The 57,671-nt window shown below is 66.8% G+C and carries 53 protein-coding genes and 1 pseudogene; 16 read left to right on the forward strand and 38 right to left on the reverse strand.

The genetic code is table 11. The annotated features are described in order from the left end of the window. A partial coding sequence (locus NV1_RS45255; RefSeq protein WP_218027275.1) for a hypothetical protein occupies nucleotides 1-247 on the forward strand: 247 nt, incomplete at its 5' end. 49 nt (nucleotides 248-296) lie between these two features. Here NV1_RS45255 and NV1_RS44050 read toward each other — a convergent pair. The 9 genes from NV1_RS44050 to NV1_RS32750 form a co-directional block, all read right to left on the reverse strand. Further along, nucleotides 297-1,226, reverse strand: a complete 930-nt coding sequence (locus tag NV1_RS44050) for an NlpC/P60 family protein (RefSeq protein ID WP_157117521.1) — start codon at nucleotides 1,224-1,226, stop codon at nucleotides 297-299. A gap of 24 nt (nucleotides 1,227-1,250) precedes the next feature. Beyond that, nucleotides 1,251-3,830: a hypothetical protein gene (locus tag NV1_RS32715; protein WP_067900419.1), complete on the reverse strand. Its 2,580-nt coding sequence runs from the start codon at nucleotides 3,828-3,830 to the stop codon at nucleotides 1,251-1,253. Continuing rightward, a complete protein-coding gene (locus NV1_RS32720; RefSeq protein ID WP_067900421.1) occupies nucleotides 3,827-6,352 on the reverse strand; it encodes an ATP-binding protein in 2,526 nt (841 codons plus the stop codon). Before NV1_RS32720 ends, NV1_RS32715 begins: the two co-directional genes overlap by 4 nt. Continuing rightward, the gene (locus tag NV1_RS32725) at nucleotides 6,352-6,894 is read right to left on the reverse strand and encodes a hypothetical protein (RefSeq protein WP_067900423.1); all 543 of its coding nucleotides are present in this window, start codon (nucleotides 6,892-6,894) and stop codon (nucleotides 6,352-6,354) included. Before NV1_RS32725 ends, NV1_RS32720 begins: the two co-directional genes overlap by 1 nt. Beyond that, a complete protein-coding gene (locus tag NV1_RS32730; protein WP_067900427.1) occupies nucleotides 6,891-7,154 on the reverse strand; it encodes a hypothetical protein in 264 nt (87 codons plus the stop codon). Before NV1_RS32730 ends, NV1_RS32725 begins: the two co-directional genes overlap by 4 nt. A gap of 18 nt (nucleotides 7,155-7,172) precedes the next feature. Continuing rightward, a complete protein-coding gene (locus tag NV1_RS32735) occupies nucleotides 7,173-8,192 on the reverse strand; it encodes a conjugal transfer protein (RefSeq protein ID WP_245714045.1) in 1,020 nt (339 codons plus the stop codon). Nucleotides 8,193-8,261: 69 nt separating this feature from the next. After that, a complete protein-coding gene (locus NV1_RS32740; protein WP_169813464.1) occupies nucleotides 8,262-9,386 on the reverse strand; it encodes a GAF domain-containing protein in 1,125 nt (374 codons plus the stop codon). A gap of 200 nt (nucleotides 9,387-9,586) precedes the next feature. After that, nucleotides 9,587-10,477 carry an ROK family protein gene (locus NV1_RS32745; RefSeq protein ID WP_067900432.1) on the reverse strand — a complete coding sequence of 297 codons (891 nt, stop codon included), beginning with the start codon at nucleotides 10,475-10,477 and terminating at the stop codon, nucleotides 9,587-9,589. Nucleotides 10,478-10,528: 51 nt separating this feature from the next. Then, nucleotides 10,529-10,981: a hypothetical protein gene (locus NV1_RS32750; protein WP_067900435.1), complete on the reverse strand. Its 453-nt coding sequence runs from the start codon at nucleotides 10,979-10,981 to the stop codon at nucleotides 10,529-10,531. A 412-nt stretch (nucleotides 10,982-11,393) separates the two neighbouring features. Here NV1_RS32750 and NV1_RS32755 point away from each other — a divergent pair, with 412 nt between their 5' ends. Further along, nucleotides 11,394-11,900, forward strand: a complete 507-nt coding sequence (locus NV1_RS32755) for a hypothetical protein (protein ID WP_157117522.1) — start codon at nucleotides 11,394-11,396, stop codon at nucleotides 11,898-11,900. A gap of 48 nt (nucleotides 11,901-11,948) precedes the next feature. On the opposite strand, the gene NV1_RS32760 is transcribed toward NV1_RS32755, so the two are convergent. Beyond that, a complete protein-coding gene (locus NV1_RS32760; protein ID WP_067900440.1) occupies nucleotides 11,949-12,830 on the reverse strand; it encodes an SAM-dependent methyltransferase in 882 nt (293 codons plus the stop codon). A gap of 1,025 nt (nucleotides 12,831-13,855) precedes the next feature. Beyond that, a complete protein-coding gene (locus NV1_RS32765; protein WP_067900443.1) occupies nucleotides 13,856-14,869 on the reverse strand; it encodes a WXG100 family type VII secretion target in 1,014 nt (337 codons plus the stop codon). Nucleotides 14,870-15,879: 1,010 nt separating this feature from the next. Here NV1_RS32765 and NV1_RS45260 point away from each other — a divergent pair. Beyond that, a complete protein-coding gene (locus tag NV1_RS45260; RefSeq protein ID WP_067900449.1) occupies nucleotides 15,880-16,236 on the forward strand; it encodes a class I SAM-dependent methyltransferase in 357 nt (118 codons plus the stop codon). A gap of 724 nt (nucleotides 16,237-16,960) precedes the next feature. Here NV1_RS45260 and NV1_RS44055 read toward each other — a convergent pair. Beyond that, nucleotides 16,961-17,398, reverse strand: a complete 438-nt coding sequence (locus tag NV1_RS44055; protein WP_067900452.1) for an ester cyclase — start codon at nucleotides 17,396-17,398, stop codon at nucleotides 16,961-16,963. Between the two features lie 945 nt (nucleotides 17,399-18,343). Between NV1_RS44055 and NV1_RS47020 the strand changes: the two are divergent. Beyond that, nucleotides 18,344-18,457, forward strand: a pseudogene (locus NV1_RS47020) (LuxR C-terminal-related transcriptional regulator); the annotation flags it as partial. A gap of 357 nt (nucleotides 18,458-18,814) precedes the next feature. Here NV1_RS47020 and NV1_RS42720 read toward each other — a convergent pair. The 9 genes from NV1_RS42720 to NV1_RS32820 all read right to left on the reverse strand — a co-directional run bounded on the left by NV1_RS42720 (nucleotide 18,815) and on the right by NV1_RS32820 (nucleotide 28,604). Next, a complete protein-coding gene (locus NV1_RS42720) occupies nucleotides 18,815-19,381 on the reverse strand; it encodes an SRPBCC family protein (protein ID WP_084526119.1) in 567 nt (188 codons plus the stop codon). After that, nucleotides 19,381-19,695 carry an ArsR/SmtB family transcription factor gene (locus NV1_RS42725; RefSeq protein ID WP_084526121.1) on the reverse strand — a complete coding sequence of 105 codons (315 nt, stop codon included), beginning with the start codon at nucleotides 19,693-19,695 and terminating at the stop codon, nucleotides 19,381-19,383. The genes NV1_RS42720 and NV1_RS42725 overlap by 1 nt, the downstream gene beginning before the upstream one ends. A gap of 332 nt (nucleotides 19,696-20,027) precedes the next feature. After that, on the reverse strand, nucleotides 20,028-21,020 hold the full coding sequence (locus NV1_RS32790; RefSeq protein ID WP_067900458.1) for a fatty acid desaturase family protein: 993 nt from the start codon (nucleotides 21,018-21,020) through the stop codon (nucleotides 20,028-20,030). Between the two features lie 334 nt (nucleotides 21,021-21,354). After that, nucleotides 21,355-22,227, reverse strand: coding sequence for a hypothetical protein (locus tag NV1_RS32795; RefSeq protein ID WP_067900461.1), 873 nt, complete (start codon nucleotides 22,225-22,227; stop codon nucleotides 21,355-21,357). Between the two features lie 219 nt (nucleotides 22,228-22,446). After that, a complete protein-coding gene (locus NV1_RS32800; protein ID WP_067900464.1) occupies nucleotides 22,447-23,268 on the reverse strand; it encodes a YceI family protein in 822 nt (273 codons plus the stop codon). Then, complete coding sequence (locus NV1_RS32805; protein WP_067900467.1) at nucleotides 23,265-25,853, reverse strand: MFS transporter; 2,589 nt, start codon at nucleotides 25,851-25,853, stop codon at nucleotides 23,265-23,267. Before NV1_RS32805 ends, NV1_RS32800 begins: the two co-directional genes overlap by 4 nt. 13 nt (nucleotides 25,854-25,866) lie before the next feature. Next, nucleotides 25,867-26,400, reverse strand: coding sequence for a MarR family winged helix-turn-helix transcriptional regulator (locus NV1_RS32810; RefSeq protein WP_067900469.1), 534 nt, complete (start codon nucleotides 26,398-26,400; stop codon nucleotides 25,867-25,869). 407 nt (nucleotides 26,401-26,807) lie between these two features. Continuing rightward, on the reverse strand, nucleotides 26,808-27,086 hold the full coding sequence (locus NV1_RS32815; RefSeq protein ID WP_067900472.1) for a hypothetical protein: 279 nt from the start codon (nucleotides 27,084-27,086) through the stop codon (nucleotides 26,808-26,810). A 6-nt stretch (nucleotides 27,087-27,092) separates the two neighbouring features. After that, nucleotides 27,093-28,604 (reverse strand): hypothetical protein, encoded by a 1,512-nt coding sequence (locus NV1_RS32820; RefSeq protein WP_067900474.1) that lies wholly within the window; start codon nucleotides 28,602-28,604, stop codon nucleotides 27,093-27,095. Between the two features lie 304 nt (nucleotides 28,605-28,908). On the opposite strand from NV1_RS32820, the gene NV1_RS32825 reads away from it, so the two are divergent. Next, nucleotides 28,909-29,652 (forward strand): SDR family NAD(P)-dependent oxidoreductase, encoded by a 744-nt coding sequence (locus NV1_RS32825; protein WP_067900477.1) that lies wholly within the window; start codon nucleotides 28,909-28,911, stop codon nucleotides 29,650-29,652. 49 nt (nucleotides 29,653-29,701) lie between these two features. Here NV1_RS32825 and fadD32 read toward each other — a convergent pair whose 3' ends face one another. Beyond that, nucleotides 29,702-31,573, reverse strand: coding sequence for a long-chain-fatty-acid--AMP ligase FadD32 (gene fadD32 / locus NV1_RS32830; protein WP_157117525.1), 1,872 nt, complete (start codon nucleotides 31,571-31,573; stop codon nucleotides 29,702-29,704). 106 nt (nucleotides 31,574-31,679) lie between these two features. After that, on the reverse strand, nucleotides 31,680-32,924 hold the full coding sequence (locus NV1_RS32835; RefSeq protein WP_067900482.1) for a KasA/KasB family beta-ketoacyl-ACP synthase: 1,245 nt from the start codon (nucleotides 32,922-32,924) through the stop codon (nucleotides 31,680-31,682). Nucleotides 32,925-33,237: 313 nt separating this feature from the next. Between NV1_RS32835 and NV1_RS32840 the strand changes: the two genes are divergently transcribed. Next, nucleotides 33,238-34,233 carry an acyl-ACP desaturase gene (locus NV1_RS32840; protein ID WP_067900640.1) on the forward strand — a complete coding sequence of 332 codons (996 nt, stop codon included), beginning with the start codon at nucleotides 33,238-33,240 and terminating at the stop codon, nucleotides 34,231-34,233. Between the two features lie 16 nt (nucleotides 34,234-34,249). Here NV1_RS32840 and NV1_RS32845 read toward each other — a convergent pair whose 3' ends face one another. Beyond that, a complete protein-coding gene (locus tag NV1_RS32845) occupies nucleotides 34,250-34,990 on the reverse strand; it encodes a VIT1/CCC1 transporter family protein (RefSeq protein WP_373864680.1) in 741 nt (246 codons plus the stop codon). 307 nt (nucleotides 34,991-35,297) lie between these two features. Here NV1_RS32845 and NV1_RS32850 point away from each other — a divergent pair, with 307 nt between their 5' ends. The 3 genes from NV1_RS32850 (at nucleotide 35,298) to NV1_RS32860 (ending at nucleotide 36,848) form a co-directional block, all read left to right on the forward strand. Then, nucleotides 35,298-35,708, forward strand: coding sequence for a VOC family protein (locus tag NV1_RS32850; RefSeq protein WP_067900643.1), 411 nt, complete (start codon nucleotides 35,298-35,300; stop codon nucleotides 35,706-35,708). A 252-nt stretch (nucleotides 35,709-35,960) separates the two neighbouring features. Then, complete coding sequence (locus tag NV1_RS32855; RefSeq protein WP_218027276.1) at nucleotides 35,961-36,188, forward strand: PDDEXK family nuclease; 228 nt, start codon at nucleotides 35,961-35,963, stop codon at nucleotides 36,186-36,188. A gap of 57 nt (nucleotides 36,189-36,245) precedes the next feature. After that, entirely contained in the window at nucleotides 36,246-36,848 is a 603-nt protein-coding gene (locus tag NV1_RS32860) for a pyridoxamine 5'-phosphate oxidase family protein (protein ID WP_067900647.1), read from the forward strand. A gap of 91 nt (nucleotides 36,849-36,939) precedes the next feature. Here the strand turns inward: NV1_RS32860 and NV1_RS32865 are convergent, their stop codons facing one another. Continuing rightward, nucleotides 36,940-37,749, reverse strand: a complete 810-nt coding sequence (locus NV1_RS32865; RefSeq protein ID WP_067900485.1) for a COG4705 family protein — start codon at nucleotides 37,747-37,749, stop codon at nucleotides 36,940-36,942. A gap of 271 nt (nucleotides 37,750-38,020) precedes the next feature. Further along, nucleotides 38,021-38,620, reverse strand: a complete 600-nt coding sequence (locus tag NV1_RS32870; RefSeq protein ID WP_067900489.1) for a TetR/AcrR family transcriptional regulator — start codon at nucleotides 38,618-38,620, stop codon at nucleotides 38,021-38,023. 106 nt (nucleotides 38,621-38,726) lie between these two features. Between NV1_RS32870 and NV1_RS32875 the strand changes: the two genes are divergently transcribed. Then, entirely contained in the window at nucleotides 38,727-39,455 is a 729-nt protein-coding gene (locus NV1_RS32875; RefSeq protein WP_067900491.1) for an SDR family oxidoreductase, read from the forward strand. A gap of 43 nt (nucleotides 39,456-39,498) precedes the next feature. Here NV1_RS32875 and NV1_RS32880 read toward each other — a convergent pair whose 3' ends face one another. Next, nucleotides 39,499-40,959 carry a flavin-containing monooxygenase gene (locus tag NV1_RS32880; RefSeq protein ID WP_067900493.1) on the reverse strand — a complete coding sequence of 487 codons (1,461 nt, stop codon included), beginning with the start codon at nucleotides 40,957-40,959 and terminating at the stop codon, nucleotides 39,499-39,501. Here NV1_RS32880 and NV1_RS32885 point away from each other — a divergent pair. Further along, nucleotides 40,951-42,045, forward strand: a complete 1,095-nt coding sequence (locus tag NV1_RS32885) for an AraC family transcriptional regulator (protein WP_245714046.1) — start codon at nucleotides 40,951-40,953, stop codon at nucleotides 42,043-42,045. The two genes, NV1_RS32880 and NV1_RS32885, sit on opposite strands and share 9 nt — an antisense overlap. A 21-nt stretch (nucleotides 42,046-42,066) precedes the next feature. On the opposite strand, the gene NV1_RS32890 is transcribed toward NV1_RS32885, so the two are convergent. From NV1_RS32890 to NV1_RS32905, 4 genes are all read right to left on the reverse strand, one after another. Next, on the reverse strand, nucleotides 42,067-42,549 hold the full coding sequence (locus tag NV1_RS32890) for a nuclear transport factor 2 family protein (protein ID WP_067900496.1): 483 nt from the start codon (nucleotides 42,547-42,549) through the stop codon (nucleotides 42,067-42,069). Between the two features lie 93 nt (nucleotides 42,550-42,642). Next, nucleotides 42,643-43,443 (reverse strand): crotonase/enoyl-CoA hydratase family protein, encoded by an 801-nt coding sequence (locus NV1_RS32895; RefSeq protein ID WP_067900652.1) that lies wholly within the window; start codon nucleotides 43,441-43,443, stop codon nucleotides 42,643-42,645. Further along, the gene (locus tag NV1_RS32900) at nucleotides 43,436-45,670 is read right to left on the reverse strand and encodes an acetate--CoA ligase family protein (protein WP_067900499.1); all 2,235 of its coding nucleotides are present in this window, start codon (nucleotides 45,668-45,670) and stop codon (nucleotides 43,436-43,438) included. Before NV1_RS32900 ends, NV1_RS32895 begins: the two co-directional genes overlap by 8 nt. Nucleotides 45,671-45,672: 2 nt before the next feature. Beyond that, nucleotides 45,673-46,431, reverse strand: coding sequence for an enoyl-CoA hydratase/isomerase family protein (locus NV1_RS32905; protein WP_218027277.1), 759 nt, complete (start codon nucleotides 46,429-46,431; stop codon nucleotides 45,673-45,675). Between the two features lie 215 nt (nucleotides 46,432-46,646). Here NV1_RS32905 and NV1_RS32910 point away from each other — a divergent pair, with 215 nt between their 5' ends. Beyond that, the gene (locus NV1_RS32910; RefSeq protein ID WP_245714047.1) at nucleotides 46,647-48,083 is read left to right on the forward strand and encodes an amino acid permease; all 1,437 of its coding nucleotides are present in this window, start codon (nucleotides 46,647-46,649) and stop codon (nucleotides 48,081-48,083) included. Here the strand turns inward: NV1_RS32910 and NV1_RS32915 are convergent. From NV1_RS32915 to NV1_RS32925, 3 genes are all read right to left on the reverse strand, one after another. Next, nucleotides 48,053-48,976, reverse strand: a complete 924-nt coding sequence (locus NV1_RS32915; protein WP_067900503.1) for a MurR/RpiR family transcriptional regulator — start codon at nucleotides 48,974-48,976, stop codon at nucleotides 48,053-48,055. The two genes, NV1_RS32910 and NV1_RS32915, sit on opposite strands and share 31 nt — an antisense overlap. A gap of 245 nt (nucleotides 48,977-49,221) precedes the next feature. Continuing rightward, complete coding sequence (locus NV1_RS32920; protein ID WP_281181933.1) at nucleotides 49,222-50,301, reverse strand: NAD(P)H-dependent amine dehydrogenase family protein; 1,080 nt, start codon at nucleotides 50,299-50,301, stop codon at nucleotides 49,222-49,224. A 13-nt stretch (nucleotides 50,302-50,314) separates the two neighbouring features. Continuing rightward, nucleotides 50,315-51,142, reverse strand: coding sequence for an SDR family oxidoreductase (locus NV1_RS32925; protein WP_245714048.1), 828 nt, complete (start codon nucleotides 51,140-51,142; stop codon nucleotides 50,315-50,317). A 93-nt stretch (nucleotides 51,143-51,235) separates the two neighbouring features. Between NV1_RS32925 and NV1_RS32930 the strand changes: the two genes are divergently transcribed. Continuing rightward, nucleotides 51,236-51,838 (forward strand): TetR/AcrR family transcriptional regulator, encoded by a 603-nt coding sequence (locus tag NV1_RS32930; RefSeq protein WP_245714049.1) that lies wholly within the window; start codon nucleotides 51,236-51,238, stop codon nucleotides 51,836-51,838. Nucleotides 51,839-52,150: 312 nt separating this feature from the next. After that, entirely contained in the window at nucleotides 52,151-52,681 is a 531-nt protein-coding gene (locus NV1_RS32935; protein WP_067900508.1) for a hypothetical protein, read from the forward strand. A 25-nt stretch (nucleotides 52,682-52,706) separates the two neighbouring features. Here the strand turns inward: NV1_RS32935 and yidC are convergent, their stop codons facing one another. Next, a complete protein-coding gene (gene yidC, locus NV1_RS32940; RefSeq protein WP_067900512.1) occupies nucleotides 52,707-53,558 on the reverse strand; it encodes a membrane protein insertase YidC in 852 nt (283 codons plus the stop codon). A gap of 84 nt (nucleotides 53,559-53,642) precedes the next feature. Next, nucleotides 53,643-54,083 (reverse strand): DUF6412 domain-containing protein, encoded by a 441-nt coding sequence (locus NV1_RS32945; RefSeq protein WP_245714050.1) that lies wholly within the window; start codon nucleotides 54,081-54,083, stop codon nucleotides 53,643-53,645. A gap of 372 nt (nucleotides 54,084-54,455) precedes the next feature. Between NV1_RS32945 and NV1_RS32950 the strand changes: the two genes are divergently transcribed. Further along, nucleotides 54,456-55,340 carry a CE1 family esterase gene (locus NV1_RS32950; RefSeq protein ID WP_157117523.1) on the forward strand — a complete coding sequence of 295 codons (885 nt, stop codon included), beginning with the start codon at nucleotides 54,456-54,458 and terminating at the stop codon, nucleotides 55,338-55,340. Nucleotides 55,341-55,454: 114 nt separating this feature from the next. Here NV1_RS32950 and NV1_RS32955 read toward each other — a convergent pair whose 3' ends face one another. Both NV1_RS32955 and NV1_RS32960 read right to left on the reverse strand, forming a co-directional pair. Next, nucleotides 55,455-56,069 carry a class I SAM-dependent methyltransferase gene (locus NV1_RS32955; RefSeq protein ID WP_067900665.1) on the reverse strand — a complete coding sequence of 205 codons (615 nt, stop codon included), beginning with the start codon at nucleotides 56,067-56,069 and terminating at the stop codon, nucleotides 55,455-55,457. Between the two features lie 20 nt (nucleotides 56,070-56,089). Further along, a complete protein-coding gene (locus NV1_RS32960) occupies nucleotides 56,090-56,863 on the reverse strand; it encodes a DUF4184 family protein (protein ID WP_067900519.1) in 774 nt (257 codons plus the stop codon). 73 nt (nucleotides 56,864-56,936) lie between these two features. Between NV1_RS32960 and NV1_RS32965 the strand changes: the two genes are divergently transcribed. After that, the gene (locus NV1_RS32965) at nucleotides 56,937-57,671 is read left to right on the forward strand and encodes a VIT1/CCC1 transporter family protein (protein WP_067900666.1); all 735 of its coding nucleotides are present in this window, start codon (nucleotides 56,937-56,939) and stop codon (nucleotides 57,669-57,671) included.

The raw sequence follows: 57,671 nt of genomic DNA on the forward strand, positions 1-57,671 counted from the left end.
TCCTGGGGCGGTAGCGGCCGGGGCGGTCGTCCCCGGCCCCGTGGTCCCGGGCGTGGCTGTCCCGGAGGTATTCGGTTGCGCCGCAGGGTCGTTCGCCGTGGGAGCAACAGAATTGGGCTGCGCCCCACCGGGACCGGCCGCAGTCGTCGCCGGCGCACGCGGCGCCTCCTGGGCGTCCGGCCGTGATCGCTGGGCGGGCCGCGAATCACGCGCCGTCCAAGGTGTTCCGGGACTCGATTCGGCCTGATTCGTACCGTCACCGGGGTCCACCCCCGGCTCCACACCTGCGGGACTGCTCACGATCGACCCCTCAGTACTCGCTTCACCCGAACGTCCGATCCGGTCGGCATCGACCGACGGACCATCTGGCCGGTCGCGGGATCACTGGCCACGATCTCGTTGGGCCCCAATGCGATTCCGACCGACGTCGGGACGAAGTTCCGGTAATTCCAGTAGACCAGGTCCCCGGCCGACACCGCTGCCGGCGCGACCCGCTGACCGCAGACACCCTGGACCACGAGGGTGCTCGGCAACATCACCGGATCCAAGGAGGCAGTGGACGTCCGCGGACACGAATCTACCTGTGCGCCAACCTGACTCGCCGAGGCCGAGGTACCACTGCCCGGGGCGGTTGCGTTCGCAGCCACATCACACCGACCGGATGCCGATGCCGACGAAGCCTGCGAGATGACGGCAGCCGACCACGCCGCATCATTCCCCGACGACCGCTTCCCTAGCTGTCCCAGCGCCAGCTCACGCGCGCATGCGACCGCCGGTCCGGTTTCGGCCGCCCCCAACGGCGGAGCTTGATACGGCGCGGTGCGCATCTGGGTGAGGCAGGCGCGTTCCCAGTCGTCGACGCCGGTGTCGTCCGGCGCGATGGTCAGTTCCGCGAACGGATTCGCCGTGGGTGTATCCGTGGGGGCGGCCGTCTCGGCGGCGGGTACGGCGGTTTCGGTGATCGACGGGTCCGGGCCGACCGCGCTGTCGCACTGGTACCGCAGATCCGCCGCCTGTGCCGAGGTCGAACTGTCCGCCGCAACGATCACGACGGCCAGGATCGCGCCGATGATGAAAACGATCGCGGCGGCGAACCAGACCCATTGCGGCACAAGCAGAAAGATCAGCATTCGGCCGACGGCCATCGCGCGGTTCCGCCCACTGCCGCCGGAGTTCGGCAGGACCGTGAGCAGCGACGAGAGCCACCCCACTCTTCCCAGCTTCATCGGGCTACCTCATCGCGGTGATCATCAGTTCAGCAGGTCGCGGACCGGTGCCAGTGCGGCAAGCCAGTTCGGGCTGAAGCCGCCCGGACCCGGGCCCGGAGGTGTCATGGAGTTGACGCCCGTGCGCGCCGTACCGGAAACCCATTGATCTGTCGACTGAGCCCTGTCGATGTAATTCCGCAACTCCCGCCAATTCTGCGCATCCTCGGGATTCGCCATGACTCGATCGAACGATCCCGACAACTCGTCGGCATGTCTGTCCTGAATATGATCCATGATACGTTTCGCCTCATTGCGATCGATTCCTGCGCTCAGCAGTTCTTGCTTGGCCTGGATGAGCTCATGGTTTATGGGATTGGTATTGGGATCCGCTGCGTGTGGCCCCTTCGCCTCAGGTAGCCGGTAGTTGCCCATCGAAAATTCCTGCAGCGCCTTGATCCGCGCTTCCGACCCCGCGAACGGCCCATTATACCCTCGCGGACCACCGAAGTACCTATTGGCATAATCCAGACTCGCACCGTGCAGATTGACGACATTGTCCCGCCCGCGCACGAGCCCCAGCGCCTGCTCGGCCGATGTCAGATGCGCCGCCGTCATGATCTCGTGCGCCCGTCGTCCGCCGGGACCGTAATTTCCGGTGCTGAGTGAACCCGCCGACGTCAGAGCCAATTGCATTGCAGTGGTGAATATCGCGAGCGGCTTGTCCGCGAAATTGAATCGGTCCACGAGCTGTTCCACCCTGCCCCACGAACCCATGACCGCATTGGCATTCCGTCCGCGGATACCGGCCAACTCCATAGGACCGAATGCCGCGTTGGTCGCGACTCCCTTTTCGATACGTAGCGCCGCGAGTGCGGCCGCGGCGCCGCGCATACTCCGCAGGCCACCGCCCTGCCGGGCGGCCCGGCGGGCCGTGTTCTGAAATTCGCGTTTGTCGGCAAATTGCTGTGCGGACACGTCATACCACTCCGGCAGGTTGCCCAACCTCCAGGCCTTTTTCTGAGCACGCATCTCCTTACGGGCGTTGGGGTTCCACGGGTTGCGGGCGCCGCCGAACAGATGCGCGACGAACGGCGAGGAGTTTGCCCAGTTCAAGGCGTTCAGATCCAGCAGCAGACGATTGCTCGCCAACGTCCTCGCGGCGGTGGTCCCACCACCCATGCCGACCAGGCCGCCCCCACCGCCGCCTCGGCCCCCAGCCTCGGCGGCAGCCACCAAACGTCCGGTCACCCAGGAATTGCCCCTGGTTACGGCACTGGTCAACCGGCCGAACTGGAAGATGAAGACGATCTCCACCACCGCGCCGATCACGAAGACCGCCATGACCTGGCCGTTCGCCTGTTCGAACAGATCTCCGAGGAACAGCACGTACACCCCGAGAGCGATGACCTGCACCGCCATTCGCGCACCCGCGATGAACCCATCGACCACATTGTGAATCGTGAACACCTGCGTCGGCCCGTAGATGTAACCGCCCGCCGCGAATCCGAATATCGTCAGGAATCCGTGGTAAATCGCGTCGAATGCGGACCAGATGATCTTGATGGCAAGATATGCGGCGAACAACAGCAGAATCGTGCCGGAGATCAGCAGCAGCAAGCCGGCCCCGATCTGCCCGACGCTCGGATTGGATGCGGCGGCATATGCGGCGGAATCGCCACAAGACTTCATTCCGTCCTTGACTTCGCCTTCGTTACCCGCCGCCACCCCTGCCGACCAGAATGCCTTGCACGACCCGTCGCTATCGACCACGTGCCCGAAATTCCAGACCTGCAGCGGTCGGCGGGCGAAATTGTCCGCCAGATCCGCCTGCATGCTCGCCACCAGCTGGGTCGGATCGTCAGTGGTCTGCCCGTTCAATCCCGCGGCCACCGATATGCCCACATTTCGCCCCTGCGCGAGCAGTCCGTCCGAGTCCAGCACGTCGGCAAGCGGATTCGCGAGAAACAGCGGAGAGAGCATGGCGATCAGGATCATCGTCACGACCTGCGCCGTCGCCTTGCTGTAGAAACCGCGGGCCACGAAATACGCCACGAAGAACGCGCCGATCGTCGCCGCGGTGATCAGCATCAGCGGCGTCGCGATCTGCCCGGTCAGGCTGTTCGCCACACCGTGCAGCGCCTGGGCCACCAAATTCAGCCACTGGAAACTGAGAGCGTATCCGACCAGCCAGATCGCGGTCGTCACGATGACCATCCACCCCGCGAATTCCAAGCCGATGACCAGCGACAGTGCGGTATTACCGGGATGGAACAAGCTGCCGTGATCGGTGGCGAACAGATAGTTCGACACCTGTACGCCCGAGGAATCCCGGATCGACATCCAGCTCAGCGCGCTGTTGACCGACGAAGCGGTGCCGGTGCCGGTCTCCGAGGTCGAACTCGTCGTGGTCTGTGCCGTCGCGAGCTCCCCGAGAACGCCCGGGAAGACGAACATCAGCACGAATACGACCGCGATCCCGGTCGTCCACCGCCGCAACCGGGTCGCGCCGACCCAGCTGCGGATCCGTCCCCGAACCGCGCGCGGAGACCACCGCGCGGCATCCCAGAACTGCAGCTCCCGATCCCAATCCGAACGGGAGCTCGGTTCGTCTGGGGAATTCATCTCGCGACCTGTCTTTCGGTCAGCGCCGGACGCGAACCACCCGGGGACGGCGTGCTGGTGATCGCCGCGGCCCGGTCCGGGCGCGCCGGACCCAGCACCTTGCCGCGACCGATCCGGTTCAGCGCATCCCGCATGAACATCTCGCCCCGGCGTTCCTCGGGGACCTGCCGACCGGTACCGACCGGCGGAGAGGTGTCCTCGCGCAGGATTTGCAGCAGGAACGGCGACTGCTCCAGATCGACGCCGAGCCATTCCAGACTGTTGCGAGCCAGTGCCTCGTCACGCTGACGGAAGACGAAACGGTTCGGAATCAGGTTGTGCGCCGCACCTTGGAAGTCGGTGGCCGGATCGTGCGAGGCGAGCCCGACCGCGGCCAGATGCTTACGGCCGTCGCGGCTGAAGTCCGAGGTCACCGCCGAGCCGACCTGGGTCTGGGTGAAGTGGTGCGCCTCGTCACCGACCAGCAGCCCGAAGCGGCCGTTATCGGTGAGGAACGCCTCGCGCGCGGCGACGCCGACCAGTTCGTACAGCGCGGTCCCCAGTCGTTTGGTCAGCGGCAGGCGGTTGTACAGATGCGGTGTGACCAGTTCCTCGGCGGTCGGCAGCGCGACGTTGTGACTGCGAACCACCGTCGCGGCAGCATCCAGACGCAGCGGCCGCAACCTCGGATCGAACAACACCGGCACCCGTTCGGCAATGGTCCCCAACCGCGCCGCGAGATCGGCGTACTCCTCCGGAGCTCGGGGTTCCGCGCTGCGGCGGCGAACGACCTGGAACAGATCCAGCAAACTTCCGATGCCGTTCTCCTCGATCCCCCGGGCCGTGAGCAGATTGCTCAATGCCGCGCCCGAACCTGAGGTGGGCGACAGATCCAGCAGCGGCAGAATCGAATCCAGCGCCCGCTCGCCGGCGACCCGGGACTCGAACAGCCGCAACGGATCCAGTGAAACCGTCGGGTTGGCCAGATCGATGATGACCGCGTCGTCGATCGCCGAGGCGAAATGCTCCCATTCGCCGACCTGACTGCGGTCGATCGCCAGGAACTGTCCGCCCATATCGTGCACCAGCACGGCCATCAATTTCAGGAAATACGATTTACCCGAACCGAGTTCCCCGGTCACGGCGAAGGATGCCGACAAATCATGGAAAGCGGCTTCCATGATACCGAAATGAATCGGCTCGAAATGTCCGGAGAGCAGATTCACTCCGATCACCGGACCGCTGTCGTCACCGATCTGATTCGTATTGAACGGAACGAATCCGGACCACATGTCCGAGGGCACGATATGCGCGTAATCGTCGTACGCCCGGCGCGGCGGGCTGCCCGGAACGAGCATCGACCAGAGATCGACCTGCGCGCCGACCGGTGCGACCATATCGATCTGGAATCGCTTGTACCTGCGTTTGAGCGAGTTGACCGCGTCCATGGTGATTTCCTGCGAGGGCCCGCCCACCGCGAGAACCGTCGTGAACGAGACCTCCGACTCACCGCCGTTGACCTCGAAGTGATGGTTGTACTCGCTGAGCATCTGCACCTTGGACGCGAGCGTGTTCTGCGCGAACGACACCTCCTGATCGCGCTGGTCCATCTGCTCGCCCAGACGCCGCAGATTCAGCTCGTTGTTCTTGAGCACCTGTTCGACCGGCTTGGTCGACACCCGCATTCCCCAGTCCACGGTGACATCCTCGATACCTTCGACGATATTGAGGAATTCGCTGAGCCCCGGAAATTCCATCCCCGAATACGGGAACGATCTGGGCGTGAGCATGGACTGATAGGAGGGCAGGTATTGATAATCCGCCTGCACCACTTTGACGACCGGTACGAACGACGGCCGTATCGTCCGGCCACGATCGGTGTTCGCACCCTCGTCCAGTGCCGCGGAGCGGAATACCGCGGCCGTCGCATCATCGATGTATCCGACTCTGGTCGGCGCGACCGGATCGCCGCCCGCACCCCTGGACAAATAATGCTCCCAGAGCCATTGGAACAATGCGGCGGGAACAGGTACGGGATCGAAGTCACCGCCGATACGGGAGAGGATCTCTTTGGCCTTCTGATCGTATTCTTCCAAATCGGCACGAGCTATCGCCGTAGCGTCGATCGTCGAGGTACTGCCCCGCCACATTCGCGACAACGCCGACAGACTGGCATTCGCGGAGCCGACCGGAATGGTCAGCAAGAATATGCGGGTGTTCGGCGAGATCGCCCGAATACGCTCATACGAAGCCACCACCTCCAGGGCGTAGTCCTCGCATTCGTCCAGATCCACGCCCTCGACCATTTTGCCGAGCACGTCGAGAGTATTCATCCGAGCCTGTATCCCCAGCAGCAGAGACCCGTTCGGCAGATTGTTGATCAGCGCGTGGTGAGCGGCCTTCACATCGTATTTGTCACTCGTCTTGCGCAATCCGTAACCGAGCGGGTTCACGAAATACGTCGCGGTCACCAAACCGGAATGGGTGAACTGCAGATTTCCCCGGATGGCCGCGGTGGGCTGGAGGTCTCGCTCGAACGCCATCACGCGGCCCCTTCCGGCAGTGCGTCCTTGCCCCTGCCCTCGGCGAGGGCCCGGATTCCGCCGCCCCAGCGTTCGAGCACCCCGGCCGCCCCGCCGCCGCCGGTGACGAACGTCGAGGCGGGTCTGCTCGCACCGGCCGACTCCCTGCGGTCGGGCAGGACGACCACGACGGTCTCCTCGATGAACGTGGCGCTACTCGACGAATCCGGGGTGAGCGGCATACCTGAGGCCGAAACCGGTTTGCGAATCAGCAACAACCGGCCGAACCACATGATGCGCGAGGTCGTCCGGACGCCCGTGTACGGCACCAGTCCGATCCCGAATACGGCCGCGATGGTCACGACCAGTCCGGCGATGAAGGTGACCGCCGGATTGGCCGGAAGCGTCATCGCCAGTATCGAGGTGATCACCATGAGCACCACCGCACCGATCACCTGCGGCAGGGTGTACGGCCCGAAGGGCAGCTTCTGTCCGTTCTGCGCCTTGCCGATCATCGTGGGCACGCGTTTGATCGGCGTGTACACCTTGATCAGGTCGGTCACTGATAACTCCCGATCGGGTGATCGGGAACGACGCTGTTGGTGTCGACGCGCGCGTAGTTGATCACGGTGGGCAGGATCCACAACAGCACCGCCGCGAGCACGGCCGATCCGGCCACCACCAACACCCTGCTGGGCGAGAGTTTCGACTTCGCGCCTTCGGAGACGATCAGCGATACCCCGACGATGGCGACGATGATGATGCCCAGCCACCGCACCAGTTGCAGCACGTACTCGAGAATGATGCTGAGTTGACTACCCATGGGACTGCCCTTTCCGGATCAGTTCTGTGTCGCCGGCGGAATCGACACCGCGGGCGACGGCGTCGTGGTAGTCGGCTTCGATGGTGCGGTGGCCGCCGTTTTACCGCCGCCTTGCACGACGGTGAGCGGGCTGCGCAGTTCGGGGACGAGATCCACGGCACGGACCTGCCACTGGCCGCCGGCACGGATCATCGTCAGCGGATAGGCGAGCGTCGGGGAAGCGCCGTCGGTGCCCTTGGGATCGACCATCGCCAGCACTCTGGCGTTCGATCCGGTCGCGCCGCATCCGGACAGATCCGCGGAGACCGCGGTCGTCTTGACCGTGCTGAACGGCGGCGGTGTAGGCGAAACGATGCCGGAATTCGGTGCGGCATAACGGGATACGTCGGCGGTGCCGGTCAGGTACGCGGTCAGGAATCCGGCGGCCACCTGTCCCAGCGGTGAGTCGGCGGTGCACGTCACCTGGTAGCCCAGGGCCAGATCGGAGCCGCGTTGCGGGGCGTCGACCGCGGCGGGTAGCGACAGTGCGCGCACGGTCCCACTCACCACCGACACCGCGACGCGGTAGTACTGCCGGGCGGTCTTGGTCGCGGCGCTCGCGGCAGCCGCGGATCCGCCGGGCTTGACCGAGACCGTCACGGTCCACACCTCGAGGTCACCCGCCGCGGTCTCTCGTGCGGCGAAGACCACCTCCGGATCGCCTACCTGTCGCGGCGTGGACGGCAGCGTGACCTGCTGCCCGGGGCTCACGTACTCCGTGATGCGGTCCTGCGCACTGGCGTCGGCCCCCAGATAGGCCACCACGAAGTCGCGGGCGAAGGATTCGGCCAGTTGGGAGCGCCCGACCATCTTCGCGATCGATTCGTCGGAGGGGCCGGCGGGCGGTGAGGAGAAGAAGCTCAGCACGGCGTGCCCGCCGCCCAGAACCGCGAGTACGGCCAGTATCGCGACCAGGACGTTCTCCCGGCGGCGACGCAGGACCATGCGGCGAAGCAGATCTTCGCCCGAGTCCGCCGATCTCTTCGCCGCTGCCCGCACCCTCGAAATGGTAGATAGCGGGCACGGTCGCCAATCGAATGCTTGTTCCCGACACTGGGAACAATCGCATCAGCATGCAGGGCTGCGTTTCATCCGCCCGCCGAGCCGATGACGAAGTTGGTCGTCGTATCCGATCGGTCCACGCGACCTCGGCAGATCCGGCGCACCGCGATATGCGTCCAGCAGCGGCGTCTGCTCGCCCGTCCGCACCAATTGCGCAATGGCCAGTTGGCGACTGGAATATCCCGGATACGGATACATCAGCATCGAGGTCGGCGTATAGCCGCCGGCATAGTTGAGCGCCCGTACCGTCACCCCGGTGGTATCACCGGCGCGCAACTTCTCGCCGAGCGCGATCAAGGTTTCGCGATCCTCCGGATGAAATACATCGGTGGGCCGGAAAAGATAATCCCATCGAATCCACGGGGCGGGATCGGTGAGCCAGTGCGAGATGCTGGTGCGCTCGAGTTGAACCACCGCCAGATGCGTCCCGGCCCGGCGGTGCGCCTCGCGCAGCCCGACCCGTTCCAGCGTCGGCCAGACCTCCGGGGAATTCGCGGAGGTGACGTCCTCGAACAACAACCACGCGCCCCGGGTCCGCGCGTCGTCGCGGGCGCGAATCGTGATGCGCCACCGTCCCGTTCGCCCCGGGCCGTCGGTGACCGCGACGTCGAACTGCAGTCTGGCCCCCGGTTTGGGCTCGTACAGCAGATCGAGCACCTCCGCGTGCCGATCGAATCCGGTCACCCGGTGGAACAGTTCCGCGATCGACGTCGCGGGCACATACTCCTCAGCGCACACGCCCCACAGTCGGGTGATCCCGCTGGGCAGCTGGACCGTCTGCGATTCCAGATCCCAGATCGCGCCCACCGCCGGGGTCGCGGGTCCTGCCGGAGCTCCGGTAGGGCCCAGCCACAGCCGGATCGCGTGGACGTCCCCGGCCGGACCGAATACCGGCCGCACCTTCAGATCGTGCGGGCCCGACGCGGTCGGCACCCGCAGATCGATATCCTCGGCCTGCGACCGGGCCTCCTGCACGATCTCGATCAGCCGCGCGGTGCTCAGACTGTCGTACAGCGCGGGCGATTTCGCCAGCAGGCGCTGCAGCACGCGTTGCCAACTCGCGAAGTCGCGCGGTTCCAACCCCACCGATGCCACCGACATCGCATCGGCGGCCAGGGTCTCGACCGTCACCCATGGAATCATTGCGTCGTTTCGCATCCGCCTGACCAGCCGCTCCTTCAGGTAACCGCACGACTTGGTTACCTGTTGAATGTACCGTTATCTAACGGCACATTCAATACGTACGTTGGCGCGGCTCAGGACATGCCGAAGCACACGACATCGGACCGAAGCCCTCGACCGGCTCCGGCCCGATGCGGCTCGAACCGAGCTCAACCAGATACGGTCGCCGCGAGGACGCCCGCGCCGGCCAGAATCCCCACATCTCGCAGCTGCGAGGGCAGCACCCGCAGTCCCATCAGAAACCCGAGCCGGGCATGCGAGGTGACGGCCGATTGCAGCGCCCGCCACAGCACGGATCCAGCCTGGATCGCGGGCCCGCCGATGACGGCGAGCTCGACATCCAGCAACGCCGCGGCCGAGACGATGGCCCGGCCGAGGGCGGTGCCGGCGCGTTCCAGCGCCTCGATCGCCACCGCGTCACCGGCCGCGGAGTTCGCCAGCAACTCCTCCGCCGAGGCCCCCGGCCATCCTTGTGCGCGAGCCCAGCGGACCATCGCCGCTTCCCCGGCCACCGCCTCCAGACAGCCGAGATTGCCGCATTCGCAACTATCCCCGAAACCCTGCACCATCATGTGACCGAAATGACCGGTATTTCCGGTCTTGCCGACCACAACCAGGCCGCCGACCATGACACCGGCGACGATCCGATCCGATACGTAGATCGACAGAGCATCGGTGGCCTGGACCGTCGCCCCGAAATTCCGCTCGGCCAGGGCCAGGCAGGCGCCGTCCAGAGCCAGCGCGACCGATGCGGCGGGGAACATCTTGCGCACCTGCTCGACGATCCCGAATCCCGTGCGCCACTCGGGAATATCGTTCGGCGCGATCACGCCGGCGGCCAGGTCGATCGGTCCCGCGGAGGCGATGCCCACCGCGGCGACCTCGTCACCGCCGGCGTAGTCGAGCAGCAGATCGCGACACTCGTCCCAGACGTCCTCGGCGGGAACGGGTATCCGCCGGTAGTCGTCCGGGTCGACATCCTCGCCGACCGGCCCCACCGAGAGCCGAGTGGCGCCGATCTCCAATGCCAGAATTTTCATGTTCCCCTACCGCCGAGAGGTTTTCGCGCGCTTTCGGATCTGCACCATAGCTCAGCAGGGCCCGGTTCCGGTGGGGCGGAGACGATGTCCCAGGACGATGCGACGCGGAGTCGAGGGCGCGGGCGCCGCAGCGGCGGGGCGGGTACCGGTGCGGATGATGCGCAGCGGCCGCCGATGATCCAGTGGCGCGGCTCGGTGACGTTCGAGGTTGTCCACGATCCTACCGGTGCTGTCGTAAGCCACGCCTGCCCAGATCATCGCGCGCGGGCCGTCGCCGCGGGCGGTCAACTCCTGCACCAGTTGGTCACACGTGACGCGCAACGGACACTCGAAGCAGGTCTGCACGGCCGCGCGCCACGAATCGGGCGTTCCGACATCGAGATCCCAGTCGTTCGGGTCATCCGCACAGGGCGGGCGCTGAGCGGTGCGCCGTGGAAACGCCGTGACCTGCCTTGTCGCGGGGCGTGTTTCGATGGACGTGCGTTGTGGCTGCGTTGCATTCATAGCCGTCTCCGAGAGTGCCGAGGGTTCGCCGTGATGTACGCAAACCCGTTGGTCGGGCGGACATCAGGGCTGATCGACAGTCCCCGGAAGAACCAGCATCAATTGCTGTCGACGCAACGTTAACCGACGATTCGTCTGGCGGCAACCGGTTTCGCGCTGTGTAACGGCACGTTGATCAAGACGTCATCGGAGAGAGGCGCGGACACCGGCCGTCCGGTTGTCTGCCGGGTATGTCCGGGTATGTCTCCGCCTCGACAACGCCGGTGAGCAATCGAACACTTACCTACACCTCCCACCCCTGGGAAGCGTTACGGCTCTGTTGTGCAATGCCTCTGGGCGAAGATGGTCGCGGTGCCGCAGGCCGATTATTCGGCATCCGAGATGTCGATATCAGCAGCAGGAAGGTGATCTCATGGGGTGGCTGGGAATCGACTGGGGTTCGCTTGGAAAGTCCGCCCTCACAGGCGTTGCCGGCATGGCGGGCGCAACCCTGGGAACGATGGTCTGCCCGGGATTGGGAACCGCATTGGGCGCTGGGCTCGCCTCCGCCCTCGTCGGAGGCGGAATCACGGGTCTGCAAACCCACAGCTGGGACGCATTCGGCTCGGCAGCGCTGACCGACGGCCTCCTCGGCGCGGTCGGTGGTGGTTTAGCCGGAGGCGCCCTTCGCGGTTTCCTGGCGGAGGGCAGTACCGCCCTCGAAGGCGCGGCAATGGGCCTCAACAAACAGCTTGGCGAAAGCATCGCCGATGCCACAGTCACCGATGCCGGAATGCGTGGCGCGGCTTCGGAATTCTTGTCCTGGACCGGCGGCGCAGGCCTCGGTAGCTTCCTGGCCACCTTCACCAACCAGGATTCCCCATCGCAACCGAAGGTCACAAAACTTCCGACGAAGATCCTGAGCCCGACGCCGACCTAACCGCGACCGACAGCACGCAACCGGGGTCGCGGCGCTGGCGCTCCCCTGTCACCGACGGATCGCGAACACACACCGTTCGATCGCCGAGACCGGCCCGGACCGCCCCGCCGGACGCACATACCGCGACAGGTATTCCTCCGGCCCGACCTGCTCGGCCTCGCCCCACCCGTATTCCGCCAGCAGCTGCGCGACATCACCGGGATTCAGCCCGTAACGCCAGATCCGCTCGCGTTCCACTAAACGCCGACGCATGCGTGGTGCGTCGTACAGCCGCGTGCCGTCGAGAAAGTCCTTGCGCACGTAGGTGAATGCGAGTCGGCTGCCGGAGGCCGCGCCGGACAGACAGTCGAGGGTGGCGCGGACCGCGGGCTCGGTCAGATACTGGGTGACGCCCTCCCAGACGTACATGGTCCGAGTCCCGGGCCGGTGCCCGTGCGCGGTGAGCACCGCGCCGAGATCCTCGGTCTCGAAATCGATCGGTACCTGAACCACGTTGTCCGGCAGAGGCATTCGCCTTCGCTTGACATCGAGATTGCCCGGCGTGTCCACCTCGAAATCCGCGATCCGGGCGGCCACGCGATAACCGCGGGTATCGAATCCGGCGCCGAGCAGTACCACCGCCTCGATGCCCGCATCGATCGCCTCGGCGAGACGGTCGTCGATATAGCGTTTGCGGCAGGCGATGCTGTTCCACAGTCCGGGAGCTTCCCGATCGGTGAGCGACACCAGCCAACGCCGCAGCGGTCGCGGACGTAGCGCCGCACGCAGCGCACCCGGCAGCATGGCCGCGGCGAGATCGTCGTCGACCAGTCGCCGCTCGGCCGGGAACCATTGTTCGGCGGCCGCGATCAGCATCGGCCCGACGGCCGTGCCCGACACCTTGGCCGCGGTATCTCCATTTGCCGCACCGGAATCCACCGTGCCCGCCATACGCCGATTCCTTCCGGATCGAATGATGTGCACGCACAGTATCCGCAGTGCTGTCAAGGACGGTGTCACCCGGGGCACAAGGCGAGAGAAAACCCAGGTAACGCGGCCATTATGTGATCTTGAATTGCATCGCGCTATCGATGTACTTCAGTAACACCGGTCGGCGTGGCGCTGCTGCGAAGAGCTCCGAACTGCGGAACGCCCGCACCGCGGGGAGCAGTGCTGGGCATCCGCGCGTAAACCGTTGCAAACTGACCACATTCGATCACCGCACCCCGGGCACAGGACCCCACCTGCCTGTCTATCCTGTTGCGACCGGACACATCCGGCCAGGAACCTCTTACGGAAGCGATAGCAACAGGCGACGCAGGCCGCAGAACAGTGGCGGCGCAGCGGATCAACGTCGCAAGGAAGCGCACGCCGGCAGGCAGGACAGATGCGCGGTGGAGACCGTCGGCCCACCCTTCCATGGTCGCCCGAGGAACCTGTGCCGGACTCGACTACGGCTCAGAAGGTTGAAAGTCCGAATCGGCGCGATCCCCATCAGCCACAACGGAAGTCGCAGCATGCACGTTCTGCGCAGAATTGCAGCCGAATTCGAGCGTCACAGGGTGCCTCGAGCGACTTTGGATCCAGACGAAAAGTAGCGTCAGGTGGGCAGCGGTTGGCGCGGCATTGTTCATCCGCACCGAACCCTCGAATGCATCCATATCGCGAGCCCTCCCCGACGTCTACGCCGTGCTACAGGAGCGCGGCCGGCCGCAAAATCTCCTCGATACTGCAGCTACCAACGCCGCCTGCACGACCCGACGCAACGCTGTTGCCGGAGTATGTGATCACTCGGGAGATGGACGCCATGTTGTCCAGGAACGGCCGAACAACTCACGATGCGATGGACCCGCATCTCAGCCCATGCCGATCGACATCTCGCCGTTGACCTGGTGGTCTGCCACGCTGGGCTCAGGGTGGCGTTTCGCGTCGGCTCGAAACCATATGCCGACTCGTGAGGGGGCCAGGCGGACCTGTCAGATGAACTGGATCGTCTTGTATTGGATGAAGTCACGGTGTCTCCTGAGCGTGTATTTGATGGCATCCTCGCTCACGAGATCTTGGATGGCACTGCCGATCCGATCCGGACTCACGGCTGTGACATTGCGTATTACATCCGGGTGGAAGTTCGGATGCTGGTAGTGCCTTTTCACCAGTACGGAATCGGTGTACGAGAAACCATTCGATCCACGTGTGGGATCCGGCGATTCTGGAAATGAGTAGCCGTGATCGAACAGAACCATATCGTCCTTGCGGCTATGTCCTGGATTTCCGTCGTGCCGTGGGCGAATGTTACCCTCGTGACCATCGTAGTTGCCGATTATGTGGTGACTGGCGGCACCCATATGCCTGTCTATTCTCTGATATTCTGACCAGCTTTTGCTGGATTTGAGTTGCGCGAACTCCTGAATCATTCCCGGACCGCGCGGACCGTCTTCGAGCAGTGCTGTCGTAGGAACCATGGGTCTGCGGGGAGAAAACATGTTGATCACCCTGTACGCGGCGACCTCTCTCTTCGCCAATGCTCCGGCTTCGTGGGGGAGCCAGTCGTGATTGTTGTGTTCTTCTTCTGCGAACGGTTTATAGACGTTCAATCGGCCTTTGTCGTCGAGCCAGATGTGAACTCCGTTCAGGGTTGGTTCCCCATTGGGGGACAAGGTCAGGGACTTGGACAGAGGATGCTCACTCACCAGACGACGGCTGCTCAACTCGAGTTCGGCCTCGCTCGGTGTGTACAGCGGATATTTTGTGCCATCAGGTCGCAACAGTGATTCCGGTTGAGCGGGCGGCCGCAGTTCGGTCACGCTTTCCAGCCTCAGCGCGATACCGTGATCGGCTGTTCGCAGATCTCGGGTGGTCAGATCGAGTGTGCGGCCGACGTCCCGTAATCGCCGGGTTTCGACATCGGCTATTTCCCTCGCGGCCTGGGTAAGATGCTGGGCGACCTCAGCGTAGGCCCGATGGAGGGCATCGCCCTCGAATTCGCTCACGATGCTGTGATCTCGTCACGATGACCACGGCGACTTCGGTGCCGCCGAGGGTGTGCCGGGTTCTGTCGGCGCATTCGCACTTTCGTCGACGACACGGCAGTAGCTCATAGGACGAGACTGCAGCAGTGCGCACATGAAAGCGGGCCCGTCGTCGGGCGTGACTCGACTTGCGTCCGTGCGTATGCCGATACCGTCGGAGTACCACCGCTGCGCGAGTGGGCAACAGTCGGGCCGACGCAACGCGAGTATGACGGTGCCGTGCGGTGTCAGCCGGAATTCAGCCATGCGCTCGTAGTCCTCGCCCACCAATTCGTATACCACGACCACGGTCGGTGTGGATTCGTCCATCCCGTTTCTCTTCCTCTCCGCCCACGACTGTCGCGGGCCAATTGGACGGCGACCGCGTTGTCGAGGTCGGGTCCGCTCCGTACGGAACGAGCTGCGCTTGTCAGCCGGTGCGGATATGCTCCCTCGGCTGAGCGCCATGCAAGCGAGGCAAGGCGGCGATGCTGCTCCGGTATACCAGCCAGTGGATGCGGAGAATTCGCTCCTTCGACCCTTGGTAGCGCCCGAGACGTATAGGCGGTCCCGGGTCGGCCTGCGCAGGCGACAGGTCCGGGTTGCAGTGAGATTATCGGAGCGGCTGGACGGATGCGTCACCGACGACTCGACGGATGACACCAGACACCGTGTCTGACATACTGATTCCCGACAAATTCCGGCGTCACCTGGGACCTACGGGACGATCAGGTCTGTGGTTCGGACGCCGGATCTTTCGCTGTGTTGTTCGTCGGTGCTGTCCTATGGGCTGTGGTTTGCGTGGTTCGGGTGAGCCGGTAGCTTTGGGTGCCTTCAGGCAAGAACGCACTCTTCTGCCGCATACCGGGCGATCGGTTACCTCGTAATCGTTTGATCGACAGGCGATCTCACGGTCAAACCGATGACCGGTTGACCAGCGCGCGGTTCGAGGTATTCGGCCATGCGTTGTCGATGATCGTTACAGTGTTGTCGTGAACCTGCTTTCACGCATCGACCGGTTCAACCGTCGGCATCCTTGGAGTCACAACGACTTCTATGGTGGCTGGGTGGCCGACAAAGTGGGTTCCAGCGGAGCCCGGCGTGTGCTCGATATCGGCTGTGGCACAGGGAATCTGATCGATCGACTGCGGACGCGAGTCGACCACGTCACCGGAATCGAGCCCGATCCCGCAACAGCACACTTCGCTGCAACCCGCTTCAGCAAGGCCGAGTCCGTCGTGATCGAGCAGGTTCGATTCGACCAGTTCCGATCGACCGGCGAATGGGACGCGATAACACTGGTCGCCAGCCTTCACCATCTCCCACTGACTGAGACCTGCGCGAGCTGAACCGGCGCCTGTCCCCGAGTGGACGACTGGTCATCATCGACCGCTTCCGGGAATCGACCCCGATCGATCACGCAACAGGTTCGCTGCCGTGGCAGCGAACTGATCGCCGGGGTGGCGGGTTGATTCGAAGATTGCTCGCCGGCAACTACGCGCCCACGCCAGAGTCCTGGATGAACCTGTCGACGCCCGACATGCGCCTCTCGGCGAGTGGTCGCTCGTGGCGACAAAGGGGATGCGGCCCGAGGCTGTCCGGACGCCGACAGCCCTTTACAACTCCACCACCTGGGCGGCTATTCCGGTGGCGGATGTGACCCGGCCCGCGGGCCGCGCCTGGGGGCCGCAGGGCGTAGGCGGACACGAGCTGGTCGGTCAGGTGCAGCGGCGGCTGGGCCCCTGCACCCGGCCGGGACTATCCTCGGCAGGTCCCTACCTCCCCGTAGAAAGTGCCTCCCCCGCCGAAACGGCCGCTGTCATGCCCAGCTTCCCACCCGGACGAGCTGACCCCCGCTCGCCGTGCGCGAGGTGTGGACCGCCAGTCTCAACCCCGGCCGCCGCCCTCACGATCCCGCTCGACGGCGTCGGCCTCGGCGGAATCGCCGTCGCGCAAGATTGGTGGGATCGGGCATTGCCTTTGCCCTGTGCCGCGAGATGGCCGGGGCCGCGGCCGGATCGGCCGCGCCGTGCTCGAGTACGCGCGCCGCGACAGCGTCGAGCCGGGCCCGGGTCAGCCGATGATGCCGAGTTGCTGCAAGTGGGCGACGTCGTCGCGCACACCCCAGTGCTCGACGACCTTGCCCTCGGCGTCGAAGCGCATCCAATGGATCTGCCGGAACCGGAACTCCCGCCCGGACGGCTCGTGCCCCATGAATGGGCCCAGGTGGGTACCGACGTACCAATTGCGCATCACCACGACGTCGCCGGCGGCGACCATGTCCTCGATCTCGGTCCGGGCGTCGGGAAATGCGGAGCGCAACATGGTGATCAGTCCACGGATCGGATCGATCCCGACCTGATGCGCGGACGGTGCGGTGTGGTTGATCACCTCCGGCGCGAACGCCTCGTCCAAGACATCCAAGCGACCCTGGTCGAAGGCCTCCTGATAGATGCGTCGCATGGTGTTGATGTTGCGTTCGGTGGTGGTGGTGTTCGCTATCTCGATCATGGCTACGACGCTAGGAACGCGGCGCGCGAGCGCCCATCCCAGAAAGCTGGGATCCGTTCCGCCGGGCCGTCCGCTTACGCTCGTGTCATGACCGAGGGACCTGTCGATCGCGTCCGGCGTGCCGTGTTGCGGAGTTCGCACGGCACGGCTGATCTGCGCGCCTTCCGGACCGAGGTGGACCGGGTACTGGCAGGCGCGGTGGGATGGGATGCGGCCGCATGGTCGACTACCGATCCGGCGACCCTGCTGTTCACCAGTTGCATACTGATCGGCTTGCCGGAGGATTACGAGCGCGAACAGCGCCTGTTCGACCTCGAGTTCCGTACCGACGATCACAATCAGTTCCGCGAGCTGGCCCGGGCGAAGACACCCGCGGCCGGGCTGTGCGAGACAACCGGTGGCGCCCCGGAATCCTCGCTGCGGTGGCGGGAACTACTGCAGCCGCTCGGGATCAGCGACGAATTGCGCGCGGTGTTCCGCGACCGCGACGACTGCTGGGGCACGCTGGTGGCATATCGGCGTGGCGGAGCACCGTTCACGGCCGCCGACGTGGAGCTGGTCGCGGCCGTCACCCCCCTCATCGCCGACGGCCTGCGCCGATGCATGCTCCGCGACGCGGCCACCGTGCCACCGGCCGCGCCGCCGCCTCGGGACGCGCCCGGTGTTCTGCTCGCCGACGCGGTGGGCCGGATCGTCGAGACCACCGCGCAGGCGCAGCGGTGGCTGTCCCGCATCGCCGATCCGGATACGGTCCCGAGCGCGGTGCGCTCGGTCGCGGCGGCAGCACGAGCGGCAGCGGCGGGTGACGCGGACCTGCCGGCACAGGCACGGTTGCCCTGTCGCGACGGCGGCTGGCTGCTGCTGCACGGCTCGTCGCTCGTCGCCGATGCCGAACGTGTGGCGATCGTCGTCGAGTCCGCCCGCCAAGCCCAATTGGCCGATGTGATGGTGCGCGCCTACGGCTTGACCCCGAGGGAACGCGAGATCACCGAGTTGATCCTGCACGGACTGTCCACCGCCGACATCGCCGCCCGCCTGCACATCACTGCGTACACGGTGCAGGACCATCTCAAGTCGATCCTCGCCAAAGCCGATGTCACCAGCCGCCGTGACCTGGTCGCCGAGCTGTACGGCAGGCACTATGCGCCCACGACGCGAACCGGCGCCCTGCCCAGCCCGTACGGGTGGTATCCACGATTCGGCTCGGACCAGCCGTTGTTCATCACTTTCGCGGCGGCGGCTCGGCGGTCGCCGGAATTCACGACCCGCTGTGCTCAGTGCTCGTGCTCGGCGCAGGTCGGCGACTCGATCGGATCCTCGCCCGTTCGAGTCAGCACACGCGAACCAGCTCGGGCCGGCCCCCTGTTCAACGCGTCCGCAGCGCCCAACGCTTACCGGATTCGCCGCAAGCCGCGCTCAGCGCCGACCGTCGCCGGACATCGGCGGTTCGATCGGTTCCACACCCAATTCGGCCGAATACTCGCGATTCAGTTCGGACCAGCCGTTGTTCATCGCGGCCGCGCCGACGATCGGGCCGATCGGCGTACCGGCGAGCAGCAGCGCGGCGACGTCCAGGCACAGGTGCCAGCCCGCGGCCATCATGCCGGCCTGGGCGCGATCGGACAGCTGATGTGTCAGTCGAAGGCTTGTGCCGCTGCCGGTTTCGCTCAGCTCCCAGCGCAACAACTCGCCGCTCCAGGTGTATTCGAGCAGATGTGGCCGATCGATATACGAAACCTCGCCCGGCAGTTCGAGTTTCGACTCACCGTCGATCATGATCAGGGTGACCGGCCCGAGGGCGTCGAGCGCGCGATCGGCGGTGTAGGGCGCCCATTCGGCCAGCTCCGCCGGATCGGTCAGGGCCGACCAGACCGATTCGGGGACGTGCGGGAAATCGCGGGTGAACACCAGCGACCACTGCTCGCCGTCGTTCACGAGTTCGACCGGATGCGGGGGGCTTGGCCGATAGGACTGCGTGCTCATCAGGGCCGATCCTTTCTGTCGAGATGTCGCCCGAGGGCGTCGAGGTGGTGCTGCCACAGCCGCAGATACGGCGAGAGCCAACCGTCCAACTCCTGGAACGGGCCGGGAACCAGGCGATAGACCCGCCGCTGCGCCGCCACCTCGCAGGTGACGAAACCCGCATCGCGCAGCACCTTCAGATGTTTGGACACCGTCGGCTGGGACAACTCCAGCCGATCAACGAGCTCGCCGACGGTGGCCTGGCCGGTCCGCAGCTGGTCGAGTATCCGCCGACGCTGCGGCTCGGCGACCACGGAGAACGGATCGGCTGCCACGCCCCTAATATACGTCATGACGTATATACGTGCAATGGAATATACGCACGGTGCCAACGGTGCCGGGTGAGCCGAATTTCGATTGAGCACGCGCTTCCCGGCGAGCCACGACCGACAAGGCATCCAGGCGGCACGCCGGACCGCCCGATCGCCCCCGCCGCCGGATTCCGGCGGCGGCCGCAGCGCATTCCACCCGAGGCGGTGCGCACGCTGCCGCGGTTGCCACGAGTGTGTGGACTGCCCCGGCTCGCCGGAGGTAGTCACCGAGAGCACGACTGATCACCGCGCCGTTTACACCGCGGGCGCGCGACGCGACGGTATCGCTCGGGCGATCACCCAGCGTGTTTGCCGACCTCGTGCAGATGTCGCAACGCCTGGGCGTACGACTCCAGCAATCCGGTCTCGCAATACGGCACTCCCCGCTCGGCGCAGAACCGGATCACCAGTGGCCGGACCCGGCGCAGGTTGGGCCGGGGCATGGACGGGAACAGGTGATGTTCGATCTGATAGTTCAACCCGCCCATGGCGATATCGATGACACGTCCACCGCGAACGTTGCGGGAGGTCAGCACCTGACGACGCAGGAAGTCCGTGGCCTGTTCCTCCCCGAGCACCGCCATCCCCTTGTGGTTCGGCGCGAAGGTGCAGCCCATGAACAACCCGAACAGCCCCTGGTGCACGGCAATGAATGCCAGCGCCTTGCCCGGCGGCAGCACCGCCGCCACGAGGGCGAGATAACCGACCGCATGCGCGGCCAGCAGCGCCGCCTCCCGGCCCCGATGCCGGATCGGCCAGCCGAGCAGCGCCCGGACGCTCGCCCCGTGCAGACTCGCGCCCTCCAGCAACAACATCGGGAAGAACAGCCGCGCCTGATGACGGAAGATCCACCGCCGCAGACCGCGCCCGGCCCCCGCGCGGCCCCCGGAGTGGGCCAGCACGCCCATGATGTCCGGATCGGCCCCCTCGGTGTTGGGGTGGGCGTGGTGCCGGTTGTGATTGCTGGTCCACCAGCCGATACTCACCCCGATACAGAGATTTCCGGCGATCAGACCGAACAGGTGGTTCGCCCGCCGGGTGCGGAAGATCTGCCGGTGGCCGGCATCGTGCCCCAGGAAGGCGAACTGGGTGAACACGACGGCCAATACCGCGGCGATGCCCAGTTGCCACCAGGAGTCACCCACCACGACGAAGGCGCCCCACCCGGCCACCAGTGCCGCCATCGCGATGGCGCCGAGCCCGGCGTAATAGCCCACCCGCCGCTCGAGCAGTCCGGCGCTGCGCACCCGCCGCGCCAACACCGCATACTCACTGCCCCGATCCGTCATCGAATCAGATTGCGCCACAACACTTTCGACCGGCACGCCAGCTTCCGCACCAGACCGCAGCGCAACTCCACCCGCTGGATACTCCATTACCACGCGCGTCCGCCGTTCTGCTCCGACTCGGTTCTCCAGGATCTTCGCCACCACGCCCGACGGCCCCGTCCGGCAGCGCGCGGTCTGTCGCGGCCGACCGACCGCGCTCGCGGCTCGCATACTCGGACAACAGCATCCCTCGACGAACCGTCCAGCAGGTGAACGGGTACCTGAGGCGACGTCACATCTGTGCGACGACCCGAGCCCGATTCCGCGGCGTCCATCCCGCCCGGCTCCACCACGATCATCCGGCCACCCCCGGGCCGGCAACGCCCCCGGGCACCGGGACGGCCGCGGGCGGGCTCGCGCGCGGAATCACCCGGGCGAGGACATCGAGATACGGACGTGCGGCGATCGTGCGAAACGCCGCGTCCTCGAGTTCGGCTCGGGCGAGGTCGTCGTAGACCAAGGACAGACATGCCTCCACCAAACCGTCGTAGTGAACGCCGAGAATACCGTCGCTCAGCCCGTCGGCGTCATCCCCCGGGTTGACCTCCGCGACCACCGCCTTGCGGTTCGCCATCAGATAGGTCACTCGCACCGACTCCAGCACCGACATCCATTCGTGGGAGTGCAGACACAGCACAACTTTCGACCGTGCGATATCCGGATCGAGCCGAGGGCCGTAGGCGTCGTGCACCCAGCGGACCCGCAATCCGGCTTCCCGGAGCAGCTCGAGTATCCGGGCGCGGCGCGGCGTGCGCTTGCCGTAGAACAGCACATCCGTCGAGGTTTCCGTGGACGGGAGCAACCGTCTTTGCACCGGATGAAAGCCCGGCGGAACGTAGTGCGCCGTCACGTCGTAACGCCGCAACTGCTCGATGTTGCGGCGGTTGTAGTCCCACACCAGGTGCCGCCGCAGCAGATCCACCGGAACCATGCCCGAGGCCACCATGTTGTCCGTGACCGGCTCCAGCTGGTACACGATGCACGGCTCCGAAAATGCCTGGGGCGCAAGGTAGTAACCGAAGACGATATTGATCCGGCGGGGATCGAAGCCGCCGAGATCGACCACCGCATGTCCCAGATCCCGCAGGGTATGCCCCAGCACGGCCATCAGGTCGTCGAAACACGGCGTCACCAACGCCGGATCCGACAGTGTGACATTGAATTCCACGCCTACTCCGGCTTCATCTCACCGGATCCGCCATCCGGTGTTCGCCCCGACCCGAACTCGCTCCCGGCATGTGGTGATCCTCGGCATCGAGCGGACATCTCGCGCCTCAGCGTATTGAGCGCGGGGCGCGACCGGTTCACCGATAGTGGGAAGTGCGACGGGCCGCAGAGCGTTGGGCCGCCTCGGTTCGGAAACCGAGGCGGCCCAATGGAATTCGCTCTACATCTGAGGCAGTGACTCACCCTGGACGAGTTCGATGTCGAGATCGATCTTCACCGCGGTACCGACCGCGGCGATACCCGCGCGCACCATGGCGTTGTAGTCGATCGCGAAATCGTTGCGGTGCAACTGCATCTCGGCGTGGAACGCCGCGCGCACACCGCCCCACGGGTCGGGCCCATAGCCGCCGTAGGTGATGTCCAGCTCGACCGGGCGGACCTGGCCGTGCAGGGTCAACTCGCCCGGCATCACCAGTTTGTCACCGCCGACGCGGCGGAAACCGCTGCCGCTGAACGAGATCACCGGATACTTCTCGGCGTCCAGGAAGTCCGACGACCGCAGGTGGTCGTCGCGCATTCCGATGCCGGTATCGATGCTCGCGGTCTTGATCTCGGCGAAACCCGTCGAATTCTCCAGGGTCTCGGCGATGTCGAGCCGACCGCTCACCTCCGCGAAGCGCGCCTTGATACTCGCGATACCCAGGTGCCGCGCGGTCGCGATCACCGTCGAGTGCACCGGGTCGATGGTCCACGGACCCGCCGGCGGAGCCGGATTGGTCCCCGCCTCCGGAGCCAGGACGATCTGGCCCAGCCGGCCGGAACCGTCCCCGCCGACCCGGGCCACCTGTGCCACCGGCTGGTAGCCCGGCGCGGTGATGATGGCGGTGCACACGCCCGCGGGCAGTGGCTCGGTGGCCACCTCCCCGGTCGCTCCGGCGGTCGCCCGGGCGAGCTGACGGCCGCTCAGATCGGTTACCGTCAGCACCGCGTCCGGTACCGGCCACCCCTCGGCGGTGTGAATACGTGCCGTCAATCCACTCATGACTGCTTCGTCGCCTCCTCGTAGCCGAGCCGCACATCGTGGTTGATCTCGCCGCCGGCGACGGTGACCTGACTGGTCACCGGCGGGTAGCCGCTGGCCACCACGGTGTACTCACCCTCGGGCAGATCGGACACCAGGTAGTGGCCCTCCGCATCGGTGCGCGCGGTGGCGACCGGCGTCCCGCCGGCGTCCAGCACCGTCACCTGCGCATCCGGCACCGCGCGCCCGTTGGCCCAGGCCGCACCGGACAGCACCGTCATCGGCGAGAGTTCGATGTCGTGCCGCAGCAGACCACTCTCGGGCACGGTCAAGGTCAGCGCGTTGGGCCGCATGTGATCGGCGACGGCGACCAGGGTGTAGATGCCGGATACCACGCCGTGGCAGACGTATGCGCCGTCCTGACCGGTGACCGCCGCACCGACGACCTCGCCGCGCATATCGGTCAGGGTCACCGTCGCCGAGGGCAGCGGCTCACCGCGCCCGGCCGAACGCACCACGCCCGACAGTTCACCCGAACCCTGCAGAGCCACGTCCAGCGACTGCGATCCATTGCCGACGGTCACGTTGACCGCCGACGGCTGATGCCCGCCGGCCGAGACGATCAGCACATAGCTGCCGGACGCGGGCGCACCGATCGTGTAACCGCCCTCGGCGTCACCGATCGCCCGGGACACCTGGTGACCGCGCGTATCGATCAGCGTGAGCGCGGCACCGGCCACCGGCCGCCCGTCCTCGCGTCTGATCCGACCGCCGATCGTGCGAACCTCGCCATCCGCCGAGGCGAATCCGGCCGACGAACTCCTTATGGCCATCTGTGACACCGCCGTTCCATTCGTATGCGCAGCCGAGCCGTTGCCATTGCGCGAGATCGCGGCATGCCTGCCCGCGACCGCACCGGCCAGCACCGGCTCCGGCTCGGAGAGTGCCTGTGCCGCGCCCTCCCAGACCTGACTTTCCTCCCATGAACCCGTGGTTGCGTCGACCGGCTCATCGGCCGGCGGCGCGGAGGCCTTGGGGTCCGCCAGCGGGATCTCCTTCATGAACAGCAGCACCAGGCAGGCCACCAGCCCGACCCCGGCCGCGGCGTAGAACACGCCGTGCAGGGAGTTCGTGAAACCGATCAGAATCGGATCCTTGACCATCGCCGGGAGATTGGCGATGCCGCTGGTGTTGCTCTGGATGCTGCCGAGCTTGGAGGTATCGAACCCGGCCGGCAGGTGACCGCCGAAAGCATCGATGATCTTGTGCGGCAGCAGGTTGAACATGATCGTCAGGAAGACCGCGACACCCAGCGTGCCGCCCATCTGCCGGAAGAAGGTCGCCGACGCGGTGGACACACCCATATCGGAGCGCGGGCCCGCGTTCTGCGCGGCGATGATCAACGTCTGCATACAGCAGCCCAGACCGAGGCCGATGACGGCGCTGTACAGCAGCGGCTGCCAGATCGCGCTGTCGTAGTGCACCTGCGCGTAGAGCAGTGCGCCCAGCGCGATGACGAACGTGCCGACCACCGGCAGCACCTTGTACCGTCCGGTGAACCGGGTGACCTGTCCGGAGATCAGCGACCCGATCATGATGCCCGCCACCAGCGGCAGCATCAGCAGACCCGCCGTGGTCGGCGAGTAGTCACGCACCACCTGCCAGTACAGCGGGACCATGGAGATCGCGCCGAACATCGCGACACCGACGATGAACCCGCCCGCGATGACGACGCTGAAGGTCGAGTTCTTGAACAGCCGCAGCGGGATCAGCGCTGCATCCTTCATCAGGTACTCGATGAAGATGAACAGGATCAGGCCGACCGCGCCGATGGCATAGCAGATGATCGACTTGCTGTCGCCCCAGCCCCAGCCTCGGCCCTGTTCCGCCACGATCAACAGCGGAACCACACATATCGCGAGCGCTATCGCGCCGAACCAGTCGACCTTGTGATTCTGCCTTCGATGCGGCACATTCAGCACCCGGGCCACCACACCCAGGGCGATGACGCCGATCGGCACGTTCACCAGGAACACCCAGCGCCAGCCCTCGAGGCCCCACAGGTGATCGAAGCCGGAGAACCAGCCGCCGAGCACCGGTCCGAGCACCGTGGAGATGCCGAACACCATCATGAAGTAGCCCTGGTAGCGCACGCGCTCACGGGCCGGGACGATGTCACCGATGATGGTCATCGCCAGCGACATCAGACCACCGGCGCCCAGGCCCTGGAAGGCACGGAATCCGGCCAGTTCGTACATCGAGGTGGCGAACGTACAGGCCGCCGAACCGATGACGAAGATGCCGATCGCGGTGAGGAAGAACGGCTTGCGGCCGTAGATGTCGGCCAGTTTGCCGTACAGCGGAGTGCTGATGGTCGCGGTGATCAGATAGGCGGTGGTCGCCCAGGCCTGCTGGTCGAAGCCGTGCAGGCTGTTGGCGATCCGAACGATCGCCACGCTCACGATGTTCTGATCCAGCGCCGCCAGGAACATGCCCAGCAGCAGGCCCGACAGCACCGTCAGAACCTGGCGGTGGGAGAGGAACGTACTCTCTTCCTCCACTGGTCCGGACCGAGCCACCGGCGCCTCGGTTGTCGAAGTCGTCATAATTGTTCAAACCCTATTTCGGTTCGGCTGTACACAGCGATGGGGTTGCCTCGATATCGGCGTTGAGCCGGTCGAGAAGTGTGATGAGATCGGACCGCTCCGTCGCGGGCCAGTCGGCCAGGATTCCGGCGAGCCAGAGGTTCCGTTGCCGACGGGTCTCTTCGAAGACGCGCACTCCCTCCTCGGTGGCGGCGAGCACGCATGCGCGGCCGTCGACAGGATCCGCCCGGCGTTCGATCATGCCGTGCGTGACGAGGGATCGCGTCTGCCTGCTGATGGTGGAGATCTCGGCGTGCAGCTGCTCGGCGATCTTGCCGGTACGCAGCGGGCCGTCGTGGACGAGGCAGAACAGCACCGCGTACGCGAGCCTGTCCAGGCCGTCCGGGCCGTGCTTGGACATCTGTGTCTTCGCCCGGTTCAGTGCCCGCATGAACCGGACCAACTGGGTGCCGAGGCGATCGGCGTCGTCGAGAACGACGCTGCCGACGTTGCCGGCACTGCCGGAGACGACGGCGGATACCTCGGGCTCGAGGCCGACGGTGGTCACGGGGTTCACCTTCTCCCAATGAATCTGCAGACTTGGTTAGCGCATACAACTAGTTGCCAAAGCCAACTATACATACGCCCAGGCACCGAATCGCAAATCGATTACCGTGTCTTCGGCCTCCGCTCCGCTCCGGCGAGGCCGCGGCCCCCGAAGGGCCGTTTCTTCCCCCGCTTCGCTCCTCCGCTCCGGTCAGTCCAGAATCGACCCGGGCCGCAGCTCTCGAGCCGACGTTTTCCTCGGTCGGCGGAACTGCGCCACCGGGGGGCAACACTTCTCACCGCAGGATCGCACCGGTCCGTGGTCTACCGACACAGGTCATTCGTCACCGCCCGGCAAAAGGACGGACAACTGTTCAACATGAACGTGCCGCGACTTCATCCCGGTCGCTGCACCGGGACGCGGCTTCGCTACTCCGCCGGGATCTCCCGGGCCGCCTCGGCGACGAACCGGTGGACCAGGGCGAACGGCAGCGGCTGGTCGGTGAACGCGGTGAACACGAACTCTCCGGAGGCGTCCTGCTCGAACGCCTCGAGTACGATACCCCGCCCCGGCGAGGGGCCCACGTCCTCGAGTTCCCAGCCCAGGGTGGCCCGCTCACCGCTGTCGGTGACCCGCCATACGACGTAGTAGCGGCCGCCGTACTCCCACCGCGGCGAAACCGCTTGCGATAGCGCGGGTTCCGACATCGCGGCTCAGTCCGATCCGTCGGCGCGGAAGAACAGCACCCGATCGCCGTAATCGGCCAGCGCATGCGCCTGCCCGGCCTGCCGGATACCGCTGGTGGGCAGATTGGTGAGTTTGGAGAACGTCGCGGTGTTGCCGAACGCCGCGCGAACCTGGGTCTCCGAGGCGTAGTCCGCGCCGTAGTCGGCCAGCACCGCGAAGTTCAAGGGCGCCAAGGGTTTGTCCAGTGCGGGCTGCCCGGCGGGACGCCCCAGGGCGGCGTACTGGGCGGCGACGCCGTCGGCGTACCAGCACAGTTCGTAGGACATGTGCTCGGTGGTGTTCACCGTGATAACCGGCCAACGCTGCGAAAGCCGCAGGGCCAGAGGGTTTTTCCCGCTCGGGGTGAGTTCCCAGTACAGGCTGGCCACCGATATCCAGCTGCCGCCGCACCGTTCGACCAGCACCACGTCGTCACCGAGGCGCTCGGCGAGGTTCATCTCGGGATCTGGCATATGCCAATGGGTTTCGTGCACACCCTGGAAGGAGGTGCTCGTGGTGGGCTCCGCGCCGTCGGCCGCGTAGGCGGCGATGACCGCCGCGCGAACCTGGGCCACCGCATCGGGACTCGTACACCGCACCGCGATCGCGCCGAAGGAGGTCGCGATTTCCACCGGCTTGGACGGCAGATCCGGAAGCGCCCCGGCCGCAAGGGGTTTGAGACCGACCAGCCCGAGCTTCCAGTTGATCTCCTCGATCGTCGACAGGTCGCCGGAGGTCTGGTACAGGATCTGCTGCTGAGTCAGGTAACCCGCGCGCTCGAGCGTCTGGCACTCCAGCTTCCCGAGTGCCGCAACGGTTTTACCGGTGAAGTCGAGTTCGGCGATGGGCGTCGCGCGCAACCGGCTCGTCATCGGCTGGGTGGTCCAGGCCGAATACCGTTCCCGGTACATCGCCAGCGCCTGCTTGCGCGATCGGCCGATCATCAGCGTGCGCAGCAGCATGTTCAGGCTGGCCAGATAGTAGCGGCCCGACTGGTCGGGATCGGCCGCGAACAGGCCGGCGCGAATGCGCACCGCCTCGGCACTGGCGTCGACCGCCGCGGACGGGTCCAACCGGCACAGCCACACACCGCATTTGGACAGCCCGTCGGCGCAGACCGCGGCCGCGGCCGGATAGTTCCGCGCGACCTGGTGGTACGCGTCGCAAGCCTGCCGGATGGTGGAGGTCGCCAGCTCGCGGTGGCCGATCGTGCGTGCGGCCTCCTCGAACAGCCGCAGCGCCTCCTGCACCTGCCCGGCGAACTGGGCGGTGACCCGTCCGCGAATCAGCCAGCGCAGCCGGATCAGCACCGCCTCCTGAGCCGGTTCCAGCGCGGCCGGGGAACGATCCCGGTCCGAACCGTCCTGCTTGGTCGCGATCAGGGCGCGGGCGAATTCACACAGCGAGGCGGCCAGGCGCAGGTCCGCCTCGACCGAGCGCTCCTGGGTGGCGGCACGCCTGTCTTGCGCCACCTGGCGCTCGATGGTGCTCAGCTCCATCGCAATCCCAACTCCCGCATACCCTTCCACGCACGGTCGTCGAGCGGCCGCATCGTGCGGTGCCGAGTCTGCCACAGATCGCCGCCGGGCAGGGACCGGACCGGGTGCTGGCCTCGCCCGTCGGGGCCACTACGGGGACGACAGCCAGGGCGATGCGCGACGATCGCTCGCCCGGCCGTCGGCGATCACTCGGCCCGCCGTCGGCGATCGGCCGCCCCGGCCGATCGACCGCATGCGAATCCGTGTTAACTTCTCCACGAGTTCATCGCAGCACTACGCAACGCATCATCGAGAAGGCTGGGTCATGACGGTTGTTCGCAGCGCACTGGTCACCGGCGGCTCACGGGGTATCGGCGCCGAGGTCGCCCGCCGCCTGGCGGGGGAGGGATACGCGGTGACCGTCGCCGCGCGCACCCCCGAAACCCTCGACCGGACCGCGCGGGAAATCCATCAGGAGACCGGCGCGCAGATCCATCCGTTCGCGGCGAACCTGGCCGACGAGGCGCGGATCACCGAACTGGCCGAGGCGCACGCCGAGCGGTTCGGCGGCCTGGACTTGCTGGTGCTCAACGCCGGTACCGGCAGCGTAGGCGAGGTCGCGGAGCTGACCGCCAAGGCCCGCGACCGGATGCTGGACGTCAACTTCCGCGCCCCGCTCGCGCTGATCCAGGCGACGCTGCCGCTGTTGCGAAAGAGCGCCGAGGCCGACCCGCGGCGCGGGGCCAAGATCGTCGCACTGGCCTCGATCACCGGCGTCGCCGGGGAGCCGGGCCTGGCCCTCTACGGCGCCACCAAGGCGGCCCTGATCTCCCTGTGCGAGACGGTCTCGCTGGAGGAATCCGGGCGCGGCGTCAGCGCGACGGCGATCTCCCCCGGCTACGTCGACACCGATATGACCGCCTGGAAGCACGGTGAACTAGAGCCCTCGGCCATGCTCCCCACCGCCGACATCGCCGAGCTGGTGCTCGCGGTGTCGCGGCTGTCGGCCCGCGCCGTGGTGCCCAATATCGTCATCTCCCGCTCCGGCGATCAGCTCTGGCGTGCCTGAGACCGCGGCGCACCGGGGACATTCGTAGCCGGTCGGGCGCAGCCGGTCGCTACTCCGATTCGGCGTCCGGGAACACCCGCTGCCGCCGGCCGCCGCGCAGCGTCCCCTCGAGGTAGGCCGCCTTGCACGCCCGCCGCGCGATCTTGCCGCTGGAGGTGCGCGAAATGGATCCGGCCGGGACCAGCACCAGATCCCACACCGCCACACCGTGTTTGGCCGCGATCGCGGCGCGGACCACCTCCGCGATCGGCTCCGGCGCCAATTTCGCCGCGCCCGTGGCACGTTCGGCGACCACGACCAGATTCTCCGAACCCGCGGGCACTCCGGCCTCGCGTATCGCGGCGGGCAGTTCCTGCGCCGACACCGAGAACGCCGCCACGAATCCCGGCCGCAGCGCACTCGACGCCTCCTGCGCGGTCTGCTCGAGATCCTGCGGATAGTGGTTGCGCCCGTCCACGATCACCAGATCCTTGACCCGGCCGGTGATGTACAGCTCACCGTTGTAATAGGCGCCGAAATCGCCGGTGCGCATCCAATCCGCTTCCGGCGCAGTGCCTTCCGCGTGACTGTTCGGTTGCCGCGCGGCGATCCGGTTGCGGAAGGTCGCCTCGCTCTCCTGCTCTCGTCCCCAGTAGCCGATGCCCATGTTGTCCCCGTGCAACCAGATCTCGCCGACCTCGCCGTCGAGCCGCTCGGCCCCGGTCTCGGGATCCACGATCGTCGCCCACTGCGACCGCGCGACATATCCGCAGGACACCTGCGCGACCGCATTGTCCGCGGTCGGATCGATCTCGACCATGCGCCCGGCGTTGAGTTCGGCCCGGTCGACGTAGACGACCATCGCCTCGTCCTCGCGCTTGGTCGCCGAGACGAACAACGTCGCCTCCGCCATGCCGTAACACGGCTTCATCGCGGTCTTGGACAACCCGTACGGGGTGAACGCGTCGTTGAACTTCGTCATCGAACTCACCGACACCGGTTCGCTGCCGTTGATCAGGCCGATCACATTGGACAGATCCAGATCCTCGCCCGGTTTGGGCAGTCCCCGCACGGCCGCGTGCTCGTAGGCGAAATTCGGTGCGGCGGCGTAGGTCGACGCGCCGTCCGAGGCCGCGGCCAACTCCTTGATCCACCGGTACGGGCGGCGCACGAAGGCGCTCGGCGACATGATGGTGATGAACCCGCCGCCGACCACCGGCAGGATCACGCACAACAGCCCCATGTCGTGGAACATCGGCAGCCAGGTGACCCCGCGCGCGGTCTCGTCGATGCCGAGAGCGTCGATCATCTGCAGCAGGTTGGTTCCCACAGCGCGATGGGTGATCTCGACACCGGCGGGCACGCGCGTCGAGCCCGAGGTGTACTGCAGATAGGCCACGTCGTCGATCTCGAGGTCCGGGCGGGTCCAGCCCTCCCCGACGCTGTCCGGGATCGCGTCGACCGCGATGATCCGGGGACGCTGCGCGGCCGGGAGTTCGCGGAAGATCTCGCGCACCCGCGCCGCGGCCGAACTCGCGGTCAGGATCGCCGCGGGACGGCAGTCGCGCAGCACCGAATACACCCGGTCGGTATGTCCCAATTCTTCCGGATCGAACAGTGGCACACCGATATTGCCCGCGTAGACCGCCGCGAACATGGCCACCACGTAGTCCAGTCCCTGTGGCGCGAGGATCGCGACCCGATCGCCCGGCTTCGCCACTTGTTGCAGTCGCGCCGCGACCGCGCGCAGCCGCATGCCGAACTGGCCCCAGGTGAGCTCGAGGTACTCCCCGTCGCGCTCGCGCGAATAGTCGATGTAGCGGTAGGCGAGCTCGTCGGCACGCGACGCACTGTGCTTGTCGACGAAATCGATCATGGTCGCATCGCTGCGGATCGAAATATTGCCCTGCTCATCGAGATAGTCGTCAAAGGTCTCGCCGATCATTCCCTATCCTTTTTCACGCACGCCCAGCGGACGTGCGATGACAATCGAACACAGATCGACACCGCGAAGCCCGAACAGTAACAGGAGCTTCCACGGTTTCGGCTCAGTACCGCCCGAACGCCAGCGAGACGTTGTGCCCGCCGAAACCGAAGGAGTTCTTCACCGCGTAATCGATCCGGGCGGTTCGGGCCTGTCCGGTCACGACGTCCAAGTCGATTTCCGGATCCTTGTTGTCGAGATTGAGCGTCGGCGGCACGACGCCGTCCCGGATGCTGAGCACGGTGAGCACGGACTCCAGCGCTCCGACCGCGCCGATCGAATGCCCCAGCGCGGATTTGGCCGCGTAGACCGAGGCGTGGTTGCCGATCGCGGAGTTGATCGCCAACGCTTCGGCGGTGTCGCCGACCGGTGTTGCGGTGGCATGCGCATTCACATGTGTCACATCGCTTTTCGACAATCCGGCCGTCTCGATGGCTCGCTTGATCGCCCGCGCGGCGCCCTTGCCCTGCAGATCCGGGGCGACCAGGTGGAAGCCGTCGGAGGTTACTCCCGCACCCATCAGGCGAGCCTGGATCGTCGCGCCGCGCGCGCGGGCGTGCTCCTCGGTCTCGAGCATCATCATCGCCCCGGCCTCGCCGAAGACGAATCCGTCGCGATCCTTGTCGAACGGGCGCGAGGCGCGTTTGGGCTCGTCGTTGCGGGTGCTCATGGCGCGCATCATGGTGAACGCGGCGATCGGGACGGCCTGGATCGAGCCCTCCACCCCGCCGGTGACGACCACGTCCGCATCGCCCATCACGATCGATTTCCACGCGTTGGCGATCGCCTCCGAACCGGACGAACAGGCCGAAACCACTGTCGACACACCGGCTTTCGCACCCAGCTCGAGCCCGACGACCGCACCCGGGCCGTTCGGCATGATCTGTTGCACCGCCAGCGGCGAGACCTTTCGGTAACCGCCGCGCTGCATCCGGTTCGTCACATTGATGTAGACCTCCGCGCCGCCGATTCCGGTGCCCATCGACACCCCGAGCCGCTGCGGATCGACCTCGGGGCTGCCCGCGTTGCGCCACACCTCCCGGCCCAGTACCAGCGCCATCTGTTCCACGTAGGACAGTCGCCGGACCTCATCGCCGCCGAGCGAATCCTCCGGTTTGGCCTTCAGGTGACCGCCGATGCGCACGGGCAGTTCGAACTGCTCGATGAACTCGTCGTCCAGGACATCGATCCCGCTTTCGCCGTCGAGCAGCCCCTTCCAGGTGGAGTCCACATCTCCGGCGATCGACGTCGTCGCCGCCAGACCGGTGACGACCACGCTGGGGAAACCCTTACTGCTCACACTCGTCATGCTCGGCTCACTTTCGATGGCAATCCTTCGGCGAATACACCTTGTGAATAACGCTCGAGAACCGACAACAGCAGGAACGACAGCCGGTTCGGCGGTTCGCCGGGGGTCGAACACTACTTCAGCAGGAGTTATGTCCTATCTAATGCGACGCACCCTCCTGCCCTCGAGCGCCCGGCTGGGTCGGACTACATTATCGGGGGCGGAACCGATCGGGGTGGCCGTGTGACACGCAGCTATCCGATCGCTATTGCACTGTACCGGTTTCTTCGCGCACCGTCCCACTCGCCGATCCGATTTGGAGGAAGGCTTCATCGTGGCCAGGAACCTCACACAGCTCGAACTGCTCATGGAGTTGGCACCCATCGCCGAACAGAACGTCGACCGGCATCTGTCCATGGCCAAGGACTGGCATCCGCACGACTACGTGCCCTGGGATGCGGGGCGCAACTTCGCCACCATGGACGGGCAGGACTGGGACCCCTCGCAGTCGAAGCTCAGCGAGGTCGCCAAGGCGGCGATGATCACCAATCTGCTCACCGAGGACAATCTGCCCTCCTACCACCGCGAGATCGCCGAGAACTTCTCCAAGGACGGCGCCTGGGGCACCTGGGTCGGGCGCTGGACCGCGGAGGAGAACCGGCACGGCATCGTCATCCGAGACTATCTGGTCGTCACCCGCGCGGTGGATCCCGTTGCGCTGGAACAGGCCCGGATGACGCATATGACCCAGGGGTACAACCCGGTGAAGATGATCCGGGAGGCCGGCGGAACCGTCGAGCAGGTGAGCGACCGCGGTTTCCTGCATTCGGTCGCCTATGTGACCTTCCAGGAGCTCGCCACCCGCGTCTCACACCGGAACACCGGCAAGGCGTGCGACGACCCGATCGCCGATCGCATGCTGCAGCGCATCGCCGCGGACGAGAACCTGCACATGATCTTCTACCGCAACATGTGCGATGCGGCACTGGACCTTTCGCCGGATCAGGCGCTCGAGGCGATCACCGAGATCGTGTGCAACTTCCGGATGCCCGGTATGGGCATGCCGGACTGGCGGCGAAACGGTGTGCTGATGGCCAAGCACGGCATCTACGATCTGCGCCAGCACCTCGAGGAGGTGGTCCTGCCGGTGTTGCGCAAGTGGAATGTGTTCGAGCGCAACGATTTCGGGACACGCGGCGATCGAATCCGCAATGAGCTGGGGGAATTCCTGGAGAAATTGCAGAGCGACTGCCTGCGCTTCGAGGAGCAGCGCGATCGCGCTCTCGCCCGGGAAGCGCGCAAACGCAATCCGGTTGCGGCGCAGGTCTGATCGCCGCGCCCGCGGATCAGACGGCGAGGCCGACCAGATGGCCGATCAGGTAGGTGCTCGCCATCGCCAGCGCACCACCCACCAGCACCCGCAGGGTGGCTCGCAGCACGGGGGCCTGCCCCAGCCGCGCACCCAGTGCCCCGGTGAGTCCGAGCGCCACCAGCACGGCGATCACGGTCACGGGAACTCGGATCGCCGCCGGGGTGAGGATCGCCAGCAGCGGCAGCAGCGCGCCGAGGGTGAACGACAGCGCCGAGGAGAACGCCGCGTGCCGGGGATCGGTCAGATCCTGAGGGTCGATCCCCAGTTCGGCTTCGGCGTGCGCGGTGAAAGCGTCGTTCTCGGTGAGTTCCTCGGCTACCTTCCACGCCGTCGCCGCAGACAGGCCCTTGCCCTCGTAGATCGCGGCCAACTCGGCCAGTTCCGCTTCCGGCTGTTCGATGAGCTCGCGCCGTTCCACCTCGAGGATCGCCCGCTCGCTGTCTCGCTGCGTACTGACCGATACGTACTCCCCCAGCGCCATCGATACCGCCCCCGCCGCCAGCCCCGCGATTCCCGCGGTCAGAATCGTCGACCGGGTAGCCGTGGCCGCCGCCACACCCACGACGATGCCTGCCACGGAAACAATTCCGTCATTGGCTCCCAGAACTCCCGCCCGAAGCCAATTCAACCGCGCGGCCAACCCGATACCATGGGGTTCCGGATGCGCCTGCGCCGCAACCACAACCCGCTCGTCCAGCACTGCCTCATCTCTCAGCACGAAATCAAAGGTAACCATTCGTCCCATTCGGTTCCAGCAATGCAAGCCTTGCCGAAATTAGGTAACCCAGTGCACACCAAGGGCTTACAAACCTAACTCCGGGACGTCGCCACCATGTATGACCTGCGCGGCAGCGACTTCGCGGCGGATTTCCACGGCCGCGGAAGGACTCCGCAGTGAACAGGCTCACCGACAACGCCGGCCCGCCGTGAACAATACCGCCGCGAATTACTCGACCACCGCCGCCGGGACCGATCAGGAATCGAGAAGCATCGAAGGAGATCGGCTGCCTAGCGTTGGCGGCATGGATATCACCATTGCTTGGACTTTTCTGCCGCACGACGATCCGGAGGCCTCGCTGGCGTTCTATCGCGATGTGCTCGGATTCGAGGTTCGCAAGGATGTCGGAAGCGGGACGATGCGGTGGATCACCATCGGGCCCGCCGGACAGCCCGGCACATCGATCGTGCTGTACCCACCGGCCGCCGAACCCGACCTCACGGACGACGAGCGCCGCACCATCGCCGAGATGATGACCAAGGGCACCTACGCCCGCATCGTGCTGGCCACCCCCGACCTCGACGCCACCTTCGAACGAGTTCAGACCGGCGACACCGAGGTCCTCCAGGAACCCACCGACCACCCCTACGGCCTCCGCGACTGCGCCCTGCGCGACCCCGCGGGCAATATCGTCCGCATCCAGCAATCCGCCTGAGCCACAAATCTATTCGGCCCCCTCTCGCACTGGGAGGACCGGCGCCGCGGCGCGACCGAACAGCCATCACCGGTCCGCCGCCTCCGCGCGATACACCCTCGCTATCGCACCAAGTGAACATCCATCGGATCGAATCGGATCGAGCACAGCGGCGACCGGTAAGCCTGCTACGCGCGACCTTCGTGGGCGATCCGGGAAGTACACTGCGTTCAGCGGGATCGGGCCCGCCCGACGGACAGCCGGGAGGAGATCGTGTCGCCGGGCTCGGAGACCACCGACCGGATCGTGAAGGTCGAGCAGTACGCCCGAGCGGGCATCGGGTTCTACTGGCGGGTCGAGCAGGCCGCGACCGGCGTTCCGCTGGTCTACACGTACGTGCTGGATCCGGCGACCGGGACGTACCGATCGGGAGAGATGTTCACCGGGGTGATCAAGGCGTCCGTACCATTCCCCGTGGAGATCGATCTCGGCCGGGTGTGAGTCCGGTCGTCGGACCGGCCGCAAGCTCACGGGCATGTTCGAGGGGAAGGTATGCCGATGGCCCAGGTGTTCTCGGGACTGGACGATCAACTGCGGCAGTTCATTCGGGCGCAGGCGATGTTCTTCGTTGCCAGTGCGCCGTCGGAAGGGGGGCGAGTCAATTTGTCTCCCAAGGGATACCAGGACACGTTCGCAATTCTGGACGATCACACCGTCGCATATCTGGATCTGTTCGGCAGCGGTTCGGAAACCATCGCCCACCTCCGGGAGAACGGCCGGATCACGGTGATGTTCTGTTCGTTCACTCGCAACTCGCGGATTCTGCGGCTGTTCGGAACGGGCCGGGTCGTGCGGCCGGACGACCCCGAATTTTGCGATCTGCGAACACATTTCGGCACCGATCACCCCGGCGTGCGCGCGGTCGTGGTGATCCGGGTCGAGCACATCGCCGATGCGTGCGGATATTCGGTGCCCTACTACGAATTCGCCGGCGAACGCCCGGTACTGGACGCCCATCACGCCCGCCAGCCGGACGAGAAGTTCGCCCGCCGAATCACCGGCGACAACTCCCGTAGCATCGATGGACTTCCCGCCCTCGACCCGGACCATCCACTCCCCTCCCGGATCCCCCGGCAGATAGACCCGTCCAGGGATCAGTAGACGCCGCACAGCGCGGCAGGACGAGCGGCCGGGACGCACGCGGCCGAGTCCGAGCGAGCTCGACCGCTGATGCCCGACCTTCGAGCGCGCGTCAGAGTCTGTCGAGATCCGCGGACCGCGGTTCCGCGACCGGTGCCTCGATTCGCTTGTGGCTGTGTACCACTCCGGCGGCCAGTATCAGCAGCAGGACCGCCGAGGTACCCCATGTCCCCAGCCCGAGCCCGCCGGAGGCATGGGGCTTGGACAACATGTCACCGACCGTCGCACCGAGCGGTCGGGTGAGTACGAAGGCGAGCCAGAACAGCAGCACCCCGGACACTCGGGTCAGGTAGTGCGCGGCCAGGATCACGGCCATGATCGCCGCGATGAGTGTCGCGCTGCCCAGGTAGCCGAGTCCCGAACTGTCCGAAAGGTAGTCGCCCAGGGAGGTGCCCAGCGTATTGGACAGCAGAATCGCCGACCAGTACAGAATTTCGGCTCGCAGCGAACTGATCGCGGCGACGTCGTAGGTCTGCCCACTCATCTTCCAGACGGTGAACACGATCACCAGACCGGTGACCAGAATCGCCGCGCCCGCTCCGTATCCCAGACCACCGTCGGTGGAGGTGTCCGATCCGGGGCCGCGATTGATCAGATCGGAGATCGTCGTTCCCGCAGTACTGGTCGCGGCGATCACGGTCCAGTACAGCCCCGGATGGAAACGCCGCACCCGCAACTGTATGAGCAGGCTCACCACGAAGATCGCCAGGAACAGCATCGTCGACGCCGCGTACCCCAACCGCAGGGTCTGCGAGATCAGATCGCCACCGGTCTCCCCGAGTGTGGTCGCGGCGATCTTGAGCACCCAGAACAGCACGGTGACCTGCGGAAGCTTATATCCGGCAGAGGACGCCGAAACCATGGTCCACCCTTTCTGAAATACGAACTGTGCGAATGGAATCGAGCCTGCCGCCGCCGTGCCGGCACGATGGGATCATCGTCCGTCGACCGGCGACCCGGCCAGGCTGACAGGCCACCGCTGAGAGCACACTGAGAGTCCGGCTTCCGATCCCGGGGCGCACCGCCGCCCGCGCCACCGGGAGGGTCGTTCGGATATGAGGGCGATGGCTCGCCGGGCTGCCGCGCATCCGGTACGATCCGCCCCGTGTCGGACGAGAACCGGCGCGTCCGGCTCACCGCGGATCGGAGCCCGGCATCGTTGGGGCGGCGGCTCCCAGGTGGGCCGCGAGTTCGGCCGACACCTCGTGCACGAAATCCGCGAATCGGGTGGATTGCCCGTCATCGGTCCAGCGCGCGAATGCCACGAGGAAGATGGCGACCCCGACCTGGGCCAGCAGGCTCGCCTCCGCGACCGGCGCACCACGGCGTTCGAGTGCGTCGGCCAGCGAGTCGGCCACGGCGGCGAATTTGGTGCGCTCGCGTTCTCGCAGTTCCGGGCTGCTCCGGACGATCTCGCGGCGCTGCGCGGCATTGGCTGGGACGCGCTCGGCCAGCAGATCGCCGACCCGCACGAAACCGGCCAGCATCGCCTCGAAGGGCGAGAGTGCGTCGTCCGCGGACAGGACCGCCTCCGCGAGCGCCGGGGCCAGCCGCTCGGATCCGGCGAACAGCACATCGCGCTTGTCGGTGAAGTAGCGGAAGAACGTGCGACGGGTCAGCCCGGCCCGCTCGGTGATATCCGCGACGGTGACGTTTTCGTACCCGCGCTCGGAATACAGCTCGAGCGCGGCCGCGCGCAGGCGTTCCTCGGCTCGGGGGTCCCATCGCGGCATGAGGACCATCGTAACCTGATGTCTCAGAGTGTCATCACTGCTATGATGACACTCTGAGACATCACTTCACCCCGTGCGATGTCACCACCGAGAAAAGGAGACAGCCATGCCCGAATCACCTCTCACCGGACAACGGGTCGTCGTCATCGGCGGCAGTTCGGGAATGGGACTGGCCACGGCCGAGGCGGCAGCGACAGCGGGAGCGGCGGTCACCATCGCTTCCAGCAGCAAGGAGCGAGTGCGGACCGCATTGGCCGGATTGCCGGACGGCAGCGACGGGATGGTGGTGGACCTGCATCGCGAGGCCGACGTCATCGCCCTCTTCGAACACGTCGGCGAGCTGGACCACCTGGTCTTCACCGCCGGCGACCAGGCACCCCCCGGCGCCTTGCGGGACACCCCGCTCAGCGCCGCGCGCACGGTGTTCGACGTCCGGCTCTGGGGCGCGATCACCGCGGTGAAGTACGCGGCGCCCCGGATCCGTCCCGGCGGCTCGATCGCGCTGACCTCCGGGACGATCGGCCTTCGCCCGGCGCCGGGCAGGGCATTGGCGGCCGCCGCCGTGTCCGCGGTCGAGGGTCTGGTCCGCGGGCTGGCCGTCGAACTCGCACCGATCCGCGTCAACGCGATCCGGTCGGGGACGGTCCGCACCCCGATGTGGGACGGCATCCCCGAACCACAGCGCGCGGAACTGTTCGCGACCCTCGCGCAGCGCACGCTGACCGGCACGATCGGCGAACCTGAGCAGATCTCCGCGGCCCATCTGCACCTCATGCGGAACAGCTACGTCACCGGAACGATTCTGACCGTCGACGGCGGACTACTGCTGTCCTGAACGGCACTGCGCGCCAATCGATCCCGCTCGGCGCGGCGCGGGCTCAGGTCCGCTGCAGCACCGGCGCGGGACGCACCGGCTCGAGCGTCTTGTCCAGATTGGTGCGCATCGTGGTGGCCGAATCCAGCAGGTAGTTCTGGCGGACCTTCCACGGATGGCGGCCGCCCTGGCGAGGGAAATCGCCGATCGAACGTTGGACGTACCCCGAGGCCAGATCCAGCAGAGGATGTTCGTCGAGGTGTCCGTGCGGCTGCGGGACGACGGCCGGATAGCCGCGACGATCCATGTGCGCCAACACCTTACAGACCAGGCGTGAGGTCAGGTCGGCGCGCAGGGTCCAGGAGGCGTTGGTGTAACCGATGCACACCGCGAAATTCGGCACGCCGGTGAGCATCGCGCCCTGCCAGACGAACTCGTCGGACAGCGTGATCGGCGCACCGTCCACGGTCAGCGAGATACCGCCGAACGCAAGGAGTTTCAGCCCGGTGGCCGACACCACGACGTCCGCCTCGAGCACGCGGCCCGACTTCAGCCGGATCCCTTCGGGCACGAAGGCGTCGATGTGGTCGGTCACCACCTCTGCCTTACCCTTGCGCATCGCCCGGAAGAAGTCGGCGTCCGGCACCGCGCACAGCCGCTGATCCCACGGGTTGTAGCTGGGGGTGAAATGTTCGGCCACCAGCGCCTCGTCCTTCAGGATTCGGGTGGTCAGGCCGGTGAGCAGTTTGCGCGCCGCCTCCGGGCGACGTCGGCAATACTGATAGAAACCCACGTTGAACAGGATGTTCTTGGTGCGGATCAGGCGATGCGCCAGCTGCGGCGGCAGCAATTCGCGGATCTTGTCGGCGTATTTGTCCCGGCCGGGCACCGCGGAGATCCAGGTGGGTGAACGCTGCAGCATGGTGACCCGCTCGGCCTGCTCGGCCATCGCCGGGACCAGGGTGACGGCCGTCGCACCACTGCCGATCACGACCACCCGCTTGCCCGAGTAGTCCAGATCCTCCGGCCAGAACTGCGGGTACACCATCGTGCCCGAAAACGCATCCACGCCAGGGAATTCCGGTGCGTGCCCCTGGTCGTAATCGTAGTATCCAGCGCAGCTGTAGAGGAATCCGCAAGTGAGCGTGCGGGTTTCACCGCCCTGACTGATCGTCAGCGTCCAGCGCGATTCCCCGGTCGACCAGTGCGCGTCGACCACCTTGGTGCCGTATCGAATTCGCTTGTCGATACCGAATTCCTCGGCCGTTTCCCGCACGTAGCGCAGGATCGAGGGCCCGTCGGCGATGGACTTCGCATCACGCCACGGCTTGAACGGGTAGCCGAGAGTGAACATGTCCGAGTCCGACCGCACGCCAGGGTAACGGAACAGATCCCAGGTTCCGCCGAGCGCTTCGCGGGCCTCGAGCACGGCGTAGCTCTTGTCCGGCAGCTCGGTCTGCAGCCGGTAGGCGGCGCCGATGCCGGACAGGCCGGCGCCGACGATGACGACATCGAGATGTTCCATCTCTCCAGTGTGCTGCGGCACACGCGCTCCTTCTTGACTCTGCACGACAAGTATTTGATTCTGGACGACATGTCGGTGATCAGGTCGGCCGGACTCCGGGGTTTCCGTGCAACGGTAGCCGAGCTGGGCGGTAACGCCGAGGAGTTCGCCGCCGCGGCCGGGCTGCCGATCGCCGCCCTGGACGCGGACGATCTGCTGGTCTCCGACGAGGCCATGGCCCTGACCCTGGAAATCGCCGCCGACCGCCTGCACCGCCCCGACCTGGGCCTGCGCATCGGCGCTCGACAGGACCTGAGCATGCTCGGCCCGCTCGCGCTGGCCATCCGCAACTCCCCCACCCTCGCCGACGCGCTGGAATGCACCTCGCGCTACCTGTTCGTCCATGCCCGGTCGCTGAGCCTGACCCTCGAGTCCGATCCCTACGGCGACCGCTCCGTCACGGCGCTGCACTACGGCGTGCAGGCCGGGCGGCCGACCCTGGTACAGGGCACCGATCTCGGCCTGGCCTTCCTGCACCGAACCCTGCTTCGCCTGATCGACGGCCCCTACGGACTCCGCTCGGTCGAACTGCCGTACCACCCACCCGCCCCACGCGCGGCATATGAGGAATTCTTCGGCGCACCGGTGCGATTCGACCGTCCGGCCGCGCTGTTGCGGGTGCCGGGCAGCCTGGCCGCGCGGGCGGTACCCGGCGGGGACGAACACCTGAACCGCCTGGCCATCGCCTTCCTCGCCGAACAGGCCGCCGATGCGGGCGGATCGATCGTCCCCCAGGTTCGCGCCGCGGTCGAACAACTCCTGACCACCAGCACCCCCGACATCGCCGCCGTAGCCCGGCTGATGACCCTGCACCCGCGTACCCTGCAACGCCGCCTTGCCGCCGAACGAACCGGCTTCGCCGCCATCCTCGACGCGGCGCGCCGGATCGAGGCCCGCCGCTACCTCACCACCACCGACCTGCCGATGAGTCAGATCGCCTCACTACTCGGCCTGTCCGAACAATCCACCTTCACCCGGTGCTGCCAACGCTGGTGGGACTCGACACCATCCGCGGTCCGGCGAGATCACGCCCTGGCCCGGCCGTGAGCGTCCAGCACGCTCCGGAGATCAGCCCTGTGCCGGGGAGCGGTCGGCCCACCGGTTGGCGGTGAGCTGAAAACCCAGTTCCTGCAACGGCATCGATGCTTCGTAGATGCGATCGTAGCCGGTGTGGGCGATCTGCCAGCGGCCGTCGACGCGGCGGTAGCGGTCGTGGTAGTAGGCCGCGCCGCGGATCATCACACCGTACTGTGGGACGATCACGGTGTCCTCCAGACACCATGTGCCACTGGCAGTTTCGCCGTCCACCTCGATCACCGGGTGATTGCACACGTGCACGGTGATGATGTCGTTGTCCAGTGCGGAACGCATATAACCGACGATGGCGTCCCTGCTGTCGAACTTCAGCGGGCCGCCGCCGGACGGCGAGCCGTAGGCGCCGGTGGCATCCTCGGCGAGCGTATCGGCGAACTCGTTCCAGTTCTTCAGATCCAGCGCACGCAGATAGCGGTACTTGAGCGATTTAACTTCCTCGACAGCGGCCAGATCCATCGTAGAAACCTCCAGGTTGCCCTTCCAAGATCAGAGTAAAACATGTTGCAGTTTTTCGCCGCGGTTCGATCGTTGGATTGCGCACCGTGCCGGTCAATGCCCGGTGAATCCGGGCGGTCGGCGATCCAGCATGGCGGCGACCGCCTCGTGGTGGTCGGCGGTGTGGTGGGCCACGGACTGCATGACCGCGGCGAGTTCCAGGTGGCTGTCCATGCTCTGATGTGTGCTCTCCCGCAACAGACGCTTGGTCATCCGCAGTACATGAGGCGGATTGGCGGCTATCCGTTCGGCGAGCCGGTGCGCGGCGGCGAGCAGTTCTTCGGGCTCGACAACCTGTGTGACCAGGCCCCACGCCAGCGCCGTGGTGGCGTCGATCGCCCCGCCGGTGAAGGCCATCTCGCACGCGCGAGCCATCCCGACAGCCCGGGGCAGCAACCACGAACCGCCGTCACCGGGGATCAGGCCGACCTTGACGAAGCTCTCGGCGAAAATCGCTGCCGCGGAGGCGATCCGCAGATCACACATCAGTGCCAGATCGCAGCCGGCGCCGATGGCGGGACCGTTCACCGCGGCGATGGTGGGAATCTCACAGTGGTACAAAGCCTTCGGGATGCGCTGTATGCCATGCCGATAACCCTGCCGGAGCTGCGCCGGTGTCCCGGCGAACATTCCGGCCCGATCCCGCATATGTTTCACATTGCCGCCGGAGGAGAACGCCGCGCCCGCACCGGTCACGATCGCGACCCGGACACCATGGTCACTGTTCGCCTCCGCCACGGCCGACTCCAGCGCGGTGACGGTGTCCAGGTCGGAGAGCGGGTTGCGGGCCCGCGGATCGTTGAGCGTCCACACCACCACCCCTCCGCTGCGCTCCACGAGAACCGCTTCACTCATCGCCACCTCCGGCGACAGTTCCGGCAGCCGCCCTGTTCGGCGAGGCGGCATCATTCGACAGCACGATGCGGACATCGACAGGCACGACCGCGTCCGCCGAGGCGATCACCGGGTTGAGATCGAGCTCGACGATCTCCGGATGCGCGGCGACGAGATCACCGACTCGGACCAGTAGCCGCGCGATCCGCCGCCGATCGATGACCGGGAGGTTGCGATAGCCGTCGAGCAGTCGGGAGGCGATGGTCTCCTCGATCATTTCGTGGGCTTCGTGCTCGGTGAACGGGGCGGCTCGGAAGGCGACGTCTCGCAGCGCCTCGACCATGAGGCCGCCGCCGCCGAAGGCGACCACCGGACCGAAGATGGGGTCGCGCATCGCCCCGACGAGCAGTTCTACACCGGCCTCGGCCATCGGCGTCACGATGAAGCCATCGATCCGGGCACCCGGTACGGCGGCGGTGACGGCGGCGACGATCTCCCGGGTCTGCTCAGCCGCTGTACCGGCTACCACGCCGAGCCGCACACCGCCCACATCGGACTTGTGAATCACCTGCGGGGAAACGACTTTCACCGCACAGGGCCGATCGTAATCGCGTACCGCGGCGACGACCTCGGCCTCGGTGCCGCTCAGGGTCCACGCGCCGAGGGGGATTCCGGCCTCGGCGAGCACCCTGCGCGCGGTCGGCTCGTCGAGCGGGCCCGCACCCGTGATGACGGGTCCCGGCGGCGGCAGGCGCAGCGCCGACCGCGGAGCGGGATCGGTCAGGCGACGCCCGCGCCGGTCCAGCGCCGCCACCGCGCGTACGGCGAGATCGATCGAAGCGATCACCGGTACTCCACCGGCGCGCAACCGCTCGTGATTGGCCAGTTCGACACCGGCATAACTACTCTGCACCACGAGCGGCACCCCGTACTCGGCGGACAGCGCCACCAGCCGGTCCGCGGCGCGATCCTCGGCTTCGGCCAGGCGGGAATCGAATCGGAGCTGATAGCCGCCATAGAGGCCGATGATGAGTACCAGGCCGACGCCGGGATCACGCATCAGGATCCGGACCGCCTCGGCGAAAACCAGCGGATCGGCATCGGTGGCGCCCGCGACGTCGACCGGATCGCCCACCGCGGCCGCCTCGCCGAGCAGTGCCCGCAGCTCGCGAGTGGTGCGGTCATCGAAAACGGCGAGTTCGACGCCGGAGGCGGCCAGGGCATCGCAGGCCAGGGCGGCATGGCCGCCGCCATCACTGAGAACGGCCACTCGACGCCCCGGGGCGACCGGCGCGCAGGCGGCCAGGGCGCCCGCGACGACGCCGAGTTCGTCCGAGCGATCGATGACTTCGATCCCGGCCTGCCGCAGCACCGCGCCGGCCACGGCGTCCACTCCCGCGATCGAGCCGGTGTGCGAGAGCGCGGTCCGGCGGCCGGCCTCCGAGCGTCCGCCGCGCAGCAGCACGACCGGGGTCCGCGGTACGACACGCGCCGCGGCGCTCAACAGCGCACGTCCGTCCGCGAATCCCTCGGAGTGCATCGCCACGACCCTCGTTTCCGGGTGGGCGGCGAGTTCCTCCAGGCATTCGTCGTATCGCACATCGGCCTGGTTGCCGAGCCCGACGCAGACATGGAAGCCGGGACCGCACCGGGCGCGATCGTCGTTGATCAAGGACAGCAACATATTCCCGCTCTGGGTGATCACGCTGACCGGCCCCGCGGGAACATCTTGCAGGCCGATGAGATTCGCGCCCGTCGTCACGTTCAACACCCCGGAGGTGTTGGGTCCGATCACTCGAATCCCGGTCTCCGCGATGACGTCGGCGAGCTCGGCCGCGCGCTGTGCTCCGCTGTCCCCGATTTCACCGAATCCGTTGGCCAGCACGATCGCTCCGGCGATTCCGGCCGCCGCGCAGGCGCGCAGCGCACCGGGAACGGCGTCGGCGGGCAGGGCGATCAGCGCCGCGTCGGCGCCGTGCGGCACCTGCTCGATCGAGCCGAACACGTGCAGACCCAGGATCCGGTCCGCCGAAGGATTCACCGGATAGATCGGATCGGCGTATCCGGATCGCTGCAGCGCGCGGATGGCCTGGAAACCGCGTTTGGCCGGATTGGCCGACGCGCCGACGACGACGATCGAGCGCGGATCGAGCAGCCGCGCCAGCGCGTTTCGCCGCTCGGCGGGCGCCGCGCCGACGAGTGCCTGTCCCGCCGGTGCGGAGTCGGCCGTGTGCACATCGATGGTCATGGCTAGCGCCCCTGGAAGACGGGAGAACGGCGTTCGCCGAATGCCGCGACACCCTCGGCCCAGTCGCGAGTGGCCATGAGCGCCAGCAACTCTCGCGGCTCCTCGGCCAGCGCGACGTCGAGCGGGTCGGCACGGCGCAGCGCCGCCTTCATCCGGGACAGTGACAGCGGAGCCTTGGCGGCGAGGGTGGCGGCGAGTTCGTTTGCCGCCGACAGCAATTCATCGCCGGGGACCGCCGCGTACGCCAGGCCCCACTCCCGCGCCTGCTGCCCGGTGAAGCGCTCGCCCAGGATCAGCAGGTCCGTGGCACGCCGCAGTCCGACCAGTCGCGGCAGCCGATGGGTCACTCCCCCACCGACATACGTCCCCAGACTCACCTCGGGGAAACCCATCTGCGCGTCGCGGGCCATCACCAGGAAATCCGCACTAACCGCCAGCTCGGCACCGGCGCCCAGGGCATAGCCGTTGACCGCCGCCACAACCGGCGTGTGCATCATCTGGATCTGCTCGCACACCTGCTGACCCAACCGCGCGTAACGGGCCAGTTCCTCCGGCCTGCGCAGCCCGGAACGATGCGCCTTCAAGTCCGCACCCGCGCAGAACGCGCGGCCACCCCCGGTCAGCACGACGCAACGGATCGCCGAGGCGCGCTCGGCGTCGACCAACGCCTCGATCAACGCCTCATACAGCTCCTCGCTGACGGCGTTGAGCCGCTCGGGACGGTTGAGCGTCAGTGTCACAACGGGTTCGGATCTGCTCACCAGCAGAGTCGACATGTGCGGAAACCCTTCGCCTTCGATTCTCGGCCGCATCGGCACGCCCGGCGAGCGCGCGGTTCGATGGTGCCAGACTGCAATTTGATTTGCAACCCGAGAGATTCTGCAATTTTCATTGCATCTCGGCTCTCGGCGGTGTTCCATTGCTTTCTATCGGTTATCTGGGTCACGCCCTTGCGGCTCGTCGGAAGAAGACCATCGTGTCCACCTCACTCCCGAACTCGGGAAATCTGAAGCCCACCATCAGCACTCGGCAACTGACGATGATCGGCATCGGCGGCGTCATCGGCGCCGGGCTGTTCGTCGGCAGCGGAAAGGCGATCTCCTCGGCGGGGCCGGGCATCGTGCTGGTCTACCTGATGACCGGCCTCGTGGTGATCCTGGTGATGCGGATGCTCGCCGAATTGGCTACCGCCAGCCCCGAGACGGGCTCGTTCTCCAGCTACGCCTCCCGCGAGCTGGGCAGCTGGGCGGGACTCTCGGTCGGCTGGGTCTACGCCTATCACTGGTGCGTCACAGTGGCTTTCGAGTCGATCGCCGGCGCCGCCCTCGCCGAGCAGCTCCTGCCCGGGCCACCGACGTGGCTGTACGCGCTGATCTTCATGAGTGCGCTCACCGCGGTGAATCTGGCCGCGGTGAGCTCGTTCGCCCGATTCGAATTCTGGTTCGCGATGATCAAGGTCACCGCGATCGTGGTTTTCATCGGCATCGGCATCGCCGCGATCGCCGGGTTGTTCGGCGGTCATCCCGCACCGGGGACGACGAATCTGCTCGGGCACGGCGGGCTTTTCCCGCGCGGCTACTCCGCGATACTGACGGCCGCGCTGACGGTCTTCTTCTCGTACTTCGGCACCGAGATGGTGACCGTAGCCGCCGGTGAGGCGAGGGACCCGGTGCGGGCGGTCCGGGCGAGCATGCGCAGCGTGGCCGGGCGCATCCTGATCTTCTATGTCGGTTCCATCCTCGTCATCGTCACGCTCTTGCCTTGGGACGCAACAGAAGTCACCGCGAGCCCGTACACCGCTGTGCTGACCCGGCTCGGCATCCCGGGTGCACAGGCGATCATGAACCTGATCGTGCTCACCGCGGTGCTGTCCTGCCTGAACTCCGGCCTGTATTCCTCCTCGCGAATGTTGTACTCACTGGCCGGGCGTGGCGAGGCCCCGCGCGTGCTGCGCCGAACCAACCGCGCCGGGGTGCCGGTCGCGGGTGTGCTCGCCGCCTCGAGCGCCGGATTCCTCGCGGTGGTGGCGAATTACTTCCTCCCTACCGGAGCCGTGTTCAATTTCCTGCTCAGCTCGTCGGGATCGATCGCGGTCGTGGTCTACCTGTGCATCTGCGCGACTCAGATCCGCGCCCACCACAACCGGACTCCGGAGCAGACCGCGGTGTTGCCGGTGAGGATGTGGGGTGCGCCGTATCTGTCGTACGCGGTCGGCCTCGTGCTGACCGCCATCATCGTCGGCATGGCGTTCACCGCCGGCACTCGCAGCCCCCTCGCCTTGACTCTCACCGTCACGGGCATCGCTATCGCCGCCGGAGCGGTGCATCGACCTCGCACGGCCACGCCGCTTCCGGTGGCCGCCGATCAGCCGCGCGACACACCTCACTGTTCACCGACGGACTCCGCGACGTAGACACCGAACTCGCCGAGCAGATTCTCCTCCTCGAGCAACGTCGCGCGGACCTGATGTCCCAACAGATGCGCGACCGCGCCCGACATCGCCTGCACGAGTGCGGTGAACGCCGTCATCGACCGCAGCACACCGGCGCTGGACGCCTCGACATAGAACGTCTCGTGCGCCGATTCGGCCAACGGCGAACCGGCGGTATCGGTCAGCGCGACGACGTACGCACCCCGTTCCCGGGCCCACTGCGCCGCGCGAACGGTGTCGGCGCTGTAGCGATGAATCGATACCGCCACGAAACAGTCATCGGCGCGCACCCGGCGCAGCTCGTCGGTCAGCGCCCCGGCCGAGCCCGCGACGACCGCCACGTCCTCGCGCAGCATCCGCAGCAGATAGCCCAGCAGATACGCCGGGGCATGGCATTTGCGCAGCCCCATCACATGTACGCGCGGTGCGTGCGCCAGCCGATCGACCGCGGCGGACCACCGCGCCTGGTCGACCCGCGCGAACGTGCGGACGATATTGGCCTGATCGAGCGCCGCGGTCTGCTCCAGCAACCCTCCGCCATCGGCAACCAACCGCTCGAGGTTGTCGAATCGATGCAGCAGCTGAGCCTGTTCCCGCAACCGCTCGCGGCAGAGTTTGGTCAGGCCCGGATAACCCTTCAATCCGAGCCCGGTCGCGAAGCGCACCACCGTCGCCTCGTTGACGCCGACCGCACCGGCCAGCTCGGAAACCGTCATGAACGCCACCGCCTCGGAATCCGACAGGACCCGCTGCGCGAGCTTGCGATGTGCGGCGGACAAGGTGCTCATCCGCGAGCGCAGCGCCACGACGAGGTCGTCGAATGTCTCCGGGCCGGTCGCAGCCGCGCCCTGGTCATCGGCGGGCCGAGTACTCATCACAGACTCCTGTTCTCATGCCACTGGACCTCGTGGGCAGCACCCACATTGTCCCGAAGCGCGGCCGGGCCCTGGAAAACGGGGCGGACCAGCACGAAGCCGAAGCGGCCGTGGTCGTTCACCGGGTGCGGGGCAGATGTCCGGATATGACGCTCGAAACAGGTTGCTCCCGAACGAGATCGGCGGTCGTAGCGTGATCCGCGGCCGGCGCGCACCGTCTTCGATTCAGCGGCGCGACCGGACGCTCATCGGATGACGCCGACTCCGGGGATCAGGGGCAGCTCGAGCGGGGTGACCCAACCGGGCGGGAGCGCGTTGACCGCGGGAACCGCGTTCAGGGCGCGCATTCCGGTGGCCAGGCAGCCCGCGACAGCCGGTGTCCGCCCGGACCCGTCGGTGAAGCGGAAGGAGGTCTCCTGGGAGATGGACGGCGAGCCGAGGATATCGACGCGATAGACGTCGTCGCGGGTGCCCGCGGGCCAGTCGGGGGCCGCGTCGAGTCCGATGCGGTTGACGTGTTCGAGGGTGATGACCTCGCGGTCGCGGTAGACGCCGTTGATGGTGAAGCGGATCGCGGCGACCGTGCCCGCCGGGACGGTGCCCTTGGCGGAACGACGGTCGGTCGGGGTCACCCATTTGTCCCAGGTGGTGGTGATGCGGTCCAATTCGATACCGGCCGCGTGCGCGATCATCGGCACGGTCGCGCCCCAGGCCATGATCAGCAGATCCGGATGTTCCAGCAGTGCGGTGAATTCCGGCGGATGGCCGATGCCCATCTCGAATTCGTAGTCGCCCTCGTAATCGGTGTAGTCGAGCAGTTCCGAGGCGCGCACCGAGGTGACCTCACCACACAGGCCCATCAATGTCATCGGGAACAGGTCGTTGGCGAATCCGGGATCGATTCCGGTGGTGAAACACGACGCCCCGCCCACCGCGCACGCCTCGGCGATCGGATCGCGCCACACGTCCGGCAGCTGGTCCATCGACGGCCACACCCACGGTGTCATGGCCGTGGAGCACACATCGATTCCGGCACGCAGGAATTCACCGATCACCCGGATGTTCTCATCGGCGAACTGCGCGGTGGGACCGTAGTGCACCACCGCGTCCGGCCGCAGCGCGATCAGCTCCTCGATCGAATTCGTCGCCGGCACACCGGATTTCCCCGCCCCGCACAGATCACCGGCGTCCACCCCGACCTTCTCCGGATTGCTCACGCCCACACCGGCCAGCTCGAACCGCGGGTGCCGCAGGATCTCGGCGAGCACCATCGATCCGACAACGCCGGTGCCCCACAGCACGATTCGCTTCCTGTCGTCGGCCACGAGTCCTCCTGATTCAGCGGTGGAATTCACCGCAGTCGACGGTCAGCATCTGCCCGGTGACGGCCGTGGCCAGATCGCTGGCCAGGAACAGCGCCGCGCGAGCGACCTCCTCGGGTGCGGCGAGCCGCTTCAGATCGGTGGGCGCGGCCTTCTCGCGGTAGATGTCGTCGTGCGTCACCCCGGCCTGCGAGGCGAGCCAGTCGAAATACGCCTTGTTGATGTCCTCGTACACATAGGACGGCGCGACGCTGTTGACCCGGATCCCCCGCGGCCCCAGCTCGGTGGCCAGCGACGAAGCCAGGTGCGCCAGAGCGCCTTTGGACAATTTATAGCCGGAGTATTCGGGCTGGGAACTGTAGGACACGCACGAGTTGAGCATGATGATCGAACCGTGGGATCGCGCGAGCGCATCGGCGAACAATGCCGAAAGACGCAGCGGCGCGAAGACATTCGTCTCGTTCGCCACCCGCAGCGCGGCCGGGTCGATCTGGCTGATCGGATCCATCGGCGGAATGGCGAAGGCGTTGTTGATCAGGCAGTCGATCCGATCGAATGCGGCCAGGGCGCGCTCGACCAGCGCGACGCGCTGATCCTCATCGGTGATATCGGTCGGGACGACGGCCGCGGTGCGGCCCAGTGCGCGAATCTCCGCGGCCAGCTTCTCCAGACGCCGCTCGGTCCGGCTGACCAGGACGAGATCCGCGCCCATGTGCGCGGCCTCCAGGGCCAGCGAACGCCCCAGACCGGGCCCGACGCCCGAGAGCACGATGACTTTGTCCTGCAGCAGCGGCACCGGGCGATAGCTCTCGGCGGGCGCGGTGGCATGCGCGTCGGCGGGCACGACTCCTCCTAGACTTCCAGCAGTTACAGTATGTAACGACTTAGATGTGACAGACTGTAACGACTCCCCTCCGCGCTGACAAGGATGCATTTCGTGACCGCACGCCATCGCCTCGGCCCGCACCGCGATCCCGCGGTGGACCGCGCGGTGCTCGAGGCCGCCCGCGGCCTGCTCGTCGAACGCGGATACGCCGCGACCTCCATCGACGCGATCGCCACCCGTGCCGGGGTGAGTCGTCCGGCGATCTATCGCCGCTGGCCGTCCAAAGCGCATCTGATCGCCAAGGCGGTATTCCCGGACGTCGGCTCCGAGGAGGTCGCACCCGATCTGATCGCCGAGATCCGCAAGGTCATCCGGGGCACGATCCAGCTGTTCGGCTCGGCCGAGGCGCGCGCGGCGATGCCCGGCCTGATGACCGATATGCGCGCGGATTCGGGTCTGTACCAGAAACTTTCGGCTCGCCTGGACACCCCCACGCGCGACGAGTTGGCAGGATATCTCCCCGCCGACGCCACCTCTCCGCGCCCGGGCCTGGACCCGAACACCCTGCTCGACACGATCGCCGGCGCGGCGCTGTTCGCCATGTGCATCCGCGACGTCGGCGACCTGGACGGATTCGCCGAATCACTGGAAGATCTGCTGCTGTACGGCATCGTCGGCGCGCGAAACCGCGCGGCGACAAGCGATCCCGACTGACGGCCGAGCGCCCGGACGCCCTCTGCCGCCCTCGCCGGGCCGGCACACCCGTCCCCACCCGGCACCACATCCTCCCTCGGGCCGAGATGCCGATTTCAGCCCGACGTGCCGCGCCGACCCCTGGCTGTTCGAACGTTTGTTCGATACACTCACTGCGCAGTAGCTCCCGGAGCAACCACGACGGGCGTTCACACCACACGCGGCGAACCGCCGCCCCACCGAACTTGTCGTACCCCTGGGGCACAATAGACACATCGGACGCCGATCAGGTTGCACCGCAAAGTAATCCGCAACCCTAGGAAAGGCGTGTCCATGTCCGAGCTCCGCTCGTCGACGTCCGATGACAGTGCCGACGGCCGATTGGTCGCCGAGGCACAGCGGCATCGGGAGCTGCTGCGCAAACCGGTCGAGGACTACCGTCGACGACTGGTCGTACAGGCGCGGTATCTCCAGCCGATGCAGCGCTCACCCCTGCTCGCCAGGGCCGAGGAGCGTATCGCGGACCTGATGATCGATCCGGTCCGCCATCGCCGACTCGACCTCGACGCCTACCGAGCCGTGCGCGACGGGCTGCCGACGCGCTGGGACGCGCGCTGGCAACGGTTCATCGCGCAGAGCGGCTCACGGGAGATCCCGATCGGGCCGAACAGCGCCGAACGCCGGCTGGGCATCATCGCCCGGCTGGCCTCGCAGGATGTCGATATCGAGCAGATCCTCACGGTCGCGACGGTGGTGATCGCGCACCCCGCGGGCCCGGGCGCGGCGGTCGTGCCGCCCGTCCGGGCGACCAGGCGCGCTGATGCGCTCACCACCGCGGCACCGCCGACCGGTACGCACGGATGAGTTGCGGCCCTGCGCCGCAACGGAGTCAGCCGTCGGTCAGCTCGGCCGTCCGGACCTGCTGCGCCTCGGCGTCCATCGGGCCGAATCGCTTGTGCACGAAGTATTGCTGAACGAATGTCCAGGTGTTGCTGGTGGCGAAGTACACCAGCACACCCACGGGCATGACCAGGCCGGCCGCGAGCGTGCCCAGCGGGAACAGCCACATGGTCATGAAGTTGATCAGCCGGGTCTGGGTGCTCATCTCGGTCTGCCGGACCACCGAGGCGCGAGCGGTGAAATGCGTGGCCACCGCGCCGATCACGACCAGCGGAATGGCCACCGCGGCGACCGAGACCCAGGCCGATCCGGAGGTCAGCAGAGTCGCGGTCAGCGGTGCGGTGAACAGCTTGGCGTGCAGGAAGGATTGCACCTGGGTGACGGAGAAGAAGTAGTTCGGGGTCACCGCGGTATGCGCCGCGGAGGCGTGCACCGGATGCCACAGCAGGCGCACGATCGATCCGGATCCGGTGCGGCCGAAGGAACTCAGCACGTGCAGCAGGCCGACGAAGATCACCAGCTGCACGATCACCGGCAGACAGCCGCTGAACACGTTGAACTGGTGTTGCTGTTGCAGGGTGCGCATCTCGGCGGCGAGGCGCTCCTTGTCGTCGGCGTGCCGCTCCTGCAACTCCTTCATCTTGGGTCGCAGTACGGACATGGTGCGCTGGAACCGCACCTGCGCCACGAACGGCTTGTACAGCGCGGCGCGCAGCGTGAGCACCAGGAACATGATCGCCAGCGCCCAGGCCAGGCCGCTGGCTGCGCCCAGTAGGGCGGCGAATCCGGTGTGCCACAACCACAACACGCCGGACAGGGGGTAGTACACGAAATCGAGCATGGGCAAACACCTCACTGCGAGGTACCCGCGAACGGGCCTATGGTGAACAGGGTCGGCGAGGAGGCCGACCGCGCCGCGACGCGGTCAGCCGCCGGATCCCGGCGCCCTGGGCCGGACCCGGCCCGCTGTGTCCGGATTGCTCTGCCGCAGGAACGATCCACGCCGCCGCCGCTGCGCCGACACCGGCGGACCGGTGCGAGCGACGACCGGCAGCAACCGCACCCGAGTGGAATGCGCCGCCACTACGGCCAATGCCACCATGACCGCGGCGCCCAGCGCGAGCAGGGAATTCGACTCACCAGGCGGCAACAGCAGCGCGGCCCATACGGCGGTGGCGAATGCGCCCACCGCCAGTACCGGGGAATTCGACTCACCCGCTGCCGACAACGCCGCAGCCGACACGGTGACGACGAACGCGCACACCATCAGCACCAGCGAATTCGACTCACCCGCCGGCAACAACACCGCAGCCCACACGGAGATGACGAACGCGCACACCATCAGTGCCGTCGATCGCATCGCCATGCGCCCCAGAGTACCGCCCGCGCGAATCCGCACCGGCCAGGGTTCCCGGCGCGTTCACCGCCCCATGCCCGGCGCCGGACAGCGGTGACGCTGCCCGAGACGATCCGGCGCACCACGGGCGAATTCACGGGCCGATCCCCGGCGGCGCCTCGAATGCGCCGCCACCGCAACGTCACAGCGGCACACCCGAGCCGGCTCGGCCGCGTCGTGCCGATCGGCCGTCAGCTCGCCGATCGGTTCTGCTCGGGCGTATCCCGCACACCACACTCGGACGAGTGGTGCGGGCCGGTCGTATTCCCGACAATGCCGGCACTGCCGGGCGATCGAGATGTATATCCTGGTCGGGCAATCGACGGGGAGGACAGGACATCGATGGCCGATGAGTTGATGGCGGGTGAGCTGACCGTCGACGGGCGGGTGCGCACGTTCGGGGTGCGAGCGCCTGGCGTGGAGGGGGCGCCGCTGGTGCTGGCGTTGCACGGGAATGCCTCACGAATGCCGTCGGAGCAGCGACGCCCCGGGTTGCTGATGGACCAGTGGACCAGTTTCGGTGAACATGCGGCGGATTGGGGGATCGCCGTCGTCTATCCCGATGGATGGGATCGCTGCTGGGCGGACGGGCGCGGGGTCACACTCGCGGACGAGGCCGGTGTCGATGACGTGGCTTTCCTTCGTGAGCTGATCCACTGGTGCGCAGCCGAATTCGGCACTCGGCCGGAATGGTCGATCCCCGCGGGGATTTCCAACGGCGCGTTCATGGCTCACCGGCTCGGACTCGAGCTGAGCGATCTGGTGCCCGCATTCGGCGCCGTCGCCGGGGGACTGCCGGTCGCGCTCGAACATATCGAGCCCACGCACGCGGTGTCGGCGCTGCTGATCAACGGAACGGCCGACGAGGCGGTGCCGATCACCGGCGGTTATTCCCGGCGCCGTGGACCCGGCGGTGAATTGCGCGGCCGCACATTGGGTTTGACCGAATCAGCCGCGTGGTGGCAAACCGCCGACCGATGCGCGGGCGAGGGCACGACCGTCACCACCGACCGATCCAGCAGGCACACCGTCGAGGGCGGGGTCGGCGGTAGCCGGGTCACCGCGTGGACGGTATTCGACGGCGGCCACACCTGGCCGGGCAGGCCGACTCCCCCGGAATGGAGCAACGGCCCGAATACCGTCACATCTACGGAATTCGATGCCGCAGAGCAGATCTACCGGTTCGCGCGGGCCGTCCTGGTCCCGGCCGACGCGCGAAAACTCTGAGGCGCCGGCTACGCCCCAGGCGCGGGCTGTTCCAGGTGACCGCCCGCGAAGATGCTGCGGCACATCCGGATTCGCCACCGGCCGCAGAGGCCGGACCGCAGACAGCCGGTACCGCTATGCCCGACGACCGATCAGCACGTGACCGGGCAACGGTTTGCGTTCGAGCGCACGGTGTTCGATCGTCAGGCCGACGCGTTCGAGGGCGTCGGCCAGTTCCGCGACCGGCCTCAGCCGGAATCCGTGTGCGGTGAAGGGCAGGGAGGCCATCGCGTCGGGATCGCCGATGCCGATAACGACACGTCCCTGCAGCCGCAGGACCCGCGCCAATTCCGCACATGCCCGGTCGAGTTCGGCGACGAAATAGACCGTGTTCACGGTGATCACGGCGTCCAGGCTCGCATCGGCGAGCGGCAATTCGGTGAGCGAGCCCTCGAGCACCCGCAACCGGCCCGTGCCGATCTCCCGGGTGAACCGAGATCTGGCCCGCGCCGACATATCCCGCGAAAGCTCCACGCCGTGCACGGTGCCGTCCGCACCGACGCGATCCAGGAGCAGCGAAAGTCCCACGCCCCCGCCAAATCCCAGATCGGCCGCCGCCTCCCCCGGGGCGATCTCGGCCGCGGCGACGCTCTGCTCGATCACGAATCGATTGGTGCGATCGAGTAGCCGTCCGACCCCCTTGCCCAGCAGCCCGTGCGGATGCCCGAGCTGACCGGCAACGGTGGACATCACACGTGCGACAAGCGGGTTCACGCCACGGATGCTACCCCGGTTCGGGAAGCGCGCCCGGCACGTATCACCACAGCGCCCGCCGAGAGGGCGATCGCCACGACGTACAGCAACCGGACACCCACTACGAACGGCTGAAATGCCAAGGGCATCAACGAAATCAGTATCAGACCCAGTACCGCGACCAGCCCCGCGGTCAGCCAGAAACGCCGCGGCATCCGCGCGACGGCCCGCGGCTCGCCGTGCCAGGCGCGGATCAGTCCGCGACGGCCGATGTAATAGAACACCGCGATCGCGAGTACCGCGCCGCCCGTGGTCGACGCCTGTTGCAACAGGTACCACCAGGGCCTGCCGAACGGTCCCGACTGCGACAGCACGGGAAACCGGGCCACCGCCCAGCCGTGCCCGCCCGCCGGGTCGTGGGTGAAACCGTCCCAGAAGATGTGCGTGATCGCGCCGATCAGAATCGAATATCCCGTGACGTACCACCGATGCCGCACCGCACCGAGTACGCCGTAGGCGGGCAGATCGAATCCGCCGAGCCGGGGCAGATGCGCCGCGATCGACGGCGCACCCCACCGGATCACCACCGTCCCCACGATCCCCGCCGGCAGACACCACCACAGCAACGCGGCCAGCGCATGCGTCTCCGGCATAGAGAAGAAGCCCGCCACCGGATACGACGCGTCCGGCACGGCCGATCCCACCACCAGCGCAACCCCGTCCCACCGGCGCGGCCAGCGCACCTTCAGCGGAAGTACGGCCAGCGAATGCGAGGGAAAGGTGAGCGGCACCGGCGAAGTGTATCCGCGACCGTTCGGCACCACCTCCAACGCCGAGCGCCCGAACCGCAGTAGGCTGCCGGTCGTGAACAGGGCGGCCGACGGCTTCGCGAACGGGCGGCATCCACACGAACCGCACGGCGGCGGGCTGGGCTCGCGCCTGAACTGGTTGCGGGCCGGAGTGCTCGGCGCCAACGACGGCATCGTGTCGACCGCCGGCCTGGTCGTCGGCGTCGCCGCCGCGACCACGACTGCCGCGGAGATCCTGACCGCGGGTGTCGCCGGGCTCACCGCGGGCGCGATCTCGATGGCCGCCGGCGAGTACATCTCGGTGAGCACACAGCGCGATTCCGAACGGGCCCTGCTGTCCAAGGAACGCAGGGAGCTGGCCGAGGAACCCGATTTCGAGCTGGCCGAACTGACCCAGATCTACCGGGCCAAGGGGTTGTCCGCCGAGACCGCCCGCCTGGTCGCGCAGGAACTCACCGCCCACGACGCATTCACCGCTCACGCCGAGGCCGAACTCGGCCTGGACCCGACCGAGTTGACCAATCCATGGCATGCGGCGATCTCCTCGGCGGCGGCGTTCACCCTGGGCGCGATTCTGCCGATCCTGGCGATACTGCTGCCGCCGGTGTCGTGGCGGATCCCGGTGACCTTCGCGGCCGTACTGATCGCCCTGGGGCTGACCGGTTCGGTCAGTGCCCGCCTCGGCGGCAGCAATCCGCGCCGCGCGGTCCTGCGTGTGGTCATCGGCGGCGCGATCGCCATGGCCGTGACCTACGGAATCGGGCAACTGGCGGGCGTTTCCGGGCTCTGA

Source organism: Nocardia vaccinii NBRC 15922, assembly GCF_001613305.1.
GTDB classification, from domain to species: Bacteria; Actinomycetota; Actinomycetes; order Mycobacteriales; family Mycobacteriaceae; genus Nocardia; species Nocardia vaccinii.

What these genes read in the sequence shown, in the direction of transcription:
- NV1_RS32730 (WP_067900427.1), bottom strand. Translation starts at nt 7,154, where the DNA reads ATGGGTAGTCAACTCAGCATCATTCTCGAGTACGTGCTGCAACTGGTG.
- NV1_RS32875 (WP_067900491.1), top strand. Translation starts at nt 38,727, where the DNA reads ATGCCCGAATCACCTCTCACCGGACAACGGGTCGTCGTCATCGGCGGC.
- NV1_RS32865 (WP_067900485.1), bottom strand. Translation starts at nt 37,749, where the DNA reads ATGGTTTCGGCGTCCTCTGCCGGATATAAGCTTCCGCAGGTCACCGTG.
- NV1_RS42720 (WP_084526119.1), bottom strand. Translation starts at nt 19,381, where the DNA reads ATGAGCACGCAGTCCTATCGGCCAAGCCCCCCGCATCCGGTCGAACTC.
- NV1_RS32880 (WP_067900493.1), bottom strand. Translation starts at nt 40,959, where the DNA reads ATGGAACATCTCGATGTCGTCATCGTCGGCGCCGGCCTGTCCGGCATC.
- NV1_RS32715 (WP_067900419.1), bottom strand. Translation starts at nt 3,830, where the DNA reads ATGAATTCCCCAGACGAACCGAGCTCCCGTTCGGATTGGGATCGGGAG.
- NV1_RS32760 (WP_067900440.1), bottom strand. Translation starts at nt 12,830, where the DNA reads ATGGCGGGCACGGTGGATTCCGGTGCGGCAAATGGAGATACCGCGGCC.
- NV1_RS32950 (WP_157117523.1), top strand. Translation starts at nt 54,456, where the DNA reads ATGGCCGATGAGTTGATGGCGGGTGAGCTGACCGTCGACGGGCGGGTG.
- NV1_RS32935 (WP_067900508.1), top strand. Translation starts at nt 52,151, where the DNA reads ATGTCCGAGCTCCGCTCGTCGACGTCCGATGACAGTGCCGACGGCCGA.
- NV1_RS32750 (WP_067900435.1), bottom strand. Translation starts at nt 10,981, where the DNA reads ATGAATGCAACGCAGCCACAACGCACGTCCATCGAAACACGCCCCGCG.
- NV1_RS32895 (WP_067900652.1), bottom strand. Translation starts at nt 43,443, where the DNA reads ATGAGTGAAGCGGTTCTCGTGGAGCGCAGCGGAGGGGTGGTGGTGTGG.
- NV1_RS32815 (WP_067900472.1), bottom strand. Translation starts at nt 27,086, where the DNA reads ATGTCGGAACCCGCGCTATCGCAAGCGGTTTCGCCGCGGTGGGAGTAC.
- NV1_RS32870 (WP_067900489.1), bottom strand. Translation starts at nt 38,620, where the DNA reads ATGCCGCGATGGGACCCCCGAGCCGAGGAACGCCTGCGCGCGGCCGCG.
- NV1_RS32800 (WP_067900464.1), bottom strand. Translation starts at nt 23,268, where the DNA reads ATGAGTGGATTGACGGCACGTATTCACACCGCCGAGGGGTGGCCGGTA.
- NV1_RS32900 (WP_067900499.1), bottom strand. Translation starts at nt 45,670, where the DNA reads ATGACCATCGATGTGCACACGGCCGACTCCGCACCGGCGGGACAGGCA.
- NV1_RS32745 (WP_067900432.1), bottom strand. Translation starts at nt 10,477, where the DNA reads ATGAAAATTCTGGCATTGGAGATCGGCGCCACTCGGCTCTCGGTGGGG.
- NV1_RS32820 (WP_067900474.1), bottom strand. Translation starts at nt 28,604, where the DNA reads ATGGAGCTGAGCACCATCGAGCGCCAGGTGGCGCAAGACAGGCGTGCC.
- NV1_RS32790 (WP_067900458.1), bottom strand. Translation starts at nt 21,020, where the DNA reads ATGACGGATCGGGGCAGTGAGTATGCGGTGTTGGCGCGGCGGGTGCGC.
- yidC (WP_067900512.1), bottom strand. Translation starts at nt 53,558, where the DNA reads ATGCTCGATTTCGTGTACTACCCCCTGTCCGGCGTGTTGTGGTTGTGG.
- NV1_RS44055 (WP_067900452.1), bottom strand. Translation starts at nt 17,398, where the DNA reads ATGATCGAGATAGCGAACACCACCACCACCGAACGCAACATCAACACC.
- NV1_RS32885 (WP_245714046.1), top strand. Translation starts at nt 40,951, where the DNA reads ATGTTCCATCTCTCCAGTGTGCTGCGGCACACGCGCTCCTTCTTGACT.
- NV1_RS32955 (WP_067900665.1), bottom strand. Translation starts at nt 56,069, where the DNA reads ATGTCCACCGTTGCCGGTCAGCTCGGGCATCCGCACGGGCTGCTGGGC.
- NV1_RS32755 (WP_157117522.1), top strand. Translation starts at nt 11,394, where the DNA reads ATGGGGTGGCTGGGAATCGACTGGGGTTCGCTTGGAAAGTCCGCCCTC.
- NV1_RS32850 (WP_067900643.1), top strand. Translation starts at nt 35,298, where the DNA reads ATGGATATCACCATTGCTTGGACTTTTCTGCCGCACGACGATCCGGAG.
- NV1_RS32805 (WP_067900467.1), bottom strand. Translation starts at nt 25,853, where the DNA reads ATGACGACTTCGACAACCGAGGCGCCGGTGGCTCGGTCCGGACCAGTG.
- NV1_RS32825 (WP_067900477.1), top strand. Translation starts at nt 28,909, where the DNA reads ATGACGGTTGTTCGCAGCGCACTGGTCACCGGCGGCTCACGGGGTATC.
- NV1_RS32945 (WP_245714050.1), bottom strand. Translation starts at nt 54,083, where the DNA reads ATGGCGATGCGATCGACGGCACTGATGGTGTGCGCGTTCGTCATCTCC.
- NV1_RS32890 (WP_067900496.1), bottom strand. Translation starts at nt 42,549, where the DNA reads ATGGATCTGGCCGCTGTCGAGGAAGTTAAATCGCTCAAGTACCGCTAT.
- NV1_RS44050 (WP_157117521.1), bottom strand. Translation starts at nt 1,226, where the DNA reads ATGAAGCTGGGAAGAGTGGGGTGGCTCTCGTCGCTGCTCACGGTCCTG.
- NV1_RS32915 (WP_067900503.1), bottom strand. Translation starts at nt 48,976, where the DNA reads ATGAGTACTCGGCCCGCCGATGACCAGGGCGCGGCTGCGACCGGCCCG.
- NV1_RS32860 (WP_067900647.1), top strand. Translation starts at nt 36,246, where the DNA reads ATGGCCCAGGTGTTCTCGGGACTGGACGATCAACTGCGGCAGTTCATT.
- NV1_RS32835 (WP_067900482.1), bottom strand. Translation starts at nt 32,924, where the DNA reads ATGACGAGTGTGAGCAGTAAGGGTTTCCCCAGCGTGGTCGTCACCGGT.
- NV1_RS32720 (WP_067900421.1), bottom strand. Translation starts at nt 6,352, where the DNA reads ATGGCGTTCGAGCGAGACCTCCAGCCCACCGCGGCCATCCGGGGAAAT.